The following is a 57,671-nucleotide window of genomic DNA, read 5'->3' as shown; positions in this document are numbered from 1 at the left end:
CTATGCGCCTTTCAACTACAAGACTGCCGACGGTGAGTTGGCTGGATACGATGTGGATGTCGCCAACGGAGTTGCCGAGATCATCGGTGCAGATTTGGAATTTGTCTGTCAGGAATGGGACGGCATGATCCCTGCCTTGTTGGCCAACAAATTTGATCTAATCATCGCATCCATGTCGATCACCGAAAAGCGCATGGAGAAGATCGACTTTTCCGGCCCCTACCGCTTCTCAACCGGTCAGATGCTTGGTCCGAAATCAAAGGAAATGAACCTGTTTGACGATGCGGGCAATCCTATTCCCGAGAACTTCGACGGCTTGCGTGTGGGTCTTGAGAGGGCCACCACCTATGCCAGTTGGTTTGAAGACATTCTGCCGGGTGCCGATGTGGTTTTGTATGACGGGTCCGAGCCCTTGTATCTGGACCTGCAAAACGGCCGTGTCGATCTGATCATGACCAACCCGATGAAGGCGCATCTGAAATTCCTGAGCAAGGAAGACGGTGCCGGATTTGAATTCAAAGGCCCGGTCGTTGACGAAGAAAAATACTTTGGCATCGGTGTGGGTATCGGAATGCGTCAGGGTGAAGATGAGCTGAAAGGCCGCCTGAACAATGCGCTCAAACAGCTGATCAACTCGGGTGAGCTGGAAAGCTACGCTTTGAAAATCTTCCCGTTCAAACTGCACAAGGATGAATGGGGGCAATAAGCCACTTCACCAAAACAGGCGGCGGGCGCGTTCACGTGTCCTGCCGCCCAGATTTGGGGCCGACAGAACGGCACCCGTTCATAAGGCAGGGGACAGGGCGTGGACGTATTAAGCGGCTGGTGGGATGATTATTTCTGGGGCGCAGTTGTCGTCGGACAAGTCTTCATCTGTTCGCTGGGCCTAATGATAATCTTTGGGCTGTTTGGGGCGATGGCCAAACTATCCAACAACCGCGTCGCCCAGAAAATCGCTGGTGCCTATACGGTTATCTTTCGCGGAACGCCCGAAATCCTTGTCATTCTGCTGCTATACTTCGGATCGGCCATCACGCTAACCGCAATTGCGCAAATATTTAGTCCCGAGATCAAATTTGTCGATGTACCACCATTCTGGGCGGGCACGATAGCGATCTCGATCATCGTGGGTTCCTATGCCACCGAAACCTTTCGTGGCGCGTTTTTAGGAGTGAATCCTGGCAGTATCGAAGCCGCCCGCGCGCTGGGGATGAGCGATCTGCAGACGTTCATTTACGTGCGTATCCCCGAGATGTGGCGGCTGGCGCTGCCCCCGTTTGGAAACCACATGTTGTCGCTGATCAAGGACACGGCTCTGATATCAATCATCGGGCTGAATGAAACAATGTTCGTGGCCAAGCAGGCGATCACGGTCACCGGCAAACCGTTTACGATGTATATCGTGGTGGGTGCCATCTATCTGGGCTTTTCCACGATCATCACCTTGGCTGTGATGGGAATAGAAAAATTTGGTGAGCGCACCACGGTAGGTGCAAAATGAGTTTCGATCTCAACCTTATTGCCGAAAGCCTGCCAATGATGCTGATGGGCATCGGGATCACGTTCAAGCTGCTCATCATTTCGGGTTTTTTAGGGCTGACACTGGCGATTTTCCTGCTGTTGATGCGAATAAGCGGCAGATGGTATCTGAGCTTTCCGGCGCAGGTTTATATTTACGTCTTCCGGGGCACACCCATTCTGGTTCAGATCTTCATCATCTACTATGGCCTGCCGCAGTTCGAAACGGTACGCGACAGCATCTTCTGGCCAATTCTGCGCGAACCCATGGGTTGTGCCATCCTGGCACTGACATTGAACACCGGGGCCTATGTTTCGGAAATTCTACGGGGCGGTGTGTTGGGCGTCAGTAAGGGCATTCTGGAGGCCGGATCAGCCCTGGGCATGTCCGTACGGCAGAAATTCATCTACCTCACTGCCCCGATCGCCGCGCGACTGGCGCTGCCGGCCTACAGCAATGATGTGATCAGCCTGCTGAAATCGACGGCACTGGCCAGTACAATCACCATTGCGGATATGACAGGCATCGCACGGACCATCGTGGCCGATACCTATGCGCCATACGAAATCTTTATATCGCTTGCGATCGTCTACATGATTTTCACGTTCGGAATTCAAAAGCTGTTTGGTGTGATCGAAAGATATCTCGGCCGATACACGCAGCGGGAGGGATGACATGAGCACATCAGACGCACAGCCTTTGATCCAGATGCAGGGGGTAAACAAATTCTTCGGGAGTTTCCAAGCCCTCAAGAACATCAACCTTGAGGTGCGCAAGGGCGAGCGCATCGTGGTGTGCGGGCCATCCGGGTCGGGTAAATCAACGATGATCCGGTGCATCAATCGACTGGAAGATCACAATGATGGCCATATCATCATTGATGGCAAGGAACTGACGGATCAGGTCAAGGACATCAATGCCGTGCGCCGCGAGGTCGGGATGGTATTCCAAAGCTTCAATCTGTTTCCGCATATGACAATCGTCAAGAACCTGATGCTGGCGCAACAGCTGGTGCGCAAAATTCCCAAGGCCGAGGCGCGCGAAACGGCGATGCACTATCTGAAACGGGTGAAGATCCCTGAACAAGCCGAAAAATACCCGATTGCGCTGTCAGGGGGACAACAGCAGCGGGTCGCCATTGCGCGTGCGCTATGTATGAAGCCCGAGATCATGCTGTTTGACGAACCCACGTCGGCGCTAGATCCGGAAATGATCAACGAGGTCCTTGAGGTGATGGTCGATCTGGCTAAGGAAGGCATGACCATGATCTGCGTGACCCATGAAATGGGGTTTGCCCGGTCGGTCGCGGATCGCATTATCTTCATGGATGAAGGTGAAATTGTAGAAGAAGCCGCACCTGCGCAATTCTTCGATAATCCCAAAAGTGAACGCACCAAGAAATTCCTCAGCCAGATACTTTCACACTAAAGGCCAAATGCAGATGACACAGGTCCTTCCTCCGCACGCAGAGTTTTTATCCTTCGCAGAGACACTGGCCGATGCCAGCCGTGCCATGTTGCTGAAGGCAGCGCAGGCATTGCCCGAAGTCACGATCAAGGCCGATGCGTCCTATGTGACGACAACCGACAAGGCGGTTGAGGAAAAACTGCGGGAGATGATCATTGCCCGTTATCCGGACCACGGAATTTTCGGCGAAGAGTTTGAGAACATCAACACGGACGCCGAATTTGTCTGGGTGCTGGACCCGATTGATGGGACAGCGGCCTTTGTTGCAGGAATACCCGTTTATGGCACGCTGATCGCGCTGGCATGGAGGGGCAAGCCGTTCATCGGTGTGATTGATCATCCATTGACCGATGACCGCTGGACCGGTGTCAATCACACCTGCGCATTTCTCAACGGAACGCCTGTCACAACGCGCCCCTGCGATACCCTCGGATCGGCTTACGTGACTTGCAGCAATTCCGATTTCATGAGGCCGGACCAATTGGCGCGGTTCACCCGTCTGCGCAAACAGGTGACGTATGTTCAATATGGCGGCTCTTGTTTCTCATACGGCGCACTGGCATCGGGGCGCAGCGATTTTGCGGTCGATGCCGGGCTGGATGCCTTCGATGTATATGCCTGCGCTGCGATCATTCAGGGTGCAGGTGGCATCGTTACTACATGGGATGGTTCGGAATTGTCGTTTGACATGGACGGCACTGTGTTGGCGGCTGGCGACAAATCCCGATTGCCCGATATCATCACAGCACTCAGCAAAAACTAACTCATATGACGGCATTGCCAACTTATTTGCACGCATCTGAATGGCATTATTGCAAAGTTTAGAGCAGACTGAACTGTCTTGGAGATTGCAACGAAACTAGGTAGCCATCTCAGCGAACTGTTTGAACGGACAGATTCCGGGCGTAATTTGAGCCTTTCGGATCATGTGGGACACTTTGATACCAGCAGTGTTGGCGCCGCTCTTATCAATGACGACCTTTCGAGGAAGGCCATTGGCTTCCAACACCCGGGCGAAGAACTTTGTGGCAGCCGGCTTGTTTATCCCAAGGATGTGATCCTCTTTGCTGTATTCTTCTACGTCCGATATGGCGTGTCGTACCGTGATCTTGAAGAAATCATGGGAGAGCGTGGCATTGCGGTAGAACACAAGACGCTGAAACATTGGGTGGTAAAATACGCGAGTGAAATCGCCGACGTAGCGCGCATGCATAAGGGACTATTTGACCGCTCCTGGCGGATAAGCCCTGGGTTCGGTATAAACTCTTCGGTCAGTCAGAAACTTCGCAACAGATCCCAGCTGTATTGGACTAGGTGAGACTGGTTCGAATTTGTCTGACAGCGCCGAGCCCAAAGCAGAAAACGTTTCCCGGAAGCATAGTCAGATTTCTTGAACTCTCGATTTGTTCTTGAACCGACTGCCCCCGCCACTACTGAAGTTGCAAAATATCCGGGACGCAAAGTTTTCTTTTTGCCGGCATTTTATCCGCACCATTTGATCGTTTCAGTCGTTTCGGACCGTCTTTGACCTTGATCTTTGGTTTGGTTAGCGGGCCCTTTAACGTCACTGGCCATGGGCTCTTCGAAAGAGGTTCGCCAATCTTGCGGGGCTGTAAGTTTAAGTCCAAAACCTTGCCTGCCACGTTAACCCCGCCAAAGACGACAACTTGGACATGATCTGTTTCCAATGTGGTTTGCTTCGTCGAAATACTTCCATTGGAGATGCTAATCGGCGCGCGCAAACATACGATTGGGGCAACCTTCTGTTTTTCCTTAGTAAACACCCAAGGAAGCACCCCCAGCCCCGCCAGATCTAAAAGCTGGGTCTCGATCGAGCCATCACGCATTGATACTGTGGCGTTGCCACTCATGGTGCTGGCAAAGTGCTTAGGTGAATCGGTTCCTCCGGTCACCGAAAAATCTGCATAGATCGTACCGCTTGCACCCTTTTTGAAGTTCAGAGTGTGAAGAATATCATCCAGTTGCCAGCCGCCCGCCTTGCCGGTCAACATTAGCAGATGCGCGTCATTCGAAAGATCCATCTGCCCGCTGACATCGAAATGAGCACCTCCATATTCGAACTCCAAAGGCCCGGCCTTAAGCTCATTTTTGTTGAGCGTAAGTTCGCTCTGTAAACTGCTGATGCCTTTGGCACCCTCTATTTGGCGAAGGTCGATATCGACATCCATATCCATACCGGACAAGAGAATGGAACGCCCGATAGGTTTAAGCGTCACATCTCTTAACGCACCTTGGTCGCCCTCGTCTTCTTGCTTAGATTCTTGCTCCTCCGGCTCTGAGCCGCCCAGCTTCCGCAACTGTGCGGCAGCCTGCACGATGGTTCGGATCTGATCTATCTTGATCAGGTCACTCTCTATGGAACCCTGCAAGACAGGGTCACTTGTTGCATCATCAAGATCGGCCACAATTTTCAGGACAGAGTCGGCAACCTCGACACTGGCAGTTGCGTTCCAATCGGCGCCTTCGCTCACAAGTCCTATTTCAAAGCGAACCTGCCCGGTTTCAACGGGTTCAAGTGATAGGGCATCTAATAGGTCCGCCCCGGATGGAACTTCGACATCAATTGCCAAATCCAAGTTTTCGAACTTGAGTACATTCTTGACAGTGCCGTGTACGTTGAGGTTCCAGACGTCCGTTTCGCTTGTCTGACCATCCAAATTCGTCAGCGACAGCTGATTGATATCGCCGTTCAAATGAAAGTCGCCGGAAAACCTGCCGAGTTGATCATCCGGCCCCAACAGTTCTGGTGAGATCAAACTGCTTGCTGGAACATCCATTAGACCTTCTGCTGATATTCCTTGTAACTGCAGCGCGTCATCGACCGAACCGTCCAAAATGATAAACGGATCAGCGGGGTTCCCAATTCTCAGATTAATGCTTCCAACCCGTAAGGCGCCTTCTGGTGTTCTGGAAAGCTCGGAGAACTTGATCGGAGGTGGACCCTCGCCAGACGTGTCCAATGTGAATCCGTTGGTCTTAATGACCATTTGCCGCTGCGGAATCTGCTCGGGCACGCTGTCGATAACCATATCGACTGCGATAAGTTTAAGATCATACCGCGATGCGGCTGGGGCTGGTTCAGCATCTTCAGGGTACAATCGAATACGGGTTGTCAGCGATACGTCTTCGGCGTTCCCCAACTCTCCGATTTGTCCGGTCAGCGCGAGGCTCTGCCCGCCATCCAATTCAGCCAATACACTTAGGTCATTAATCCGGGCAACGCCGTCGACCGTTTTGAACGTTGCGCCAATATTGCCTGAGCCTTCCAAAACGCGGTTAAGCTTCAGAATATCAAGCAGCTGGCCAAGTTCAGCTATCTCTATGGTCGTCTTCACTTGCAGCCCGCTCTCCTGCGGGACTTCCTTGGCAGCAATCGAAATCTGTTCAAATTTCACCGCCACTTGAAACGGGTCTTCCACGGGGAATGTCGCGTTCAGATCAAACTTCTGTCCGTTCAGTGAACCGGTCCCTATTGCGGTCGCAACGTCGGCTTCCTTGTCACGCGTCAGATGCAATTCAGGAACTTTCAGATCAAGCTCGAGTCCGTTTACGTCGCTCTGATAAAGAATGGTAATGTCGGTCAGGTCAATTTTGTGGTCAGTTAGAATGCCTGCCACAGACAGTTTTGGGGCTTTTTCAGGCTTCCCGGCTTCAACATCAGTTTGGGAACTGGACTGCCAGTTTCCAACGCCGTCTTTGCCTGTGATCAGGTTCAGGTGAACACCCGAGACAGAAAGGTTGCTCAGCGATAGTTTACTGTTCCAGAGGTCGCGCGCGGAAACTGCGAACTCAAGCTTGTCGATTGCCGCCAGGTTCACATCAGCATGCGGCAGACCGGGCAATACCAGCCCTGTCGCTGATACCTGCAGTTGCCGACCAAGGCCCAGACGTACTTCATCTTCTATTATAACGTCCTGACCAAGTTTCTTGGTGATCAGGTTTTCAACGAAAGCTGTCCTTACAGAAGAAAACAACGCAGAAGACAGTAATAGCCAAACCGCGAAAACCGCGACAGCACAACAAATCAATACACCTTTTGCTAGGTATCGCACGCTTTTCTCCTTAGATTCCGATTCAGCCGTCGAGCAGCCTAGACCATTTATTCATTATGTTAATGGAATATATGGTCCGTTAAATTCCTGAACTCCGAATGATCTTGATCGTACCGCTGATATCTCTCGATGATTTGGTCGAACGCCTAAGCCGTGTTGACAAAAGGGATTCACACCGTCTGCCGGGTATGTTTCATGCTGATATCTGCAATGCAGACTAGTTTGGCACTAGACCTCAGGTCGGACGAAGATTAGGTTCTCATTGAGAGTTTCATTCTATCCGTTCGCGCCCCAAAGCGACGTTAGTATACCGGCCACCGCCATGTTTTAGAAAGTATTTTCTGGATTGCGCGAACAGGAACCCCATGGCGGACCTGCCGGCAGAGTCTGACAAATAGTCAAGTGTCTACCGCCAGTTTCGGCGTTGGACTCTGGTAGCGTTATTGGGGGAGATCATAGAGGCGATGACCGAAGGCGAGACTGTGCCGTATGTGCTCCAGACGATCGGCGACTCTGAGGTTTGTGACCACAAGCGAGCTGCGGGCGCCAAAGGACAACTCCGCAACATCACTTCAGCCGTTCTCGCAGTGGCTTCACGACCAAAATCCACGTCCTCGTCAACGTGCACGGGTAGCTTATGAGGACAGAAATCCCCTCCAGGGCAGACATCGGATTATGTTGGTTTCGATCTGGTCACGGCGGAAAACCTGCTGCCCAGCCTCCGTGTTCCGGACCAGTTCGGATAAGAGTTTTGGGCATCAGGCCACCGGCTCGTCAATGTCATTCTGATGAGCAAGATTCAAGGTCAGCACCCGTCTCAGTTCGTTTGGGTTCTAGACAAAACCCGAGTCGAGATGGGCAAGATTGGAAGTGGCATTTGAAATGCGCTCGGTCAGGGCGCGCGTTGTGTTCAAGTACCCAAAACAAAGTTGCCACCCGGCTCGTTTCTCGAGCCGAATGGCAACCTATCAGAAACTGTGCGAGTTCTGTGCGGGATGGTCAGTCAAACTGCGTCTGGATGCTAACAGCGCATGCTGACCAGTCAGGTCTGTTCGGCTGTGTTTCTCCTATTTCTGTTTCGTTGGCGGTCGAGCTTTAGTCGTTCCAGTCTTTGTGTTCTTCCTTGAAGTCGTCGCGGCGCTCCTGAGCTTCGTCTTGCGCGTCTTCGAAGTTGTCCTTCTGGATCGCACCACCCACGGCGCCAACTGCGGCACCAGCGGCAGCGCCACCTACAATGTTTTCGCCAGCAATACCGGCTATCGTGGCACCGACAACTGCGCCCTTGATCGCTTTGTCGGTGACGTAGTCGGCCTGAGCCGTGGCTGCCATGGCGATTAGAAGTGCGCCGGAGATCGGGGCGATAAAGAGTTTCTTCTTCGAGGTCTTCATAGGGTTATCCTTGTTCTGGGTCAGCAACCACCGCGGCTGCTGTGTGCCAATGAACTAGGTGACCCGATGGCCTGCTTTCTTTTGGAGACGGGACAAGGTTTTGTGGATCTTGGACATCTTCTGCCCCCTGACGCTAAGCCCTTTAGCGGCCAGCTTTACGGAACCTGGCGGGCGTTTCGCATGTCCATCGCTTGAACGCCACCGAAAAGGCGGCCTGATCCGCAAACCCAAGCATGAAGGCAACACGGGCGACACCCTCACCACTACGAAGCATCCGCTTGGACAGGTCACATAACACCCCTTCCAAGAGCAACTTAAAGCTTGTTCCCTCGGCCGACAGGTGCCGGGTCATAGTGCGCCGCGTTAGTCCAAGCTCTCCGGCTATTTCGTCGCCGTTTGGTATCGGTCCGGGAAGACGCTCCCCAAGCATTTCCACAATGCGATCGGACAGACTGCGGACTGCATCAGGCTGCGCCTTCAGTTGTTCTTCCCCGTGCCTACGTAAATGCCTCAATAAGGTGGGGCCTGCCGTTGGTATCCGAAAACTCATGCCGTTTGAGGGCAGAGCCAAGGCGTATCCGGATTTAAAGCCTGAGACTTCACATGCTGCCAAATCGGCCAGAAGCCGGCAGTGCTCGGCATCGTCCGTTTCCAACTCGACAGAGATCGGTGCAAGCCCGCCAGAGGTTATTTGTTGAACTCGCTTATATAGACCGAATATCAGCATTTCACGGTGGCGAGGGTATTGATGCGCCGGGATAACACTGCTCTCCAGAGTGATCTTGGGCTCATCAGGTGCACCCACGACATCTAACCGCAGGTCAGGGTCCTGCATTGCATAGAAGCGCTGCGTGAGTACCAGCGCGTCTTCCACCGTTTCGGCTGCCCGTACGATGTAAGCCAAAAGTGTCCCGGGACCTTGCGCCGATAGCCCCACACGCGCCGCAAAGGTTTTATCTTCCAAAACCCGGCACGCAGTTTCAACCGCACCCGCCTCATGAAGCAACTCGACAGTGGCGTCGGGGCTTCCGCCGATATCAATGGGTACCCCCGCCATGTCTAGAACTTCAGGAAACGGAATGCGCGCGCCAGGTTCTTGCGAATAACGCAGCCCAACGTTTTGCAGTCTGTAAGCGCTGACCCGTGGCACTTTCGCTTCACCCCTGATCGTCACACACCGCCCTATAGTCACTGCAATTGTCCAAAAGCCAACAACAAATGTCCAAAAGCGTCAGGCGCCCTGGTCACGACAATTGGGTGTGCTTTGTGCCGCCAGCGATCTTAGATGTAACTCAGGTGCGTCACTTTGACATTGATGTGAGGCCCACCGGGAAGGTGGTCATTCACAGTCTGACATAGGGCTGCCCCGTGATAGGGGTCCATTGCGGCACGGGCGAAATCTTACTGCAAGAGCTTTCAACTAAGCCCCCGTTAGCGCGTGGCGCGGCGGATTCAACGAATGAGCCCAAAGTCACTTGTGCTGCATCTTGCACAAATGGCTGAGGACCACGCAAAAGATCATTGGTTCACGGCTTTTGATCTATTTGTCAGCGCCCGGCTTGGATGAGATGGATGAAGATCGCTTCCGATTGCTGCGGGCGTCAAGCGCACCTCCACTCGCCGGGCCGAGAAAGGGTTGAATCAACATCCGGTCGAGCCAGAGGTCGCGACGCGTGCGAAACTGCTTAATGCCGATCATCATACCCTTGTGCCCTTTCGCAGGCTGCGCGACGTAAGTCCCCAGAAGCCGATCCCACCACGGTAGATTAAAGCCGAAGTTCGAGTTGGTTTCGCGTGGATCAATGGAATGGTGCACTCGGTGCATGTCCGGGGTGACGATGATCCATCTGAGGAAACGATCTACCGGCCGCGGAAGATCAATGTTGGCGTGATTGAAAAGCGCCGTCGCGTTCAAGATGACCTCGAACAAGAGCACGGCGACAGCGGGGGGACCCAAAGCTGCAACGACCGCCAGCTTGATCCCCATCGAGATGAGGATTTCTACCGGGTGGAACCGCAAGCCTGTGGTCGCGTCGAAATCAAGATCGGCGTGATGCATCCGGTGCAGCCGCCATAGCCCCGGCACGGCGTGGAACATCACGTGCTGAAGGTAGATCGCAAGATCGAGAAGCAGCATTGAGACCGCTATGGCAACCCAAACCGGTACATCTATGTTGTTGAAGAGCCCCCATCCGCGGTCCTCGGCCATCACCGCAAGACCAACTGCGAGGATCGGAAAGGTCAGCCGCAGGATCGCGGTGTCGAGCACAACGAGCGCAAGATTATTTGTCCAACGCACAACGCGCGGAATATCCCGTCTGCGCCGGGGTGCTGCAACTTCCCATTGCGCCATGACCGCCAGAATGCCCAGAAAGGCCACAAGGCGGATGGTCGGCTCAGCTGCGAGGATGGTGTCGGACATGGAGCGTGTCTTTCCGGGTTGTCGGTCGCGGCGGGTCTGCCATCATTTCTCAGTGACGACTGTTCCTTTGTAAAATAGCAGAAATTCACGTGAAATCATCTGAGGCAGCTTTATCCACATCCAACTGCCTACCAACAACTGCTGCCGTTCATTGAGCAGGTTTGACAGATGCTCCCTTGTCTGAGACGCTCCCAACATTCGCAGAGGAGATTCTAACAATGGACCAGCATACTTTATGATCCCGCCGCGCGCTGACCTTGATATGGCAGAATGCGCATTGAAACGCTCCTGCGGAGGACTCTGACAATGGACATACGGCGCTAGCCCATCGTGGGCGTTCGCAGTCGAGCATCTGCGCGACTTCAGCTTCCTTTTGTTATGAGGTGCATCATGCCCTTCAAACCACCGAAATCCACCTTCGGGCGGACCCTTCCTGCTGTGGAGGACACACCGAAATCCGCTAAGTTAGTAAAGGCCAAAGCCAAGCCGCAGCGCGATCTGCGTGTGAAGACACCACCGCGTGCGGCCAAAAGGATGAACATGCCCGGAAAAGCGGGCAGTCGTTAGAGACTGGTGCGGGGCGTGTTGTGTGCCCCGCGCTTCTAATCAGGATGGTCCAAAGCGCCCCACACACTCCACACTTCGCCGAACAGCCGCACGAACTGTTTTTCAGACATAGTCATCCCTCTATGGAGCGACATTCGACTTTCTTGGTGAGGTTGCTCGCTTTGCGACAGCATCGCACTCAAGTATTTCGCAAGACCCGGGGCCTCGAAGATGATCGCCATCCGACATGAGACCAGCGGTAATCGAACCCAATTATTCAAGCGACAGAATTGTAACCGCCAACCATAAGGGCCGAACATCTGTTGTATATTGTTGCCGGCAGAAACCTGAAAACACTGTAACTGCTAGATTTTGCCTTGGAAACCAGTGCTTGGTCTTGGGTTGCTTCGATGTCTTTGGCCAATTCGCGTTTCCGTGCAACTGGTGGCGTTCATCTGACGTTCATTTTCAAATTAGGTCGGCTTCATCTCTGACAGCCATATTGTCCTACTGGAATTGAAGAGTGTTGTTTCACCGAAGCAACCGACGACCAAAGGATCAAATGTGTCCAAGACCAGGAGTATTACGGCGCGACGCAGGTCAAGGGCATCCTCCAGCGCGAAGTGCGTTCTGGTTTTGGCATTCACATTCGTTGTTGGTCTCGGCCAATTCAATAGCGCCACAGCACAAACAGCTAGTTTCCGGTCTGTTGATACGAACGCAGATGGGGTCTTGAGTTTAAATGAGCTTACCGCCGCATTTGGAGAATCCGGCGCGCGAAGGCTTCTTGATGATATTGATGACAACAGAGACGATCGCATCACGATCATCGAATTGCGCCGTGGGGTTGATAACGGAAAAAGTGAAAAAAATGATCGACGCGAACATGGAGATCGGGAAAACGATAATGACAAATCAGACGAGCGGGATAGAGACGACCGTGGTGATGATCGCGACGATGATGGAGATGATGATGACTAAGCGAACACAACCGCTGTGTTACTTTCCATGACCGTGCGTGTGAGCAATCGGGTATTCAATTTGCCTGAGTATGCGCAGCATATAAACATTGCTCCAACTAAGCGCGTTCATTTGACGTTCATTTGACTGCATGCCAACCCTTCATTCCACTTTGCAATTCTTCTCACGTCGCACTGGCAAAACGATTACATTGAACAGCCAGTCACGGAGCTAAGCATGACAAAGTTTCACCTAACCACTCCTGTCGCTTGCGAAATCGCAAAATGGGCATTTACCACCCGCAGAGTAACCCGGTCCGATGTGCGCGGACAAACCACCCAGATGGGCACCGCAAAAGCAGGGGACTTAATCCTTTGTGAGATCGCCGAGATCGGTCATCACAAGAAAATCCAATTGGCCGAGCGTCGTGCTTCGGTCAGCTATCCCGGCGATTACGTCGTGCTTTGTCTGGGCGACCGCTACGCACCGGATCAGTTTCTTGCCAGTGCGGTGATTGATGATGATCTTATCGATCTGGTCGCAGGTGGCGGTGTTGCTGGCCGAGTCGATGCAGCGCATACACGCATGGATGATCCAACACGGTTGAAGCCTATCGGCCTTTTGACCAATGCTTCTGGTCGCGTGATTAATGTGTCCGACTATGCCCTACCTTCCCTGCCGAACAATGAGCAAGTCACGGTCATTGGCGTTTTCGGGGCTTCAATGAATTCTGGGAAAACAACAGCAGCATCAAGCCTTGGTCATGGCCTTATGCGTTCGGGTTACTCCGTCGCAGGTGTCAAGGCGACCGGGACCGGAGCCTTTGGCGATTTCAACAGCTTCGAGGACGGGGGCGCTCCGGCGCTCGACTTTACGGATGTCGGAATGGCCACAACATATCGGATGCCACTTGAAACGATTGAAGCCGGCTTTGATACGTTGGTTGCAACAGCAGCATCGCGTGGTGCCGAAATCGTGGTGGTTGAGATCGCCGATGGTGTGTTTCAGCAGGAAACGCGGGCCATCTTGCGCTCCTCGCGCATACGGGATCGGTTGGACGGTATCCTGTTCGCTGCACCTGATGCACTGAGCGCGCTGGGTGGCGTGACCGTTCTTGAAAAAGAAGGGCTCAACCCGTTTGCAATATCCGGAATGGTCAGTTGTTCCCCATTGGCCGCCACCGAAGCCGCAGAAGTAACCAGCCGCCCGATTTTGTCGCGCGAAGACCTTTGGTCGCCAGCGACTATCGCCAAACATGTTGCGCCGCTGATGCGACGCGTACCGGAAGATGTGGCCGCATGAACCCCCTCCCCAGATTGGCCACACGGGACCGCATCATTGATGCGGTCCTCGTGGTGTCCTGCGGTATCGTGCAGGCTATTGCACTGGCGCTTGCAGCGTTCGCCACGCGGGATGCCTTTTCGGCGCTTCACGCGGGTGAAGCCCTTGCATTGAATACTGTGTTGCAACTGGCGATATCTGGTGGGGTTGCTGCGGCGTGTCTGCTTTTGTCTCGCTATCGCGCAGAGGCGCTTGGCCAAAGCTACGCAATTTCATTGCGTCACATGCTGTACAGGCAAATCGCCCGTCTTCCCAAATCCCGTCATGAAGAACGTCGCGTCGGCGCATTGTCACTAAGGTTTGTTGGCGACTTGTCTGCGGCGCGCCTTTGGTTTGGTCGTGGATTGCCTGATGTGTTGTCAGCCGCGCTTGTGCTTCCCGGAGCCGTAATCATTCTCTATTTTCTTGACCCTGCGCTCGCGATTACAGGTATTGCCTCGCTCAGCGGCGCACTGCTTATCATGGGACTGCTGGCTTGGCACCTTGGGCGGCGGCATCAAAAGTTGCGTCACAATCGCGCCAATATCGCGATATCCATGATCGAACGTATTGCAATCGCGCCCGAACTGGACCTGATGGGACGAACCGATCGCGAACTGCGCAAGCTCGACAAACAGGGCGCATCGCTGCGTAAAGACGCGTTGGCGCGCCGTGGCAGAACCACCAGTCTTCAAGCGGTGCTGCAACTAGGTGTGGCGCTGTCCGGTCTGTTGATGCTCTGGCAGGCAAGCCAATTCGGTATTGCCCCGGCGACGGTTGCGGCCAGCCTATCGGTTTTGGCGTTGATTGCCCTTCCATTGCAGAATCTCGCAGGCGCGTGGGATCAATACTGCGCCTGGAGTGTGGCGCGTGCAAAGGCTGAAAGGCTGCTTTCGGAACCTAAAATAGTTCGAACGGTTTCAAGCCAGGGCAAACCCCTTGGAGTTAATGTTACCGGGGAATTTGAAGGTACGCCCGTCTCGCTCGACGCCCGGTCTTGTTCGACGTCAACGTTAACAGGGAGATATGCTGTCAGTATCGCGCGAAATATTGCTGGGCTCGATACAAATGAAGGCATCGCGGTTCTTTATGGTGGACAAGAGAAAGCACCAAAAGTTGCCTTTGTCGGGGACGATCACATTGGGCTTCAGGGCAGTTTGCGTCGATCGGCAAGTCTGATGTGCCTTAAAAGACCAAGTGATCAGAACATAACTGAGGTTATGACGTCCTTTGGATTAACTGAGCTGCTTTTGGCAGATCGTGGCCTTGATCAGCGGCTAGCAGAAAATGGGAACGGGCTATTGCCCTGCCAAACACTGCGAATTGATCTCGTGCGCGCAGTCCTTGGCAACGCTGAAATTGTGGTAATCGCATCTATCAGGTGGGCGTCATGTCAGCATGACCATGCCAAATTGCTTGATACGCTCCGGAAGTTATCATCGGCCACCATCATACTGGTCGAAGAAGTCGCCTTGCCCGATATGAAACAAAGCTTAAAGGACGTCTGATATGCGTTCATCTACTCTGTTCGGGATTTACGCCGCTGTTTTGGTCGGGTTTCTCGGCGGACTTGCGGGTCTTACCCTTTACAGCCTTGAAAAATCTCGGTGGTGGGATGCCCGGATCTCTCTGGCTCAAGAGTCCTATGGCTTGCATCTGAGGCTGGAGGCGGACCTATACCGTCTGTTCAAGCAACACGGCGACGCACTTTTGATCGGGGATCGGGACGATGGTATTAGCGAAGCAGAGCTGCAGGCAAAAATTGACACGACATTAGATTCAATCCGAACTACGATCGCACGTGAAATCCTGATGGTGGGCGACGAGGAAATCGAGGAACTCGAACTACTTGATGAGATCGAGGATGATATTGAATCCGTCAATGCCGCCATCGCGAACCTTTCAGCCAATGGTAGCCGTATCGAGACATTTGTCCGGATTGAACGCTTGGCTGCCTTGCTGGACGGTGACATTGATGATGAACTCGATCAAAAAATCCAGGCTGCCCTTGATGAAGAGGCCGAGGAAGTCGACGAGGTATTGAGCGAAGCATCAGCATTCAGAAAGTGGAATGAACGATTAGTTTACTTGATCGTTCTGGCCGCAATTGGCGTTTTGCTTGTGGCGCTCGTGTCTTTCAACCGCCAGATCAGAAAACCACTTACACGACTTGCAGACGGCATTGGACACCTGCGTGGCGCCGATTATTCCAAGCCAGTAAGCTTGGGTGGCAGCCAAGAGTTCAGAGAGCTGGGAACCGTTCTGAATAGCATGGCCGAAGGTTTGGCTGCTCGCGAAGCCAGCCGCGCCGAGCAAAAGAGGCAACTGGAAGATACCGTTGCCGCCAGAACCTTTGAGCTTCAGCAACTTATCGACAAGCTTGAGACCGGCGAAGAGAACCGCAAGCGTTTGATGGCCGATATCAGCCATGAGTTGCGAACGCCTTTGGCAATCATCCTTGGCGAGGCTGATGTCACTCTACGGACATCAGAAACGCTGTCAGAGGACGCTTCAGATTCACTTGCCCGTATTCGAGATTCTGCAAAGCACACAAACCAAATCGTTGATGACATGCTAACCGTCGCTCGATTTGAGGCGGGCCAACTCAGACTGGATCGTAAGGAAACGGATCTACGAAAAATACTGCGCGATGCAGTGGCGATGTTCCCCGATCCGGTTCAGGTCGAAACTCCGGAAAGTAAGGTAGTAGCGTCGGTCGACGAAGTTCGGCTTCGCCAGTCGGTGCTTGCATTGCTGCAGAATGCGCGGCGATATGGTGGACCAACGATAGGCGCGATGTTGGAAGAAGGGCTCGCGTCTTGCAAGATCACTATCGAAGATGACGGTCCCGGCCTTAGCGCGGCGGAAAAGTCCCAAGCATTCGACCGGTTTTTTCGGGGGTCGAACGCTTCGGGACAGGGGATCGAAGGCAGCGGTCTCGGGCTTCCGGTTGTGAAGTCGATTGTAGAGGCTCATGGTGGGACAGTTGACCTTCAAGATCGCCAGGAAGGCGGGCTAATGATCACCATAACCCTGCCCAAATCACCTCGGATGAAAGTTGTTCAAACCGATGTGCTGCGAGAAACGGGTTAATGATTGCCAATCTGCTTCATAAGCTAGTTGCGCAGCCGGTAAGATCGCACGCAGCCTCGGGGTTTTGAACAGAGAGATAATTGAGGCGTACTATGAATATTTTACTTGTCGAGGATGAATCGCGTGTAGCTGATTTTATCCGCCGCGGATTGTCTGCTGAAGGCTGGTCTGTTGATCATGCGCCAAGTGGCGAAGATGCGTTGGAGCACGTGGCCGCCAGCAACTATGACATCATTTTACTGGACCTGATGTTACCGGGGATTCAGGGGCAAGATGTTTGTCGCAAGTTACGCGCGAGGAAATCAAAGATCCCGATCCTGATGCTGACCGCATTGGACAGCCCCGAGGAAAGAGTCGAAGGGCTGAGGATTGGCGCAGATGACTATCTTCCCAAGCCGTTCGACTTTGATGAACTGATTGCGCGGGTTGAAGCGCTGCATCGCCGCGCCAACAGCTATGCCAACGATCTCAACGACACAGTGATTACTTGCGGAACGCTTACATTTGACAGGCGTTCACTTCAGGTCTCCGTCGAAGGTCAGGAAATCCAGTTGTCCAAGAAAGAGCGTGACCTGCTTCTTCTGTTTCTGACCAATGTTGGGCGCGTGCTATCCAGAGAGCGGATTCTGAATTCGGTTTGGGGCATGAATGAAGATCCATTGACCAATGTTGTCGATGTCTATGTCGGGCGCCTCAGGCGCAAAATCGGTGCAGAAGGTCAGCGGATCGTGACACTCAGGAACGTCGGCTATCGTATGACTTGAACAATGGCCAAGTGGTTTGGCTCGGGGATCGACCACTAAGGAAGTGGCCTGCGAATTGTACCAGCTGAATGTCGCTGCGCCGGTTATGGACTAATCTCGGGCTTCAATTGAATTCAAAGAAAGACTATTATTGCCAATTCTGCGCAAGAGAATGCCGCAAGCCTATCTATGCCAACAGGGCACTTTACATTTGTGTTGGGCAAGGTCTCAATTACGGTCCCAGATGTCGATTGAAAGGTCTGTTCATGAGGCGAGTGTTGCCTGCTCTGGTAATTCTGATGCTGTCGGGATGTATATCAACCACTACCCCGCCGTCGGCACCAATCCCTCAGCCAACTCGCGCAAGCGCTCCTATAAACCCTCAGCAGGCACAAGCGCGATTCCGACAGGTCGCAGCCCGGATCGAACCCGTCGCAGAGCGTGAATGTCGCCGTCGCACTCAAGGGGTGAACTGCGATTTTCTGATCCGGATAGATCCAGATAAAAACGCACCCTCAAATGCATATCAGAGTTTGGACAAGACGGGACGCCCCGTTCTTACGATGACGCAAGCGCTGATACGGGATGTGAACAATACAGATGAGCTTGCATTTGTTTTGGCGCACGAGGCCGCTCATCACGTTCAGGGGCATTTGGCGCGACAGGCCCAAAATGCGGCGGCCGGTGCTGTGCTATTGGGAAGCCTCGCGACGCTCGCGGGGACTGGTCCGAACGATATTGCCACAGCGCAAGATATCGGAGCTTTTGTCGGGGGGCGTAGCTACTCTAAAAACTTCGAACTCGAGGCTGATAAGCTGGGTACGATCATTGCTCATAACGCCGGTTATGATCCACTGAAGGGCGCATTGTATTTTACTCGGGTCCCTGATCCAGGTGATCGCTTTTTGGGGACTCATCCACCCAATGCCCAGCGATATTATGTGGTCCAAGCGACCATGGCTGAAATTGGCGGTTGATCCGTTTGGCATGTTGGCATTCATCAAACAGTCTCTCATCTACCGATGGGTGTGCTTGCTTTTATTACGGTCTTTCCAAAAAGCGCCCGTGTCATGAAACTTTCATAAAACTGTAACACGCAGTCAATTTGCCAATCAGGAGGGGTTCAGGCGCCCCAGGCAAAACTTGATCCATCAAGTGCCCCGTGAGGGTTCACAACAGGGATCAAAGTATATGCTTGAATCAACTCTCGTCCCCGAAACCCCTATTCGCTTTGCTATCAACATCGTTGCGATGATGGTCCTAGTGTTTGGTTTGTATTACCGCCGGTACCGAGACAAGGAGCTGGTGACCGCCGCTTCGCTATTCAATGTCTTTGCCTTCGGTGTGCTGACCGTTTTGTCATCGGTTGAATTTAGCCTGGCGGCTGGATTTGGCTTGTTCGCCATTCTGGCACTGTTCACGCTGCGGTCGGAACAAATCTCAAAGGTCGAAATCACCTATTTCTTCGGCTCTATCGCTATCGCCGTCATCTGCTCAATTCACGGTACCGAGCTGGCTTTTGTCGGTGTGATTGTCACGCTGGTGCTACTGGGTGCCTGGGCGCTTGACCATCCACGCATTCTGCAGTCGGCCGATGGCGTCAAGATCACGCTGGACAAGATCGACGCGCATGCACTGTCAGATCCCGAGGAAATGCGTGCGGACCTGTCCGAGCGATTGGGAGTGGACGTGATGTCCTATCAAATCACAGCGCTCGATTACATCAACGACATGGCCCGCATAAACGTGTTTTTCCGCAAAAGCTGAACCTGCAATCAAGGGAAACCGCCATGGATACCAACATCGCAAAAACGCTCACGAGTTTCGCAGCAATTGGACTTGCAGAACTTAACAGCAAAGCGGCCATGCTCGAACGATTGGACAACAAATACATTCTGCCTGCCGAAGCTTTTAGGCCGGCTCTGGAACGTTTTTCCGAGCACTTTGATGTCTTGGAAATAGACGGCAAGCGTGCCTTCACATATGCAACTAGGTATTATGACGACAATGAGTTGCGCGGTTATTATGACCACCATCAGGGGCGTCGTAAACGCTGCAAAGTTCGGGTGCGAGAGTACGTGGACGCCGGGTTCAGCTATCTTGAGGTTAAGCTGAAAGACAGGCGCAAAGTCACCGTAAAACGACGATTGAAGGTCAATGATCCTGCCAACCCGCTCAACCATCAAGCTGTCGAATTTATCGAAGAAAACTATCGCGATATCTACTCGGAAGGTTTCAGAAAATTGCTGCAACCGGTAATCGCAATGCAATATGAGCGTATCACTTTAGTTGCCAAAGAGGGTGGAGAGCGGATGACCATCGACACCAGTCTTCATTTTGACGCTGGTGAAGTTTCTCGCGCGGTCCAACCCGACCTGTTCATCATCGAGACCAAATCAGCCCGCGGTAACGGTATCGCTGATAAAATACTGCGCGGGTTGCATCTACACCCGACCAAGCGCTGTTCGAAATACTGTATCGGCATGGCTGCAACGGGTGCAGTGGATCGACAGAACAAGTTTCTGCCGGCGCTGCGGAAGCTTCGTCTGTCAGGGCAATAGGGTCTGAAATTGTTTTACCTCGCCAATGGTGGCAACGATGGCCGAAGCCGTGATCGGGCCGATCCCCGGCACTCTCATCAGACGTCGCGCATCGGCATCTAACCAGGCGTGCTGTTCGATCAGTTTGGTAAGCCCATCAACCTGCGCATTGAGCCCGTTCAGTTGATGACACGTCACGCCAAGAATGCCGTCCGCGATCTTGGGCATTTCCAACTACTCCTCGGTGCCGTGTTCCCCGAATAACTTGGATACAGCCTCAATGCCGGTCGGCAGGATGCGACCATACTCACGTAAAATGCTACGGATCATGTTCACGACCTGAGTGCGCTGGCGGACAACCAGATCTCACGCCCGATGAATTGCCAGCACCGCCTGCTGATCTTCGGATTTGATCTCGACAAAGCCCATCGTCGGGCGGTGCACGGCTTCGCAGATCGCTTCGGCATTGGCAGCATCGGTCTTGCCGCGCTTTACGTGGTGTTGACATAGGCGGCGGGCATCAGGCGCACATCATAGCCGAGCTTGCGCAATTCACGGCCCAAGTGATGGGCGAACCACAGGTCTCCGTGCCAAACACACAGCGCGGTAGCGTCTCAAAGAAGTCGAGCAGCTTCGCGCGTCTGTTCTTCTTGTTGATAATCTTGCGACCAGTGGCTGAACCGCCGTGAACTTGAAGAACGTCCTTGGCCAAATCCAGGCCCACGGTCTTTACTGTCATTGGATGGCTCCTTTCCTAGCATTCTATGGCAACTGCATTTTGGCACGTTCGATGCCGGTGGAGCAGGAGCCATCCACCTCATCTGCTAAGTGGGCCGAACCAGTTCGAATTAAGCCGCTAAGCTTGTGCTTGCTCCGTTAGATGTAGGAGTGCAAAGCCACCAAAACCTGACGCTGAAACAATACTTGATCCGTTGCTACGCGACGTCGAAGCGAACAGAAACCGTCAATCCGGGTAAACTGTTTGTTGCCGTTAAGGGCGCCGAATGATGATCTGCGATAGCCTTCACCAACGCCAGTCCCAAACCATTCCCGACACTATTTCGTTCGCTTTCAAGTTTATAGAAAGGAACAAAAAGTTTACTCAGTGTGTCTTCAGGAACGCCATGGCCATCATCAACCACTGAAAGTGTAACGGTGTCGTCTTGTTGTTCAATAAGAAGGCGAACTCTGGAGCCCAGCGGACAGTGATCGATTGAGTTCTGCAATAGGTTTGCACAAAGTTGTTTTAGCATACCTTGATCGCCTTCGATCAATACACGCCCTGAACGGTTCTCCACAAAACTGAGACTTTGGCTCTTAACCTCCGCAAGAGGAATCATGGTCTCAACAGTTTCCCGGCCCAGTCTGTTCAAATCCAGATAGCTGAATGCTTTGGGACTATCAGCTTCTTCGATACGGTTGATCCGCAGAACTGTTTCGAAGGTCCATTTGAGACGATCAAGTTCAGATTGAATTTTGTCGATAGGCTCCAGGGGTTGGCCTTTGGATTGTAATGAATCTCTCGCTTCTTGAAGTGCGATGTAAGCATGAGTGAGTGGATTCTTTAGATCATGTGCAATGGATGCTGCTGTTGATCGAGTTGTGGTCATCAAAGCTGTTAGGTTGTCGAGATGGCCGTTCATTAGCCGTGCAACCCTGTCTATCTGATCGTTGTTCTTACCGACCGAAAGTCGCGCTTTGGTCTCACCTCTTGATACTTTGTTGAGCGTTTTCGCCATCTGATCGAGCTTGCGATATGTTCTTATACTGGAGACATAGCCAACCAAAAGCGTGCACACGGTTGCTCCTAACCCGATTGCTACCAAGGACCACGCCAGCGACTGAAGCGTGCTCTTTACGAATGCAAGATCGCGACCAACCACAATTACAAATCCACGGTAGGTTTGCACATTTACCCGGTGGATGCGCTTTTCACCGCCGAGATCTATGCCATCATCTTTGATTTCTCCCCAGCCCCGAAAGGACGGGTATTCGTCGATGTTACCTGCCAGACGCGTCCCTTGACTATCGAACAGGCCAATCAAACTGGTGTCGAATGGCAACCAGAGGGTCGCGTCATCGATCGCTTGTACAACATCGGAATCATCGTCGTTATCGTCCAGAATTTCCTGAATGAAACGCATTTCGTCGATCAACAACGAGTCCATCTCACGTTGCAAGTCGCCACGAACTCTTTCGAATGTTAAAAAAGCCAACGCCGCAACTGAAAAAAGTATTACTACAGCTGCATACAACGCTGTCGTAAACGCTGCTCCAGAGACAATGTTTGAGCGCTTCATTTGTCTTTCATCCGATTATAATGGCAACCACATTTGGTTTGGCTAACGACAAACCTATTCCGATCTGTCAACCGTGTGATCCTAGGGTTTCTAGCGGGAAAATGGGCGGGAAAATGGGGAATTTGGGGAAACATTCTGCACCATTGATGATACAGACCCGGCGAAGCACATAAATGTCAGTGCTTTCAACTCCTCCCAATCTCCGTGGGGTTGAGTATGCCCGACCTCTGTCAAAATAGTTTATGTGCGGTGTTGCTCGCCTGATACGGCGGTTAATGAAACCTAGATTTCCGTGAACTTGCAGCGCTCCCTTCCGAGGGGGTGGAGGGGAGCGCTGCTTTGACTGAGGGAAGCAAGCTTGTGAGTGAGTGGTCCGTGTCTTCACGGTACCGGTGACACCCTTCAGGAGGGTAACGAGTGCTTCCTCAGTCGAGTATTCGGTTTCAGTTCCAACATTGAAGGCATCTTCTGCAACGCGTCCTTGCCATCTGGCTTTCAACAACCTTACGTTTTTGAAAGGTAATGCGATCTACCCCCTGGATCATTGAGTTATCTGTGTTGTTCAACCACGCTTTGTGCAATGTCCGTGATCTTCGATCGATGTGGCACCATGCGTGGACAACTCATAGGTCATGGTTGGAAAATGTAGCGCCAAAGTCCAAACTTCATCGGTCTTGATGTGGATGAATGTCACTCCGTCCAGCCCGTGTGCGACGGAGGCTGCGCCTTCTGTATTTTGCACAACCAGGCGAGCTTCTGAGCGGTCAGCATCCTGAAAGATCTGAATGATTTCACCATTGATTTCTGACGTGCATAGGTATTCTGTTTCGTCTGCGATCGCCGCAGACGCAGGCAAAAGTGCCATTAGGAGCATTGCTTTCATCGTCATTGTTTTTCCGTTCAAAAGGTTGGGCTTTCTGGTTTGAGAGGTCCGAGTGGTGGTTCGAATTATGAGTGGACCATTCATCCGCACCTATTCAGACCGCGACGCGAGGCTTTCCAAAGCTCACGCACACCCGCAGGCCCGGTTCATTGTTTTCCACTGTGACTATTGCGCCGTGGCGTGTGGCAACGGCCTTTACAAGCGACAGGCCAAGCCCATTGCCATCTTCATTTTTTGTGCCTCCTGCTCGGAAAAACGCATTAAAAATCTTGCTAATTTGGGGTTCCGGAACCCCTGGACCGTTGTCTGTCACAACCAGCTCAATCACATCAGGCCTGGCTGTCACGGAAATCCTGATCCATGAACCGGAAGGGCAATACCGGAGCGAGTTGTTCACGAGGTTGACGAGCAGCTGCTGCAGCATGTTTTCGTCGCCTCGAATCAATATCGTGTCGGCGTTGTAGTCCGCCGAGATGTGCTTACCTGCATCGACGGCAACTGGATACAGCGCCTCAGTAACACCCTCAACGAGCGCGCTCAGGTTCACTGTTTTAAAGCTGTTTTGATGCGTCCCTTCCTCAATTTGCGAGACCTTGAGGATCGTGTCGAAGACAATTCTAATGCGCTTTAGGTTGCTCTCTAGTTCATTGAGGCTGGATCGCGGGTCGCCACCATACTCAACTTCGCTGTAAACCTGTTGCAAAGCGATAAAACCATTGGTTAATGGTGCTTTCAAATCGCGGGCAACTGTGACTGCGGTAGCATGAGTGCTATTCAGTGAACTCGAAATCCAGTCGAGGCGTCGGTTAACCAACTGGAAAATCCTATCGAATTGATCGCCTGTTACCGACACCGGAAGACGAATAGAGCTATTCGCTTTAACAGGCTGTTCGAGAGTTCGCTCAACCCACTTTAGTTTCCGGTAGTTTTGAGAGCTGAAGTAGTAGCCAAGACCCAAAACAGTCATGGTTGTGGCAAGCGTCAGTAGCAATAATCCTTCCCAAAGTGTCGTCAAAGCTTGACTAAGCGATGTCATGCTAAGCGCGACTACTGTGCGATACCCAATATACTCAGACGCATGAAGCATATAGATAGGGGCGGTCCCGCCGAATTGAACAAAATCTGGATCTACCTCATGCCATCCGTTAGTATCAGGCACTTTCGCGATTGACCCGGCAAGAGCTGAACCGCTTTGGTCGAACAGCGCGATTACGTGAAGTTGGGTTCGATTGGAGTTATTCAAATGCTCAATTGCTCGCTGAACTGCGTCTGCGCCGCCTTCTCGCAATATCTCATGAAGCAAAAGCTCTTCATCGAGGATTTGTAGTTCGAGGTCAGAGCGGAGCTTGTCTTCCAGCGCCAGATAGGCTGCATATCCAAAAACAGCGGTGATGATCCAGACAATCAATGCCGCGAAACAAGCGGTCTGGAAGGGAGCACCTGAGACAATGCTAGCGCGGCCCATGAAGGCTATATCCTACGTTTCGAGACGTGTGCAGAAGCGACGTCTCGAAGGGCTTGTCTATCTTCGTCCTCAGACGACTGATGTATGTTTCAATCACGGTCGAATTAGGGTCAAAATTATAGTCCCAAACTTGCTCCAGAAGCATGGTCCGTGTCACCACTCGCCCAGTATTACGCATCAAAACTTCCAACAGCGCAAATTCACGTGGCAACAAGTCTATTGTCACATCTTGCCGTTTCACGACCCTGCTGAGTAGATCCATTGAGAGATCGTGGACTTGAAGTTCGGTTGTCGAGGCATCGGACGAATGTCGCCTGACAATGCTGTTTAAACGCGCCAGCAGTTCTGAAAAATGAAAAGGTTTTACCAGGTAGTCATCTGCACCTTCGGTCAGACCTTCTACTCTGTCCTGAACGTCTCCTATTGATGTAAGAAACAGAACCGGCGTCTGTTTTTTCGCGGCCCTAAGTGCCTTGAGAACGGAAAGACCATCCATTCCTGGTAGCATGCGGTCTAGGACTATGGCGTCACATTCATTGTACAAGCAATATGACAGGGCATCCCGACCATCTTCGTACCACTCCACACTAAAGCCGTTTGATCTAAGTCCAGAATTGACAAAGTTGGCGGTTTTTTTGTCGTCTTCTGCGACGAGTATTTTCACTTCAATTCCTCCGACTTTGCTGTTGGACCCGCTTGCTGCAGCTTGGAAAGCGCCGTAGTTGAACCCAGCCATAGCGAGATGGCTAAGTCCATTTGGCAAATCGTTGCAGACTAGAGGCTCAACGTTTCTTCAACGGCTTTCACCTGAAGCCGGGCAAGACCAAGATTGGCGGTCTTCTTCTCTAATGCGACATACACAAAGATGTTTGGGTTTTTGTCCAGCGGGCGGACCAGATGATACTGTTTACCAAGCGTGATCAGAATGTCTTCGATGGTATCGTTAAGCTTCAGTGCTTCGATTGCCTGAAGTTTGGCACGGACGACTTCAACATTTGCAGCGCCTGCAGTTTCAAGATCAAACTTTGAGCCACCTTCGGTGCCCAGCACAAGGCCGGTATCATGATCGACGAGACACGCCCCCAAAAGTCCTTTGATTTCACTCAACTTAGAAATGTCCAACGACATATTTTGCTCCTTTTTCGCCTTGGAATAACTGATCTGACCCGCACCAGACGTTTGATTGATTGGACGAGTTCTGTTGTTTGCAGGTGGGATTGTAATGACGTACTTTTGGACCAGGCCGAACCTTTCGCTAAATCTGGCCAGCACAGACGATGCATCACCCTTGGAATTCGACATTTATTGTCCACTTCTGGCTGTGATCTTGGCGGTTGAGTGCCGAACTGGACTTCTGCCACTTCGGGCGCCTTGGGTAAGAAGGAAGAGCCGATCGACCAACATATCGTCCAAACCTGGGAGCGCGCGTGCCGTCCGCTGGATGCAATACATGGAACCTGGCCTCGCGTTCAAAACCGGTGCTATTTGTTCTCGAGAGCTATCGTGATCTCTGTACAGAAACCTAAGCGCGGCAACGCAGACAGGGGTTAAGTATTGGGCATTGTTGGTTAAAATGGCCAATACACGTTCAGGATCCAAAGGAATTGAGGACCACAGATATCCGAGTTCGAAAAGGATGCCAGCCAAAACGGTCAAAACAGAATTTAGCATAAGACCCTCGCCTCGTTACCAATTAACTAAGCGGCTCGTAGAATACAGGGATTTTTAACTGGCTTTTCAGGATGCTTAAATTTCTGTAAGAAATAGATTTCTTAATAGTGTTAGATGGGAATTTCGGCGCATAGCCTCCGCCCGTCATCTATCCTTGTGTGGTGCCATAACTCCTTTCAAGCTCAGTGCTGCTGATATCCGATTACCACTTTGTTGCGTCAGACTCCTAAAGCCGCCATTGGTGCTGCTATAGCGAAAGAGCGCTTTGTCCGTGTCTCGTTCCTTGCCTGAAGAAGTCCCGCTGCGCCTGGCACAAATGGCAGCTCTTCTCGCTGCATTGTCGTACTAAAGATGATGCGTGCGCGGCAAAATCTGTGCTGCGAGAAAATCAAATTCACATGATGGGCTCAGAACAGCCCAATGCACGCGCAGCGTTACCCAAAAAACAAGTAATCGGACAACGGCCAATTAACCAACAGCAAAATTCAGGTATCAGCGCGGCGCTGATGTCTGGGTCTGGCGGGAGGATTGGAGGGCGCACTATGTCAAAAGTTCAACTTCCCGCTGTCACCCCGAAACGAAGAGCCTGGAACAAGGGCCGGATCGTCGGCCAGAAAAGGCCGCTGTTGCCGAAACAAGTGTGGGCAATCCGCGCGCGGCTCGAATTGCCCAGGAAGCTGCGCGATCTCAAGCTGTTCAACGTGGCGATTGATAGCAAACTTCGCGGTTGCGACTTGATGAAACTGTCCGTCAGCGATTTGGTCAGAGATGACCGCGTTCGCGAGAGGGTGTCTGTAATCCAGAGCAAAACCCAGCGACCCGTTCAGTTCGAGCTTTCTGAAAACACGCGGGATTCCATTGCCGCATGGATCAAGTCGCCGGAAATGAACGGCTGCCGTTTCATGTTTCCCAGCCGGTTTCATGACCGCCCACATAACTCAACCCGCCAATATGGCCGACTTGTGCGGGATTGGGTGGCTGCGATTGGGTTGGAACCCAGCGGCTACGGCACCCATTCGCTGCGCCGGACCAAGGCGGCGGAGATCTACCGCAAGACCGGAAATCTCAGGGCTGTTCAACTGCTGCTCGGACACACAAAGGTTGACAGCACTGTCAGATATCTTGGTGTCGAACTTGAAGATGCGCTGAGCATCGCCCAGCAAATCGACATTAGAACCATGTTGGCGGGCGGCACTTGCCGTTCGCCAATCCAGACCAGACCTACAGTCGCACCGCCGCAGTGGTTCGGTTCGAGCCCGACCCGGTCATTGTGACTTGTACTACGCGCGCTCGCCGCAGAAGAGTTGCTGCGGCTGCATTTGTTGGTGCGCTACCATGCGGAGGAAAAACCCGCCATTCGTCCACCACGCGGCAAGATCACTTCGCCAAATTTACAGATGGCGGGAAAAATCGCACTTTCGCTGGGTCTCTTCGACATCGCGCAGGCTCATCGCAAACCGGTAGTAGGCCCAGGTCGCGTAGGAAGTAACAGAGCGAGGGAGGCGGTAGCCCTTCAGATGGGACGTGGAAGCAAGGCTGATCATAGAACCGCGCTAAGCAGTTGTTGGTGCGAGGTCAATTATTGGACGATGCCGTCGTCCCACCTGCAGCATCATATCAAGCGAGTTGGTCAGACACGGCTCTGGCAGCTGCCGTCAGTTCTTCGAGTTTCCGCCGTTCCTGCGCGGGCAACGCCTTGTAGCGCGGGGAGACCATACGGGGGACGTTTGCACCATATTCAAGCCATCCCTTGTTGTCCGGCAACTCCAGAAAACGGGCCAAGCGGATCAATTCTGCTTTGGGATCGGCGACCACCGACTCGTAGCGCAGAACCAACCTGCGATAGGTCGGCAGTTCTGAAAACTGTGCCAGCCCGCTTCTAGTCAGCGCAGACCAGCAGCGGGCGGCATCTTCGATAGAGGGTCTGGTGTTTAGAATCCAGTCAACCGGCAGTACCCGCCCCGACAGCTTTTCGGTCAATGCAATCCACCGGGCACTGCCGATTTGCGCACCCGGCTTGAACACATCAACGCCGAACCGCGAGGCCAGTTTCCAGAACCAGATCACAAAGCGCGCCGGTTTGTAGTGTCGCATTGACAACGTAACATCGCGCCCATCGCGAAGGAGGATCGCGAATTTTGCGTTCGGAAACGCTTTGGCGAGCGCGGACGTGGCCATCAGGGTGCCGCCGGATCGTTCTACCCAGAACTGCTGGCCTGTTTTTGTACCAAGAAGGTCGATCATGGCACGCATGTGATCCGCGCGTGTCTGACGCGAGAACCGGCGCATCTGATGGGCCAACTCGTCAAACTCAGTGTCGGGCGTCGGGAAGAGATGTGGTAGAGTCACGGCAAGGATCAGCGGGCAGTTGAAAGGATCAAACCGCCGCTTCTGGACCGTGTGATACAGGAACTCATCCGGGGCGCTTGCCGGATTTGCCAGATGGCGCATCAAGGCTGTCGGCTTGGCAAGTTGCCACCAGAACGCCTGCCCGCTGATCTGACCGGGAAGCAAGGCCCGTGTGCCTTGAGTTGCCATCAGCTCGGACAGGCTGAGCACATCCGGGTGCTGACGCAGGATGGTCGACATCATCGTCGAACCGCTGCGCGAGGCGTTGACCAGAAACGCCCCTTTCATCGGGGATCTGCCCGCCACTGGTTTTCCACCCGTCGCAGCTTTCGATGATTGTCGGGGTACAGCCGGGCGGTGCGGGCTGAAACTGTAATGCCCTTACACCGTGCTTGGATCAGACGTTCCAGGGCAGCTTTGGATGTTTGCAGCTGCTCAGGTTTGTATCGCTCAGGCAAAACCAGCTCGATTCGGCGCTCGGCCACGCGCAGAATGCGGAAGTCATCAATGCTCCGATCCGCATCCAACACCGCGTTGCGCAGGACATCCGGTGTGAAATAGATAGGTTTCGTATCCGCGTCGAAAACAAACACGTCATCCATTCGGCCAACAATCTCGCTGACCGCCTGAAGCGGCGACCCGCAGCGGCAAGGCTCGGGCATGAGGCGCAACAGATCATTCATCCGATGGCGCGCCATGATCTGATATTGACGCTGAAAACACGACACGATGGGGTTCACAAGGCCATCTCCGGCAGGTTCAAATTCAAACTTCGTGGTATCTTCAGCCAGATGGATGTTGTCATGCGGACAGCTGACCCCGAAGAGGCCCTCGGCGGCCATGTAAATCTGTCCGAGCTTCAAGGCAAACCCCGCCTCGATCACCTGACGATCCACAGGATCAAGCGTCTCGGCGCTGGAATAGACGATCCGGGGGGTTAGCCCGATATCCTCTTCCGCCAAAGCCCGCAGAATGCGCGGAGGGCCAACCAGACATGTCGGATCAAACGCCGCAAGCCGATTGGACCATCGCTCCATCCCCTCTTTCAGATCGAAGAAAGCCAGTTCCAGCCGATTGGCCCGCGCTGCGGTGTCATAAAGCGATGAGGATTGCGGCAGAATCACGGCCACACGCTCGGCCTGGAACGGAAACCGGGGAAGTGCCTTGGCCAAAATGGTCCCCAGCCAGCGCAACCGTTCCTGTGGGGTGATCACATAAAGCGCGCGGTTGCCGCTGGTGCCGGTGCTGGCGCCAACGCTGATATCTCCGATCGTGCCGGAGGTTTCAAAATGCTGCCATCCGACAGGGGCGGAAATGCCACCCAGATTGAACGCTCCAAAATCAGCCATCATCTGGGCCTTGTCGGCAATCGGCAGGGTATCGAGCCTTGACGTGGCAGAGGAGTAATAACGTGTTTTTGGAATATCCCGCTGCAACCAGCGCTGGAGCGCGCGGTCCTGCCAGATCAGGAAGTCGGCGCGAGAGAGGCTTTGGCGCGAGCGATAACGCGTCGATGCAAAAGCGCGTGCGATATGCCACAGATCAGACATCAGCGGGCTGCTCAAGATCGAACGAGGTCAGGGCCGGATCGTGGCACAGCACGACCCGACCGCCCGCATTCCGAAATTCAGCCACCTTCCGGCTGGAGCGCTCGGCAGCACCCGTATCATGCGCAGCAATCCGTCCCAACAAAGGGAGCGGTTTGTCCAATACGGTCCGCATCCACTGCACATCACAGGCGTAAAGCAGAACGGGGTCCAGCCATGGGAAGCAAAGCCCGAAATGCCCTACTGCATGGCCGGGAAGATCAACTGCAATCACCGTTCCGTCGCCAAGCAGATCGCGGCCTGCACCCAGAGTCAGCGGCGCATCTGAGACACGACACTCCGCGATGTCCGTGACCCGGCGCAGCACATCATCGGGCAGAAGTTCCGGGAAAATTCCGTGACGCAGGTTGGCGAACCCGCTCTGGCCCAGAATGGTCGTGAGTGTTTTGCGATGTGTGATGATCTGAGCCTTTGGGAGGCTGCTCAGAGCCGATACGTGATCGGCATGAAAATGCGTGACGACGATCTTGCGCACATCTTCAACCGAATAGTCAAGCCGCTGTAGAACCGCCGCGATCTCGCCCTCCTGCTCAAGCACGGGGTCGAACACGGCAGCATAAGCGCGCAGGCCAAAGCTGCGAGCACCGGTGAAGAGATGGCTGCTGTACCCGGTGTCGATCAGGACCGGGCCAAACCCCGGATGTTCAAGGATGCCATAGCGCACGCGCAGCTGGCGGGTCTGAAACCAGCTGCCGTCGGGCTCGACCAAGCGTTCCGGCGCTTTGATAAAGGCGCTGTTGGCAAAGTGCAGCTTCACGATACACTCCCTGCCCAGAATACGCTCTCGATCCCTTCATTAAACCGGATATTTGGATGCCAGTTCAAAACCCTGGAGGCCTTATCTATATTGAGGCTTTGTTCAAAGGCCAGCAGGGCAAGCGCATAGGCCGTGACTTTGGGCTCACCCGCGCCCGGCCAGAGAGTATACACCTGCTCCACCATCCTGGCCGCAGCGAGGGTGGGTCGAAGCGGCATAGGCCGCCACCTCGGCTGAACATCCGCGCGCTGACATGCCATTTCAATGATCTTTTTCGTCGGCAACGCCTCGCCCCCAGAGATGTTAAAAATCTCTCCTTCTGCCTCTACGCCTGCAGTCAGCGCAGCAAGCACGGCGCGGCACACGTCGGAGATATGCGTCAGATCGATGCTGGCACGCCCGTTGCGAAACAAGGGCAGAGGATGGGATTGCGCCGTTTTCAGCAGCCGTGGCAGCAGTGCGGTATCACCGGGGCCATAAATCCCGCGCGGGCGCAGGCTGATCGGGCCAATCGAAGGGGTGGCCAGCACGATCTGTTCAGCCTCGGCCTTGGTACGCGCATAATTGTTGAACGGCGCAGGCAGCGGGCAGGTTTCCCTGATATCCAACTGGTCACGCAGCGCAAAGTAGACCGATGGCGAAGAAATGTTCACAAAGCGCCGAACCTGCGCCTGTTGGGCCAGCGCCACGACATTGCGCGTGGCATCGACATTTGCAGACTGGAACGCCGGGAGCGCACCGGAAGGAGCGGACAGCGCGGCCGTATGGGCGATGGCATCCAAACCGCCAAACTGCACAGGGTCCAGCGAGCAGGTCAGATCAGCGCGATGCACCTCAAACCCCTGATCTCGCAGATCGGCACAGCGCGGTGCCGAACGTCCGGTTGCAACGACATCCAGCCCCTGGTCGCGCAAGAAACCGCAAAGCCTGCCGCCGAGAAAACCGGTGGCCCCTGTAACAAGCACCCGCAAAGAGATCACATTTGCATCGCGAGGCCCGAGAATGAAACGCCCGCCGATGTCCCCAACATCAGCAGCCGCGTTCCCGGCCCCGCCTGCCCCTGCCTGCGCGCATGATCCAGCGCCGTCGGCACCGAGGCAGCTATCTGGTTACCGATCTGCGCCACCAGATTGACGATCTTGTCGCCGCCGAAACCCGCCTGCCGCACTACATGCGTCAGCGCGTGCGGGCTGGCCTGATGCGGCACAACCAGATCAACATCTTCCTTTTGCCAACCCGCCTGTTCCAACAGTTCATCCACAAACCCGGGAAAGTGCTTCAGCGTGAGCTTGAACAGATCTGCACCATTCATCCGGAACAGAGTGTGGCGGGCAAACTCATCAGGGTTTTCATGATAGTCAAACCGGGTTCCTCCGGCGGCGATCTGGCACGCCTCGTATTTCGACGGGTAGCTGCGCATCAGACTGGCCCGAATACCGCATCCTGACCTGTCATCGGGGCCAATGATCGCAGCGGCAGCCCCGTCACCGAACAGCGCAGCGACCTCGGGCTGTTCAGACCATGGCAACCCGCGCGAGGCGATTTCAGACGAGACGATTAACGCATTACGGCAGGTACCCGATGCGACCTGCCGGCTGGCAATCTCAAGCGCGCTGATGAAACTGGTACAGGTGCTGTTAACGTCAAAGGCCGCGGCGTTGCCGTCGCCAATACCAAGTTCCCGCATCACCAGCAGAGCGGTCGACGGCAAGGTCTGGAACGGGACGCCGTTGGCAGAAATGACAAGATCGATGTCGTCAGCGCCCAACTCGGCCTGATCCAGCGCACGCTGGGATGCCGTCACGGCCATATCAATCTGGCTGATATCTTCGGCAAAGTGACGGGATTTGACGCCGGACTCTTGCTCAAGGTGCCCGCATTTCAAGCCTACTCTTGCATCAAGAGCTTCGGACGCGACAGGATGGCCGGGAAAAAAGTGGCCCGTGCCGCGAATGGCAACCTGGATGGATTCGTTCAAGTGCTTACTCCGACCCATAAGATGCATTTCGAGATAAGTAGGCGAAAACCTGCCCGCAAGTTGGGGGTTCCTTACCGTTTTGTCGCCGGAGCACTTATTAATTGAATTCGTTATGTTTTACGAGCTATCCAGCAGGCTCAATACTAGACGTCAGATCGGATTTTCAACCTAGGCATGAAGCTAAGCGACCGCTTCGCGGCCATCCGGGAACATGTTTTCTCTGCCGGAGCCACCAGTTTCTGCTAAAGGTCGTCACGATATCGGGCCCTGGCAAGAGCCACGCACATCAGTCCCATGACTATCGTAAAGGCATCATCCCGATAATCATCGCGTTGCACAAGGCGTCCATCGGGTTATTCTCTCCCGCAGCCAGGACAAGAGTCCCGCTAACGGCCGTCAGGATCAGACCCTCGACGATCTTGTGCTTGTTGCCGATATTTTGGTCATCGCCCGACATGATGGTGTTCATCACCAAAATACCCGAGTCCGCAGCGTTACCAGAAAGGTCATGATCAGCATATCGCACATGACGGTGATGCCTGAAAACAGCGTATCTCAAACGCTTTCTTGGGCCGGGGCTGCTCCGATTACGTGGACTGTGCGGTGCAAATGACGAATTCTTTCTCGCCACCACCACCCAATACCTCCGCAAACTGGCCAAGAGCGTTCCCGTATGGCCGCACCCGCGAAACGATGTTGCGTCAACGATAGCGGCGCGATCAAAAGGCAGCTCTGTTGCGCTCCTCAATAATCGATCCTAGTTGCAGCGAATAGACGGTGTGAGAATTGGGCATCGTCGTGGCTCTGAATGACCGGTCTGGTGGCGTCGGCTGCCATCCAGCGATAAGCGTGCCGCACCGGCGAGCGGATGCTGCGTCAGCAAACACCCGGAAGGGCAACGGCGGCAAAGGTCCCGCGAAGCAGACTTTCGCTCCTATCAACCATCGCACGCTTTGGGCGCTTTTATACTCTTGCGAACGGCATCAAGGGCGAGAAGCTGTACTGTAGAAGCTCGCGCATGGCCAATGGTTATACGCTCAATTCGCAGAAAACTGATATCAACTGTTCCGTTTGCGCAACCATGAGAAAGCGGCATCTCGCAAGATTCCAATCGCTATTGCACCACTGTGTCGAACACAGAGTGCTAAGTGATGGGCAAGCAATTTAAGGTTTCCCTGTGTATACCAAATACACCTCGATCCAAGTTGATCTGATCGGTCGTCGCCAAGTGCACCGTTGGACAAAGCGAAAATGTTGCAATGTGATGCCTCATAGGACTGGAGAGTCCTTTCTTGATAAATTCTCGAAGGGGTGTATCGTTTTGATATCGAACAATATGCGTGGGAACGAAATCCCAGCTCAAAGACTACGCACCGCTGCGGTGCCAGGGAGGAACAATGCAAAAATCATTTCTCGGCGCTCTCGCCGTTACCACAATGCTGTCGCCAATTGCGGCAATGGCACAGACAGAAGTGCAATTCTGGCACGCATTTACTGGCCGCTTGGGCGAGTTGGTCGCGGCACAGGTTGAAGAGTTCAATGCCAGCCAAAACGACTATGTCGTCGTGCAAAGCCACAAGGGAAATTACTCCGAAACGCTCAACTCTGGGATTGCGGCGTTCCGTGCTGGCGAGCAACCGCATATCCTGATGGTGTTCGAAGTTGGAACGGCAACGATGATGTCCGCTAAAGGGGCAACCAAGCCTGTTTTCGAAGTAATGGCTGAAAGCGGCGCTACGTTTGATCCAAACGCCTATATTGGCTCTGTCAAAGGGTACTATACGACCACCGACGGCGAAATGCTGTCGCTGCCGTTCAACTCGTCCACGCCTGTATTGTGGGTGAACCGGGACGCCTTTGAAGCTGCCGGTGTCGACCCGGATACCGATCTGTCGACATGGCAGAAAGTCGGCGAAACACTCGATGCCCTCAAGGCTGGTGGGTCTCAATGCCCCTTAGTGACCGCATGGCAAAGCTGGATTCATCTTGAAAACTTCTCGGCCTATCATGACGTGCCATTCGCCAGTCAGGACAACGGCTTTGCCGGACTTGATACAGAGCTGATGCTGAACGGCGAAGCTCAGGTCGCACACCTGACTGCCATGGGTGAATGGGCAAAGGACGGCAAGTTCATCTATACCGGCCGCCGCAATGAAGGTGGTGCTAACTTCCGGTCAGGCGAATGTGCGTTGTTCACCGAAAGCTCGGCTGGTTATGCCGGGATCAAGGCGGAAGCTGAATTTGATTTCGACGTGCGACCACTGCCCTATTGGGAAGGCGTCGGAAACGGCCCGCAGAACACCATCATCGGTGGGGCATCCCTGTGGGTCATGGAAGGCCATGAAGACGCCGAATACGCAGGTGTTGGCGAGTTCCTGAGCTTCCTGTCGTCCAGTGACGTGCAAGCGCAATGGCACCAGGACACCGGCTATCTGCCCATCACCACAGAAGCGGGCGAAGCAACCCGCGCCGCCGGGTTTTACGACTCAAACCCAGGCACTGATGTGGCTGTCATCCAGATGACCGCGAATGACCCAACGGCGAACTCCAAAGGCCTACGGCTGGGATCCTTCGACCAAATCCGGGGGATCATCGACGAAGAACTGGAGGCAGTTTGGGCGGGTGATAAGACCGCTCAAGAAGCGATGGACAGCGCGAAAGAACGCGGCGACGCGCTCTTGCGTCGGTTCGAATCCGCAAACAACTAAGACGAAAAAAAGGGTGGGCCAGGCGGCCCACCTTTCTTAGCCAGAGGTCTGATGGAAAAACGGGTTAAGTTCCGCGGTTGGCTGTTGCCGCTGTTGCTGATTGCGCCGCAGGTCGTAATCTCTACGGTGTTCTTTTTCTATCCGGCGGGCCAGGCGATCTGGCAATCGCTGTTCATTCCCGACCCTTTTGGCCTGTCCATGCAATATGTGGGCCTTGGTAACTTTGAATACCTGCTGTCGGACAAGTTCTACCGAGCATCTTTTGTGACCACTGCGATCTTTTCGATCCTTGTCACACTGTGCTCAATGATCCCAGCGCTGTTTCTTGCCGTCATTGCGGATCGTTTGATCAAAGGGTCTGGAGTTTACCGCACTTTACTGATCTGGCCCTATGCTGTGGCTCCCGCAGTTGCTGGCGTGCTCTGGCTGTTCATGTTCAACACCCGCGTCGGCGTGGTCTCCTGGTATCTGGGACAATTGGGATATGACTGGAACCATGTGCTGAACGGGACAGAGGCAATGGGCCTTGTTGTCGTTGCATCTGCCTGGGGGCGGATCAGCTATAACTTCTTGTTTTTCTTCGCAGCCCTGCAATCCGTGCCAAAATCGGTTATCGAGGCCGCTGCCATTGATGGTGCGCATTTCTGGCGGCGGTTCTGGACAATTGTGCTGCCGCTTTTGTCGCCTACGACCTTCTTCTTGCTTGTGGTCAATATCGTCTACTCTTTTTTCGAAACCTTCGGTGTGATCCACACGATCACCGGGGGTGGGCCGCAGCAGGCAACTACGATCCTTGTCTACAAGGTCTATTCGGACGGGTTCGTCAGCCAGGACCTTGGGTCATCTTCCGCACAATCGGTTATTTTGCTGATCGTGGTGGGGCTGCTGACCATCTTACAGTTCAAATTTATCGAGAAACGGGTGCATTACTGATGGCACGCGAAATTCACGGCATGGTCGAAAAGCGAGGCACGGGACTGTGGCTCACCCATGTGCTTATGATCCTCGGCGTGCTGGTGATCTTTTTTCCAATCTGGCTGGCTTTTGTGGCCTCAACCGTGACGCAGTCGGACATCATCCGCCCACCCATGCCGGTCTGGCCAGGTGATCAGCTTTGGATCAACTATAAGAACGCACTTTTCTCAGGTATCAACGTGCCAGTCGGGACAATGCTGTTCAACAGTCTGGTCATGGCCATCGGGATCGCAGTGGGCAAAATTGTCATTTCCCTTCTTTCGGCATTTGCCATTGTCTATTTCAAGTTTCCTGGTCGGAGCATCTTTTTCTGGCTGATCTTCCTGACACTGATGCTGCCTGTTGAGGTGCGTATCGTACCCACTTACGAGGTGGTGGCCGGCTTTGGCATGCTGAACTCATATTCCGGCCTGATATTTCCTTTGATCGCCTCGGCCACAGCGACGTTTTTGTTTCGGCAGTTCTTTCTGACCATCCCGGATGAACTGGCAGAGGCTGCACGCGTGGACGGCGCCCGCCCTATGCGGTTCTTTTGGGATATCGTTGTCCCGATGAGCCGCACAAACATCGCTGCTCTTTTTGTGATCCTCTTTATCTATGGATGGAACCAATACCTCTGGCCGCTGCTGATCACGACGGACCCGGAGATGAACACAATCGTGATGGGTATCAAACAGATGTTCCCAAGCGGAGATGACTTTGCGCACTGGCCAACGATCATGGCCACCTCAATCCTTGCGATGATCCCGCCGGTGATTGTAGTCGTGGGCATGCAACGGCTGTTTATTCGCGGCCTTGTCGATAGTGAGAAATAGCAGATGGCAACAGTTTCCCTGCAAGATATCAAGAAAAGCTTTGGCGACACCGAGGTGATCCACGATGTCTCTGTGGACATTGCTGATGGCGAATTCATAGTCATCGTCGGACCGTCGGGCTGTGGAAAATCCACCTTGTTGCGCATGGTTGCAGGATTGGAAACGGTTTCAGCTGGAGACGTATTAATCGGGGAAGAGCGCGCCAACGAAAAAGAGCCAATGGACCGCGACATCGCAATGGTGTTTCAGAATTACGCTCTCTACCCGCATATGTCTGTACGTCAAAACATGGGCTACGGTCTCAAGATCGCCAAGCTTCCGAAGGGAGAGGTTGACACCAAGGTTCTGGAAGCCGCCAGATTGCTGCAACTTGAACCGCTGTTGGATCGCAAACCCCGAGAACTCTCTGGCGGGCAGCGTCAGCGCGTCGCGATGGGGCGCGCCATCGTACGTGAACCGGCGGTGTTTCTCTTTGATGAACCACTGTCGAACCTCGACGCCAAACTGCGCGTTCAAATGCGCCTTGAGATCAAAGAGCTTCAGTCGAAGCTGGGTATAACGGCACTATACGTAACTCATGATCAGGTCGAGGCGATGACCATGGCGGACCGGATGATCGTGATGAATGGTGGCGTTGCCGAACAGATCGGCACCCCACTCGAAGTTTATGAAACTCCGCGCACCCTTTTTGCAGCGCAATTCATTGGCAGCCCGGCAATGAACATCCTGGATGCGGAAATTAAGGACGGATGGGTCACTTTGGGCGATCAACATATTGCTGAGGCCAGTGGACCCAACGGACCAGTCAAATTAGGTGTCCGCCCGGAGCATCTGATCACAGAAGACGCCGGAACTATCCGCGTGCGTCCCAAATTGGCTGAACCGCTTGGCGCAAATACTCTCCTGCATTGTGAACTTGTTGACACAAACGAAAGCTTTACAGCCAGTCTGCCGGGTGTTCATGTCCTGAGCAGTGAGAACTCTATCATGCAGTTTTCGATCCAACCTTCTAAGTCGCATCTCTTCGAGATTGACACAGGCCTACGTCGTACGGGCTAAAAATCTTGTGTTTCTCTGCGGTTTTCCAAGCCGCCAAATACGCCAAACCGGAACATTGCGACTGACTAGAAGCCTCGGTGATTTCAGATTGGCTATCGCGAATGACGGTTTTGATCTGTCTTATCCCACTCCAGTGACAGCTTTAGCCTAGTTTGTGGTTGTTGTCACAGCGCGCAACAATTGTTGGTTTTGGCTCATTGCAGACCTCGGAGCAAACGCAGCACAAGCCCCTGCTCCTTTTCCACGACCAATCCAACGGCTCAATCCAGACCAAGAGCATCGTCTCTGAATGTTGTGGTCGCAGCCAGCATACCCGACATTCGTTGTAACTGCGAAAGCCAACCAAACGATTTTAGAAACATCACAACCTTGTTTCGAGTTTGCCAATAACCATGTCTAGAACCGATAAGTCGCGCCTAGCACCGGTCCCGATTGATCGAATGTAAAATCGTTGCCGTCGATCTCATGGTCGAATGAGATATAGCGATAACCACCGCGGATTAGCCATCTGTCGTTGATTGCATAATCGGCCGTCAGCAGAACCTGCCAGGTTTCACTGCCACTGCGGAAGCCTCCATAGTCGACAAAACCGGAGCCCGACCATTTGTTCGAGAATTGAACGTGTGCTCTGGCGCCGATGACCGGGTCGATCCAGCTATCGTCGGCAGTTGTCGTCCGTCCCGGTGCCGCGCCGGGTAGAAGTGTGAACTCCGTTTCGGTGCTGAACCACCGCAAGCCTCCAACGACGTCCACTGAGATAGTTGGCGATTCATACACTTTGTAGCCGAGATAACCACTCAAGTATTGTGTGGTAAATGATGTCTCTAGGCCCTCACTTGCAGGGCCGGGTGTGCTGTTGCTGAATGACAAATCTGTGTAGTTGTAATCTGCAAGTATCAGCCAACGCCCGTTGGTTGCCGAGAACGCTCCCATAAAGGCGAAATCGAGGTTCTCCAGAGCATCAGAAAAGCTGAGTGTGCCATCCAAAGTGCCCATTGGTGTGCCCAATGATGTCTCCGTTTCAGGCATGAACAGATAGATCGTGGCCTCATAGGACCAATCGGATTGTTGTGCCGAAGCCGCTGTGGCCACAGCAGCAGATAATGCTGCTCCGCATGCGCAGCATTTCACCCATGTTGACGAACTCATCCTGTTCCTCCCGAAAAACACAAAAGATTGAATAAATGATGGTTTGTTTGTGGTTGTTTGGCCATGAGTTTCATTCTGCAGCTTCTTCGGTTGCCACTGAGCCGCTGCCAACGCGATTGATATCTGTGTTTGGGAAAAACTCGGACCAGACGTGCCAGAACACGCCCGCGCGCAGGGTTTCGACACGTTTTAGTTGACCATGATCTGAATGGCCCCAGAAATCACAACGGGTCACGGGTTCATTGAAGTCGTTATACCAAACGCCCAGGCTTTCATACTTCGGATCTAGGCTGACCACGACATCCTGTCCACCGACTTTGGCATTCACGATCCAATCATTCCCAACGATGAAATCATCGGTCCAGCAAGCCGCATCTTTGCCAATCGTAACTCCCCAGACGTAGGTCTTGTTCGGCAGCCGGTCGTCTGAACGATCCATGTTGTCCATTACGGGCGCGTCTTCCTGATGTTGGCGCCCGATGCCCCAGCCAAAAGTGACTTCGGTCATCGTATCCAGCAGCCGCAACAAGGGGTTCGGAGAGGGTTTGTTCAGAAATACCTCACCTTCGGGATAGGCCTTCTGAAACCCCGAAACGTCATTCGAAAGGTGGGCCAAGGCTTCATTTGCGCTTCGGGCCGGATTGGGCAAGCAGGACCGTCGGAGTCGGGGTTGCGGTCTATTTCGCGGAAACCATAGACGTGCTGGATCGGCTCGCCTGTGTCGTTGTCGCGCAAGATTAGGTTGTTGCCATGCTGGGCCAAAACCTCGAGGTTCAACCGTCGTCCTTCTATTCGTGGAGAGTACCCCTGACCGAGATTGGCCATTGCGCAATTGGTCATGACCACGTCTTCGCCACTCAGACCACCTACATCCCCGGCCAGATGAGGGCGCATGATCTGCGCGTCTGGGTGCGCGCGAGCATGACCGTTGTGTTCGATGACGATGACCGACGCAATTGGTCCGACATATCTCCGAGCTTCTTCAATAGGAAAATACTGAGCGTCATTAAGCTCAGGACCCATAAACGGCATTGAGCTTGACTGATCTGTGTGATTCACGAGCCCAAACGATTGGGGGCATGATGAGTAATCTGTTTTGGCTGAGCGACGATCAGATGCTGCGGCTTACGCCGTATTTTCCAAAGAGCCGGGGCAAACCTCGCGTTGATAACAAGCGTGTTTTGAGTGGTATTATATTTATGAACCACAATGGGTTACGCTGGTGTGATGCACCTTCGGAGTATGGCTCTCCGAAGACACTCTACAACCGCTGAAAACGGTGGAGCGACATGGGCATATTTGCTGGGATCATGGTCGGACTGGCGGCTGAAGCGCCCGACAACAAAACAATCTCCATTGACGCGACCGATCTCAAGGCGCACCGCACAGCCTCCAGTCTGGGGCTGAAATAAGGGGGCGTGGACGTCTGATTGGACGGACAAAGGGCGGTATGAACACAAAGTTGCATGCCGTGACCGATACGACTGGGCGACCAATCCGGTTCTTTCTTACCGCAGGTCAGGTCAGCGACTACACTGGAGCTAGAGCATTGGTGAATAGTTCCCCAGCAGCCGATTGGTTATTGGGAAGCCGAGGGTATGATGCGGATTGGTTCCGCGAAGCCCTTATAGATATGGGAATAACGCCCTGCCTCCCTGGGCGAAAGTCCCGCGACAAAGCAGTCAAATATGATAAGCGTCGATACAAAAGGCGCAACCGCACAGAGATCATGTTTGGTCGACTGAAAGACTGGCGGCGTGTCGCAACCCGCTATGACCGCTGCCCCAAGGTCTTCTTATCTGCAATAGCTCTCGCCGCAACAGTCATATTCTGGTTATGAGTCCTGAGCCTAGTGATTACGATGAGCCAGAAACTCTCCCTTATCAAATGCAGCTATTTGGACCCATAGGCGCTGACGTCAGACACCCAGCTATGAATCTGATGATTTAACCGTTCCAACCCAGAGTGAGTTGTGTTTGGGTCACAATCGCCGCAGTACCGCCATCGGGTCGGGTAATCGTGGTCTGCCAAATCATTGTTTTTCGACCGCGATGCAGGGGAATACAGGTCAAAGTGATCTCGTCGCCAATCCGCACAGATCGGATGAAGTTTGTCTTGCTCTCCAGAGTTGTTGTACTGGCATCTTTGTCAAGGTTCACTGCCGCGGCTACTCCTCCTATGGAGTCTGCTGCCCCCATGATCGCACCACCATGCATCACCTCGTTTCGGTTGCCCATGTCTTCTCGGACGAGCAGTTTCGCCACCACCTCCTCCATTGAAACGGACACCAGTTCGAGGCCCAGAGATTGGGAGTATGGTGGTAACCAGTGCTGGATGCTTTTGTTATGCATGTACGATTTTACTCATGGCCGAAAATATCTGTGTTCCTTGGTGTCCGAACTAGGGTACCCACCATCATTTTACCTGCGGGCGGAATACACTTATTCTTGTGGTGTATTCAAAATCGAATTGTAGGAGAAATTATCGTGTCCGTCCCGCAGATTGTAACTGTCGTTGGCTATATGACGATCCTAGGATCGCATGCAGCGGCATTTAGAGAAAATTGTTCCAAAATGATTGAACTGCGTAGGCAAGAACCCGGCCATTTGGCGTCAGCCTACAGTTTCGGTGCCAGTGGAAAGGTTGTATCCCGCGAAGACTATGACAACGCCGATGCAGTGATCCGTCATATGGAATTGGGCAACCACATCTTTGAGCTCACGCAACAGCTTGTCGAGATCACCGGGGTCGAATTACATGGCCCTCAGGCTGAGCTTGAAAAGCTGGGCGATCTGTTCAAAGGAATGTCTCCCGCAATCTTTGAAACCGAGTTTGGATTTCGTCGGTAGTTAGGCGTGTATGACGGTTTGACCGGAAACTGATAACGTGGGTCCAGCCCGGTGATCAGGGCATCTGTTTGCAATAGGTGGAGACAGGTCAAATGATGGGAAGACGACGCTTTTTGACTCGTGTGATTCCGACCACGTTCTGGGTAAACATCGTAATTCGCAGCCTTTCCCGAAACGCGGAGGCAAAGACCATCGAAAACGAAAGCTACAAGGTACTCACAACAACCGAAGCTGAGACTCTGGCTGCATGGTGTACGTCCATCGTTTCTGGCGCAGACCAGGCCGGAGTCGCCAGGTTTGTCGACGAAAACCTCGCAGGAGATCAGGCCGCGTCCCTGTTACTTCTCAGATACCTCGATGCCAGCGACATGGCAGGATTTTACCGCAATGGGATCATGGGCATTGAAAAAGAATGCCTGCACCGGTTTGGCTTGTCCTTTGCACGGGCGACGGTTGTTCAGCGGATGAAATTGGTTGAGGCGGCAATTGCGTCGGAAACGCAGGTCTGGACCGATCCAGATCCGAACTTCTTCTATTTCATTTCGCGCAGCGACGCGGTGGATGTTGTCTACGGCACGCAGTTGGGATTTGTGGATCTGAATGTTCCTTATCTTGCGCATATTCCGCCACCCCGGTCTTGGTAGCAATTCTGCTAACCGAGGAGAAACCCAAAACAAAGAGAACCAATGACCAAAATCTCACACGATAAGGTCGAAGTCGTCGTCATCGGCTCTGGCATCGCCGGCAGTACGATGGCGGCGGAGCTGGGTGAAGCGGGGTTCACCGTGCTGGTCCTGGAAGCCGGGCCGGAACGGCAGCTTTCGGATATGATCAGTTCTCAGATCTGGTCCCGGCGGCTCAGATGGGCCGGGCCGGAGGTCCGGGAGTCAGGCGATCTGGTGGGGGCCGCAAACTTTGCCATGGGTTGGGGGACCGGCGGGGCCGGTTTGCATTGGTACGCAAATTGGTATCGGCTGCATCCGGACGACTTTCACGTTAAATCCTTGTACGGGCGAAGTCTGGACTGGCCCATTGGATATGATGACCTGCGGCCATGGTATGACCGTGCGCAGTCTTATTTTGGCGTTTCTGGCGATGAAGACACAAATGCGCCGCCCGGCGAGCCGTATCCCATGCCTGCCATACCCCTGTCCAAACAGTCTCAGGCCATCAAACCCGGTTTTGATGCTGAGGGGCTGAAACTCACGACAAACACATTGGCGGTAAACTCCGTTCCCTATGACGGTCGGACGAGTTGCCTGCTTGACGGCTGGTGTGATGCCGGATGTCCGATTGGGGCTTTGGCAAATCCCTTGGTTCTGCAATGGCCACGGGCCCGAAAAGCTGGGGTTGAACTACGCCACAACGCCTATGCAGAACGGGTTGAAACAGACCCTTCAGGGTCTAAGGCAACCGGGGTTGTGTATCTTGATGAACAGGGTCGGGAAAACCTGCAACCTGCCGACATCGTTATCTCGGCGTGCCACACAATCTGGAATGCACGGTTGCTGATGCTGTCCGCCAACGACAAGCATCCTAATGGGCTTGGCAATGGCAACGAAACCCTGGGACGCCATTTTACGTCTCACGCACTTACGACCATCCACGGGCTTTTTACTCAGGAAACGGAACCCCATTTGGGTGTGTCGGGTGCTAACACGCTTTGTCTTGAGGGCTATGAGGACAAGCAACCGGCAAAAGGTGCCTTTGGCAGCCGCGCGTGGCTTGTCGGACAGGCTGCAAAACCCAACGATCTGTTGGGAACTGCTCTGGCCAAACCCGAATTGTATGGCGAGACTTTGGACGCATATTTGCGTCAAGCCAGTTTGCACTATGGTAATATGACAGTGTTGTGCGAGGAAGATAGTATTCCGGAAAACCGCGTCACGCTCGACCCATCAAAAAAAGATCGATATGGGTTACCGCAAGCCCATGTGCAAAACTCTCTTCCACAGGCAAATGCCTCGAGATTAGATTTGGCCAGGACCGAGGGTCTTCGTATCTTCAATGCGGCGGGGGCTACTGATGCCTGGGCGGGCCAGCGAAATCCTATGCACATGATGGGCGGAACAATCATGGGCGACGATGCATCGGCATCGGTCACGAATTCATATGGGCAGGTGCATGAGATCGACAATCTGTTTGTCGCCGGCGCAAGCCTGTTTCCAACGCCCGGCGCCATCAACCCGACGGCTACGCTGGCTGCGTTGGTGTTTCGCACGGCAGATTATATTCGCACCCACCGATCAGAGTTACTGCCTTAAAACGCGCTGCGCGGCGGTTGTGCCCGCCCCATTCCATCGAATGCATCGAGCAGTTCTTCGAACCAGCGGTGCAGAGCGTTCTCTGGCGGCCAGAATGCCGTCAGACTGACAACCCGGGCCCACTGGAATGAACCGAACAGTATATAGTCCGAATAATCTGGCACTACGCCGCCCAGGAACGGGCTTTCGGCGAGCGTTGCCTCAATCGGGCACAGCGCTTGTTTGATCGCGTGACGTGCGGATTCTGGGTCAGCTCCGATTTCTTCGATGGTCTGGCCGAATTTGCGCTGGGTTCGTTCCCGATAGTAATCCTTGTCGCACTTCGCCGTCAGGGGAAATTGCTCCGCTATAACAGCGCAAAAGATCAGAGGGTGCAGAGTGTTGTCTGCCCAGTGATTGACGAACAGAGACTTTGCTTTGTCGGATGGGCTGGCAAACAGTGGATGGCCCGGATAGGCGTCCTCCAGATAAGACGCAATGCACCAGCTGTCCCGGACCCACTGATTGCCATCCACCAGAACCGGCGCCGTCACACCGCCGGATCGTGCGATCCGTTGCTTTTCGGTTATGTGCCACGGCTCTGAGTTAAAACTTAGTTGTTTATGCGCCAGCGCCATGCGGCTGCGCCAGCAGTACGGGCTCAAATGGGCTTTTGGATTTTCACCAACAACTTCAAAGAGCCTGCGCTTGTTCTCATGCGAAGTCATGTTGGGCCCCATTCTGTTTCACGGCAGTCTAGCACATTGCCAGGAACGACTGAGACCGCTTTGCGTTAAGTTCGCGCAAGGGAGTTCTGGTAAATGGCTGTCCGCCAACCGCAGGTGAGCAGCCGCCAGCGCCATCATTAACGGCCCTTTGCCGACATCCAACCTAATGCCTTGGTGCTGCAGTCGCAGCCCACAAAGCCGTCGTTCGCTGCACCTACTCGATTTTGGTCATAGCCGAGGTCTTGAGCGCGGACAAAAGGGTGAATTCGCTGCAACTGCTCCGATATCCTGTTTCGTTCGTGGATGCAGAGATCGCCCATTTTCGGTCGGCGTAACAACAATGTTCAGTTGGCTGCAATAGTCCTGATCTGAGCGTCGACTTGCTTTCGAAATCTCATGCCATCATAGCTTCCGATTAGTTGGATGTGTAGTGGCGACGTTATTTTGCCATCCGATCAAGGCCTTTTTCGAGCCATCACCGCTTACCGCGCACCGGCCAATGACAGCAATCGATATTGTGGAGTGGGTCTTGTTCTCTTTTATCAGCCCCTCGGCTTGTGGGTCTCTGAATTCAGAGGGAAACGCCACCGCTGAAATTCTCAAACCCGTGTGTTGTTTCGGTCACATCCGCCTCGAAGTGGGCGATTAAGGGCATTACCAAGGGCTCGATATGCTTATTCCATACGGATCCTGTGTAGAAATCATCTTTGATCCTGTCTCGCTCCTCGAGCGACGAGAAGGCCCGCATCCAGTGGACTTTGTCAGGATTGTCTAGATCCCGCAAAGGGCCAAAGACCAACATCCCAGCGTCGCGCAATGCAACGCGGTTCTCTTGTTCAAAGAATTCGATAAACTCCTCGCGACGTCCAGGTTTTAGTGTATAGCGACGAACTTCGATAATCATGTGTCTAGCCTGTTTGCTTAGAAAGTTCTCTTGGGCGAAGTTTGTTGAGATTGATCCTTGCCGTGCCACATTGCGTACCTATTCGTGATATTAGAAGCTCAAAATTCCCGGTTTGCCGCACCCGCGTCGAATTTGGTAATCCATGAACCTCCATTCGCATTGTGGATGTGGTTGATACTAAAACTCTGTAGAAGTCCCCCGGGTTCGGACAAAGGCTGTCCGGAACCGCCACTCATCAATTGACTGAATCAACGGACCTTGCCGCATATGAATTTCATGCGGCGAATTTCGAGGCGATGCCGCATACAATTCTTGATGGATCCTGTTGAACGTCAAACTGCCTCCAACCGAGGAGGTCGATCCAAAGATGCCCCCTTTCCAGCGGTGTTTCGCAATGAGATCAGTACATTATCCCAGAATATTACAACTCCAAATATGTCAATCTTGCGAGTTAACTACAATTCAGCTTGTATTAGGGTTGAATAGTGTTCAGCGCCTTGAACTAAGTTTATTGTGGCATTTTCACCAAACACACCCTTTAGAGAGTGAGACATTTCAACAGGCGACCAAGTGTCATTAGTCCCGTGCCAAAGGACGACGTCGCACTGCACCGCTGACAGGGTTTCGCTCCAATCCGCGACATAGGCGCTTATGAATGCAAGATAGGCTGCTGGACTCTGTACGAAGCTCTCCGATAGCGCCTTTTTCACAATGCTGTTGAAGGTCTCTTCTTCTAAAAGAACTCTTTCCGCAGCGCCGCACTTTGCGAACAATACTTTGACCATAGTTTCTGGAAAAAACCGGGTCAGCAAACTTTGAAGACACGTCAGAAACCGGAGTATCCTTGGACGCTTCATGGCCAATTCAAAAACAGACTTTCCCGCCATCTTGGGTAGAAAATCACCTATGAAAAGTGGGGCAGCGGGCGATATTAATGTTAGTTGGCAAACCAGGTTTGGCCTAGACGCCGCAACTTTTATTGCCGCCATGGCGCCGATGGAAAAGCCGACCACGTGAACACACTCGTCGTCGGTTTTACTAACCAATGCATCTATGGCGTCACAAAGTTCTGCGTCGATGGCCTTCGGTTCAAAGCTTAGCAAATTTAGAGCAATGACTTCTATGCCAGGATTGGCCTTACTTAGTAGCTCCGCATCTGCTGTGCTGCCGGGCATACCGTGGCAAAACACTACTTTCTTCATGATCCTATTTCCGAGTGATGTAAATGTGGTGCCACTGCTCAACTCCCAATTGTCAGATCATCTAAAGTTCCACTGTCGCGCAGGAAGTCGCTCCAAACCCAGGCCATGCGGTCAACAAACCACATCTTGCCACCCGAGATCACAACTATGCCGAGGCAAGTGAACCCCAGATCGAACGCCCATAGTCCGTATGCAAACGGCAACAGACCCATACCACTGGCGAAAGCAACCGCATTTGCGGTGCGTTTATGATGAGCAGCAACCTTATCGCGGTGTCGCAGCCAGACACGCTCGCCGAGAACACCTTGCGCGGACCAACTGTCGAAAGTTTCCGGCCGCGAAAAAGCGCGTGGGTTGATCCATATCCAGACAAGAACGACGCCCACCGCAAGCCACGCCCAATAACCAATCCATGCTCTGCTCCAGAGCGCCAGCGCCAGAAGCGGCAGCGGCGTCAACACGCGGGTCCAAACGGACCAAGGGTTTGCATGTCGCAGCCAAACCTCGTCCTTCATGCCCATGAGGCGTTCTGAAAATCGAGCTATATCCATCTGTGCAACTCCTGGATCCACCGCTCCGAAAATGAGAGGGGTTGGATTGGTTGAGGTGTGTGACGAGACACCGCCCCGCTCGTCAGTTGGTAGGTGTCTGGTTTCTTATTTGAACCAGGGCTTCAGCCCAGGCAATGGGTTGGTCGTACATCACCATATGGGCGGCGCCGTCGATACGGGTAAAACTCTTCGCTGGAGCTTTCAAGTATGCGCGGGGAAACAGGACCGCCCATGAACGCTGGGCGTTTCGAGTCCATAAAAGAAAGATAGCCGAGCCAAGTTTCCATAATTGGTAGTCGTAGAAGTAGCCGCTCGACCTTTAGTGATGGCACTTTAGTCACCTGACGCCTCCCAGGATTGAAAGTGAGGATAAAGGGAAGCATGATTGAGGGCCCCAGCCATTTTGGAATTCTCGAATGGCTTCAGCTAGAACTTGTAGGACACACGAAGCGCGACGGAGTCAGCCGTGATGTCATCACCTGACGTGTCGTATGCGTCTCGCAGGTACTCCAGACCGACCAAGATCTTGTCCGTCGCGCGATAGGTCGCACCAACACCGGCGGAGTAACCATCTTCGCTCTTGAAACCGCCATCAATGTTTGCATAGCCAACCACGCCATAGAGGTACGTCCGGCCAAATACATGCCCACCTTTGAACTTCAGGCGTACAGTATCGACTTTTTCGGTTTTCCCTCCGGACTCAACCTCAGCACCCGCGTCATACGTAAGTTCTCCACCGATTACGTAGCCGTCAAAATCGTGAAGATAACCGGCATGGAGACCCAGAGCTGCATTTCCATTGTCGTTATTGCCGTCGGAGACATCGATTGTGGATAGCTGCAAGCCCGCATTGAAGCCGGTCCAGCTTTCATCTGCCAAGGACAAGGTAGGCATCAGGGCTGCCAGTGTGATCGTCGTGATGGTTTTCATTCAATAGTTCCGTTTTCTTGCTTTTTTGGACAGGCCGCCTGGGCGCTGGCCATGTGTGATGCACCAGCGAGAGTGACTGTCCGTTAGCGGAGGTTTTGAAGTTACCGCTTTCTCATTTCGACCCAGCGGTGATCCAACACTCGGATTAGAGGAGGGGTTTGGGTTTGCTGGTCATTTGAAGCAGTTTCCCTGATTGGTCATATCGGGCAGTGACCAGCACCCTGCGCGCATGTGCCACCTCCAGCGGGCCACCAACTACTTCCCAAAGCCCAAATGTAAAAAGATCAAGTGTTCCGTGGCCTGCCGCACGAACAAGGTTTGGTTTTGTCCTGGGCTCAACATCATAGATGGCCACCCAATCGCCATTGGCTTGTTGTTGCAGTTCATCGGGTGAGCCCAACTGGCGTTCAACATTGAACCGGGTGGCCTCCTGGCTAACGACGCTCAGATCAGGGCCATCTCTGCCTGTCGCTGCCATGTTGGCGGCACATCCACTCAGAGCGGCACCACAGATGAGCGCGACAAACACTGAACGTACAAACTGACCGGAGTTGGCAATGCGTCGCATTGAAAACCTTCGATTTCGACTTGCCTCAATAGATGCCGGGTTCTCCGGCCCCAGTGATTTAAAGCGCCTTTTCATAGCCTTTCCATATCCTGATTGAATTTTGAGTTGCTTTGGGGGCTTCTGCTTCAAGCTTGTCCGGGTTTCAGCTCGCAGAGCCCCACACTGCTTCAGATAATTTGCGATCAGAATCCGGAGCAATTCGCGAATACCCGCCAGGCGCGACATTCGCCGCAACTTGGGTGGTGAAATATTCCCACAGACAAGAGCATTCATGGCATTCAATCCTGCATAGTGAGCGCAACTCAACCGGGTCCGCAAAGCACTATTGCTTCCGGAATTGGGCTGCGTAAACGCATCGTTAAACTTGGGTTGGCAGGTGAATTACATTGCTCTGCCAGATGAGTCGGGCTACAAACCGACCATGGGTCTGTATTTGCAGACCGCCGGTCGGTTTGCAAGAGGAATATGGATGAAAACTACGAAGCGGAAGAACATGCCGCCCAAGGAACGTCGCGATCAGTTATTGGGATGCGCTCAGATATTGTTCTTTTCCAAAGGGTTCGAAGATACGACCGTACAGGATGTGCTAGATCTGGCCGGTGTTTCAAAAGGTGGTTTTTATCATCACTTCAAATCCAAGGACGAACTGCTGTTTGGTGTCTTGGACGGAATGGCAGAGGGTGTCTTTTCGCAGATGGACCTTGTTGCCTCTGACGAGACGTCCTCTGCGCTTAAACTGCTGCGCAGTTTCACTCACCTGCGGGCAAACTACCTTCGCGAACATGACTATCCTGGTCAGGTCGAATTCTTCAGGGTCATGAACCAGGACAAAAATCTGGTCCTGCTGGAACAGTTCAAGCGCAGGGTCAGAACAGGTGCCATGCCCGTCCTAACCAGGATCATTCAGAAAGGTCGAGATGATGGCACGTTTAATGTCGCGGATGTTGATACCGCTGCAGAGCTCATTTTGTTCCTGAGCACCTTTATGGACCTCGCTCTGTTGCGCGCGATTGAGGCGCGAGGGACTGATACGGCGGACCATGCTGCTCGGAATTTGCAGGCCGCAATCGACATGCAGTTCCAAACCATCGACCGCATTCTGGGACTGCCGGATGGGACAACGGATTTCGGTTGGCCGGAAGCCGTTGACGTTACGATGGCAACCGAGCCTCCACCGCCTCCTTCGATCAACTAATTCAGTTCAGAAATCGACCAGTCAGGCACGAGACCCATGGCAACAGTAATACTTCTGAATGGTGTCGGGAGCGTTGGAAAAAGCTCCATTGCAAAGGCGCTTCAGAACATAACCGTGCAACCATTTTTTGCACATTGAAATGGATGCATTCCTTGCAATGCTGCCAAAGCGCCTTGAGGACCACCCGGGTGGGTTGAGCTTTGAAGAGCGCATCGAGACCGGGAACGCGCCCACCTTGGTGAGAACCGGATCCGAGAGGTAAAAAGCAGTTCACCAGGGGTCTGGACCAATCCAGAGGACAATGTGCATTTGGGCAGTTCATCATTTGAGAAACGAGCGACTACATGTCTGATCCCCTATGACTGGTCGTAGTCGAAAGCAGATTTTTCCGACTAAGTGACATAGTTTTCGAGATGCGAACTTTGCTGCCTTTCGTTGCAGAAGATCCAAGGTCTCCTATCCCTATACAACCTCACCGGGCAGTTGCTAGTCTGCAAATATGAAGACAGAAGACAAAAACAGGGCAAAGATCACAAAGGCGGCTCTTTACATCGAGGAGAACCTTTCGGCAACCTTACGAGCTTCCGACATTGCTAAGTATGCTCATTTATCGCACTTTCATTTTCAGCGCCTATTTTGCGCATACATGGGTGAACCGGTTAGCCAGTATGTTACCGCGCGTCGGCTGGAAGCCGCCGCAATAGGATTGAAAAATTGCTCAAGCGTCAACTTGTTGCAACTCTCACTAGACTGCGGTTTTCAAACGCACAGCGCGTTTTCCAAAGCATTCAAGAAGCAGTTCGGTGTTAGCCCCACCGCCTTTCGCAATAATCCAGAAGTCGCGCGAAAAGGCGTTGATTTAGATCGGCGATTTCTTATCAGCGCCCCCCCTAACAAGAGCATTGAAGCCGTTGGCGTCGTCAATCTGCTCCCATTTCACTTTCAGTTTCGCCAATCGTACGGAACTTATGAGGGGCAGTTTTTTCGGCAAAAGGGCCAGAATATCGGTCAACAATTCTCGACGCTTCTCGCTGAAACAACACCTCCCAATCTATTCTTGATGAGTTGCTTTCCAAACACGCCACAAAACCTAAACGACAACCGTGTTCCAATTTGGTTCGGCGGCGCGTTTTCTGACCAAACCAACAGCAGTTGGAGCAAGGAATGGCACTGCTTTGGAGTTGGGGCATGGGCCGTCTTTGAACATTTGGGAGACTACAGATTTCTCTATCAGACATGGAACCGTATTTATCGCAACTGGCTGCCCCAAACGGACTATGTTTTGCGGGATGATATCCCATTTGAAGCCTACCTAAGCCCCACGGATGCATCGGATCGTTCCCGGCAGCTCACCCGAATTCATATTCCAATAAAAAAAGCATGATCGGAACAGCAATGTCTGTGTTTGCCTGATAGCTCGACGTCAAATTGGGAAATCAAGGACAAGCGAAATGCTACTTCATCAAAACACAGCAACCCAAATTGTAGCAAAGTTAAATGCCGGTCACCTGAGCGCAAGCCAAGTCGCACAAAACCAACTGGATCGCATTCGACGGCTCGATCCAGTGATCAACGCAATTGTAGCGACCGATGACAAGCAACAGAATGACGTCATGGGTGCCTTGGCTGGCTTGCCAATCACGCTCAAAGACCAAATCCACCATCCCGCAATGGTATGCACATTTGGATCAACGCAGCACAAAGATTTTCGCCCTGCCCAGACGGCACCCGTGGTTGAACGGCTGCTCAGCGCAGGCGCACATGTCATTGGCAAAACCAATCTACCACCGTTAGCGATGGATTTTCAGTGCAGCAATCCGCTGTTTGGCACTACCAACAATCCATGGGATTTGAGCTATACGACTGGCGGCAGCAGCGGTGGTGGTGCAGCCGCCGTCGCGGCAGGGTTGAGCTTTCTTGATTTAGGCACAGACCTAAGTGGTTCGTTGCGGATTCCGGCATCCTTTTGTGGCGTTTTCAGCTTGTTGCCAACAGAGAACGCTCTGCCCAATGAGGGTATGATGGCAAACGGAGCGCCGCCGCTAAGGCATTTTGCCCGCATGGGGCCGATTGCCCGAACGCCCGAAGACCTGGATTTGGCATGGACGCATATGAGCGAACCGTCTGATGAGATACAAATGGAGTTTGCTATGCCGCGCGTATTTTGGAGCGTTGATGGTGACGGAGTAGATGTAAGCGATGACATTACCGGTTGCATTGCCAAGGCTTCAACAGCATGGGCAAAATTCGGAGTTCAAGTTTCTCGGAGCCAGCCTAAAAATTTCGACTTCAAGCGCGCCCGTCGCGCATTTGGCGAAATTATGGGCTTTGAAACTGGCGAACTATTGTCTGCCTCTGTCAGACTTCTTACTCGCTTCTTTGGTCGCGCAAGCGCACGCCGGTCGCCAGAATTCATCACCAATATCATGCTTGGCTATCGACATAACCAAAAGCGCTATGATGCCGCACTCACCGAAAAGCGTATTCTGTCTGCTGCTTTAGATGCCTCTCTGGGGGATAACGGTGTGTGGGTGTTGCCAGTCACCGCAACCTCTGCATTCAAACACATCGCGCCCACCAGTGACCACAACGGAGTGCGCGACTACGCCAATCCGCTAGTCATCAATGGAAAACCGGCAAACTACTTTGATGCTCTGACGTCATTTGTAACACCGATATCACTGACCGGTCACCCGGTAGTGATCATACCGCTGGGTTTGGACAAAAACGGAATGCCAGTTGGGGCTCAATTAGTTGGCAAAAAGGGCTGGGAGAAGCATCTGATCCAAACCGCAAAGGTGCTCTGCGAGTTATTGGAAACAACCGATTGCCCAATGCTCATACGCAAGTAACGGACAAAAACTCGGCTCGATTGCATTCTCCCCCCTCTAGAATGCACTCGTAAGAGCGGCCGTTAGTTGAAGAGCAGAACTACGGTAATTTGGGCTCTAGGGCGAAGTCACTGCCGGGGCAATGGAGCTTTTGTCTGATGGTTCGCATCTCTCCTGACGCCGGGCATTTTGTGAACTGATCAACCTGACAGACGATTCCCAAGTCAGTCGTATGCGGTGATAACCATCAAAGCAGGCCGATCTCGAACGCCATCAATATCGGTGTTGTCAAAATTTTGTCAACTCAGTTGACGATCGCCCTGGGCCGATCCGGTTAGACAAGTGACACTTTGAGAGGTGGTTTTTAAAAGTCGGCTTTCTGCGCTTCGCAGCTACTGGTGCAAGGTGCAGCATCCGGAACTATGGGCTCTCTGCAGCCATTAGATCGTTCGCAGAAATACCCTGCGACGCGTTTACCGTTCAAACCAGTGCGGTAGTACGGCTTCACCAGACCGGACTTTCACTACCACGTAGTATCTGGTCTCCTGTGAATTCACAAACTGCTAGGAAACTTGCAATTCAACTGCCGTTGGTGCCTGGGGGTTCGTACGGCCGCAACATTGGAACCCATCGTGGCACCGCCGCCTTATACCGTAGGTACTCCTCGCCAAAGCGTCGTTCCAACCCCGGCTCTTCTATGAATATGAAGTATACCGTATTGAGGAGAAAAAACACTAACGCCCAGCTGAGCAGGAGCGGGCTGCTCAACGCGATGGCTTCAGCCAAAATCATTAGGATGACCGATGAAAGCATGGGATTACGTACAAAGCGATAAGGTCCACTGACCACAAATCTTTGAGGTGGATCCCACGGTGCCGGAGTTCCATGCCCATCATGAACAAACAACTTCATCGTTTTGGCAGCCAAAACAAGCGCTGGGATAGCCAATATCGCCGCCACAGCCCAATGGAGACGCGTCCCAACATTTGCACCAAATGGCCAACATTCGCTGAACCATTGGATCAAAATCGGGATGTAAATCAGCGCTGTTCCCGGAAGGATAAGCACAGTTTTAGTCATTCGCCAAAACATGGAGTAGACTTACCACATCTTGTCTATCGTCGGGAGCGCGCCGCGCTTTATTTTCAATTTGCGGAAATCATTTGACGCGACGGACATCGCCTTGAAGCATTGGCAATTCTCATATTTCTGTCTTGGAGTTGTTCATCTTGGTGACCTGAAATGCTACGATTGTAGTTGAGGCAATAAGCAGGACATCGCGATGCGCAATGCAATCTTCTTACCCCTAGCGGCATTGTTCCTAGGGGCCACCATGTACGTTCAACCGGCAGCCGCTGCCTCAATCGGACGATATGAGGTGTTTGGCGTCGAAGACGGTGACATGCTGAAAATGCGGGCTGGGCCTGGAACAGGCTACATTGTGATTGTTGGTCTGCCAAATGGAACCGCCTTACGAGTTCACAGTTGCGAGCAAACCGGTGGCACCCGATGGTGCCGCGTTTCCTTGGAGCGCGCTCGTGGGCTCAAGGGGTATGTCTCTTGGGCATATTTGCGAAAAATTTGAAACAGCGGTGATCAGCGTTACCAACTTAACAGCATCCATGAAATGTCGACAGAAGAGGCCCTCTCCGCCTAGTTGGCACTGCTAAACATGAGCTTTGAACTGACTTGCAAGCTACAAAGGAGGCGGCCCTTCAATTGAATCGGTGAAGTCACTCGCGGCCCAGAGCCGACCTTGAACCTGGGGCCACGTTTCTGCGTTTGCAGCCCGCATTGCCGACTTTCGCTGCGCGCGCAAGATCATGCTGTGGCTGAACTTACAATCTGCAGACAAATTTAGCTTTCGCTGCGGTTGCACCAATGGCCGTTGTTGCGAAAGTCCATGGCCACAACTGCGAATGACGAGATTGGCTTAGCCGTGCAGAGCTATCCTCTGAACAGAGCTTCTCTTGCGCAGTTCAAATAATTGCCACAAAATACGCGATTCCCGGTGTATAAGGTGGTTTCGGCGAGCCTGTTTCGAATGCAGCAGCGCAGACCGGGGCGGTGAGCAGTTGGCTTATGCCTAATTCTTGAGGACCGGGAGGGCCGTAGGCCCCGAAATTGAAATGGCGATTGGTGAATCAGGCAGTTTTGTAACAGATGGATCGGCGGACAACCCTCCGACCTTTACGATTACCCTGACGGAGCCCTTGACCGACCCTGTTTTTGCCTTCACTGCGACGGGGAACGGAGGCGACAGTTTCAATCTGCGACTTACCGACCAAACGCTGGATGCTGACGGTAACACGACGTCCTTCACCGTTACCCTTGAAGAATGGGAATATCTGGACGGCGCGCATCCGGCTATCGAAACCATTAACTGGCTTGCAATCGAAGAGGGCGTGCACACGCTTCCCGACGGGCGCATCATCGAAGCTGGGACGAGTACAATCGGAAGTACCGGTCAGAATACCGGTGGCGCCGAGACGTTCAGTGCGGGTTTTACTGATCCGCCGGTGGTTCTGACATCTGTGATGTCGAACAATGACGGCACCACCGTCGACAGTGACCCGTCGAACATAACATCCACTGGATTTGATCTGACCCTTCAGGAAGAAGAAGACGAGGACGGTGTCCATGCCGCGGAAACCATCGGCTGGATCGCGATTCAGGCGGGCGGTGATACGACAAGTGGTACCGCCAGCGTTTCTGGCGACACGGTGACCCACAATACAAGCACCCTTGGGCTGGGTGACACGTTCACCAATGGCGTTGTGCTGGCCGAAACCCAAACAGTTGATGGCGGCGATACAGCGGTTGTTTCGATTGCCAACCAGACTGGCACCACAGTCGATGTCTACATCGATGAAGAACAATCCGACAACTCAGAGACAAATCATACCACCGAAGTGGTTGGGATTGTCGCCTTTGAAGAGGGTCTTATCCCCTGCTTCACCCGCGGCGTACAAATCACTGTGCCCGATGGCACGCGGCTGATTGAACAGCTTTCTGTGGGCGAAGTTGTCTTGACCCTTGGAAATGGCCCTCAGACGATCCGTTGGATTGGGTCGCGGGCGTATGATTTTGACACTTTGAACCGAAACCCGAAGCTCCGCCCGATACGGATTGTGGCCGGCGCTTTGGGCAATGGCTTGCCGGAACGGGATCTTCTAGTCTCGCGCCAACACCGGATGGTGGTCAGTTCCAAAATTTCCGAACGTATGTTCGCCAACCACGAAGTCTTGATTCCTGCAATCAAACTTACTGCTCTGCCTGATATCTTTGTCGATGAAGGCGTCGAAGCCGTGGAGTACTTCCACCTGCTGTTTGACCGGCACGAAATCATCTCTGCCGAAGGCGCGCCCTCTGAGAGCCTGTTCACTGGACCTGAAGCGTTGAAAGCGCTCACCACCGAAGCTCGCGCGGAAATTGAGGCCATTTTTCCGGAAATTTGCGACCCGGACTTTCTTCCATCCCCAGCTCGCTTCGTCCCTAAGAATGGAAAACAAATCAAAAATCTCGTGGCGCGACACCGCAGAAACAACAAACCATTGCTTATCGAAGACTGACGCAACGCCGATTGTAACCTCTTGCCAAGGCCCGTTCATTCACAACGTAACGAAAACCATGCAGCAAAACTCCGGTTGGTTTTGACAGACTTTTGAACGTAGTACCGCAAAAGCTGTCATTCTTGCACGACGTAGTATTCAGTAGAATGGGCTCTTCGCGGCTGTTCTTCGCTTTGCAGCATCATCGTCGCATGGCGCGGTACCATTGTCGCACTCGGCCCTTTCCTGCCTTTCGCACCACTCTACAGTCGCTGCACTGCGGCCCGTCGAACCCGATGGGGTGGATAGCTCCTGCTCCAACCGGCGTCGC

Annotated in this window: 52 protein-coding genes and 6 pseudogenes (1 of these 58 running past the window's edge); 30 read left to right on the top strand and 28 right to left on the bottom strand. The window is 53.2% G+C overall.

Features of this window, described 5'->3' with window-relative positions:
- From BLU89_RS18570 to BLU89_RS18550, 5 genes are all read left to right on the top strand, one after another.
- Positions 1–706: the 3' portion of a transporter substrate-binding domain-containing protein gene (locus BLU89_RS18570; RefSeq protein ID WP_245709791.1), read on the top strand. It extends 110 nt beyond the left edge of the window; the window shows 706 of its 816 coding nt (coding positions 111–816); its start codon lies off the left edge, out of view; the stop codon is at positions 704–706.
- 99 nt (positions 707–805) lie between these two features.
- Entirely contained in the window at positions 806–1,501 is a 696-nt protein-coding gene (locus tag BLU89_RS18565) for an ABC transporter permease (RefSeq protein WP_074738818.1), read from the top strand.
- Entirely contained in the window at positions 1,498–2,193 is a 696-nt protein-coding gene (locus tag BLU89_RS18560) for an ABC transporter permease (RefSeq protein ID WP_074738816.1), read from the top strand. The genes BLU89_RS18565 and BLU89_RS18560 overlap by 4 nt, the downstream gene beginning before the upstream one ends.
- 1 nt (position 2,194) lies before the next feature.
- Positions 2,195–2,947: an amino acid ABC transporter ATP-binding protein gene (locus BLU89_RS18555; RefSeq protein WP_074738814.1), complete on the top strand. Its 753-nt coding sequence runs from the start codon at positions 2,195–2,197 to the stop codon at positions 2,945–2,947.
- 13 nt (positions 2,948–2,960) lie between these two features.
- A complete protein-coding gene (locus BLU89_RS18550; RefSeq protein WP_074738812.1) occupies positions 2,961–3,749 on the top strand; it encodes an inositol monophosphatase family protein in 789 nt (262 codons plus the stop codon).
- A gap of 96 nt (positions 3,750–3,845) precedes the next feature.
- Here BLU89_RS18550 and BLU89_RS21990 read toward each other — a convergent pair.
- A pseudogene (locus BLU89_RS21990) lies at positions 3,846–4,028 on the bottom strand (hypothetical protein); the annotation flags it as partial.
- Here BLU89_RS21990 and BLU89_RS21770 point away from each other — a divergent pair.
- A pseudogene (locus BLU89_RS21770) lies at positions 3,981–4,229 on the top strand (hypothetical protein); the annotation flags it as partial. The pseudogenes BLU89_RS21990 and BLU89_RS21770 overlap by 48 nt on opposite strands.
- A 187-nt stretch (positions 4,230–4,416) precedes the next feature.
- Here the strand turns inward: BLU89_RS21770 and BLU89_RS18540 are convergent.
- The 4 genes from BLU89_RS18540 to BLU89_RS18520 all read right to left on the bottom strand — a co-directional run bounded on the left by BLU89_RS18540 (position 4,417) and on the right by BLU89_RS18520 (position 10,870).
- Positions 4,417–7,059: an AsmA family protein gene (locus BLU89_RS18540; RefSeq protein WP_074738810.1), complete on the bottom strand. Its 2,643-nt coding sequence runs from the start codon at positions 7,057–7,059 to the stop codon at positions 4,417–4,419.
- A gap of 1,095 nt (positions 7,060–8,154) precedes the next feature.
- Positions 8,155–8,448, bottom strand: coding sequence for a DUF4126 domain-containing protein (locus BLU89_RS18530; protein ID WP_074738808.1), 294 nt, complete (start codon positions 8,446–8,448; stop codon positions 8,155–8,157).
- A 142-nt stretch (positions 8,449–8,590) separates the two neighbouring features.
- The gene (locus BLU89_RS18525; RefSeq protein ID WP_281241189.1) at positions 8,591–9,598 is read right to left on the bottom strand and encodes a helix-turn-helix domain-containing protein; all 1,008 of its coding nucleotides are present in this window, start codon (positions 9,596–9,598) and stop codon (positions 8,591–8,593) included.
- 390 nt (positions 9,599–9,988) lie between these two features.
- A complete protein-coding gene (locus BLU89_RS18520; protein ID WP_074738806.1) occupies positions 9,989–10,870 on the bottom strand; it encodes a sterol desaturase family protein in 882 nt (293 codons plus the stop codon).
- Positions 10,871–11,260: 390 nt separating this feature from the next.
- On the opposite strand from BLU89_RS18520, the gene BLU89_RS21595 reads away from it, so the two are divergent.
- The 9 genes from BLU89_RS21595 to BLU89_RS18480 all read left to right on the top strand — a co-directional run bounded on the left by BLU89_RS21595 (position 11,261) and on the right by BLU89_RS18480 (position 20,093).
- Positions 11,261–11,437, top strand: a complete 177-nt coding sequence (locus tag BLU89_RS21595; RefSeq protein WP_176797724.1) for a hypothetical protein — start codon at positions 11,261–11,263, stop codon at positions 11,435–11,437.
- 711 nt (positions 11,438–12,148) lie between these two features.
- Complete coding sequence (locus BLU89_RS21370) at positions 12,149–12,397, top strand: hypothetical protein (RefSeq protein ID WP_143030615.1); 249 nt, start codon at positions 12,149–12,151, stop codon at positions 12,395–12,397.
- Between the two features lie 216 nt (positions 12,398–12,613).
- A complete protein-coding gene (locus BLU89_RS18510; RefSeq protein ID WP_074738802.1) occupies positions 12,614–13,678 on the top strand; it encodes a hypothetical protein in 1,065 nt (354 codons plus the stop codon).
- Positions 13,675–15,204 (top strand): ABC transporter transmembrane domain-containing protein, encoded by a 1,530-nt coding sequence (locus BLU89_RS18505; protein ID WP_074738800.1) that lies wholly within the window; start codon positions 13,675–13,677, stop codon positions 15,202–15,204. Before BLU89_RS18510 ends, BLU89_RS18505 begins: the two co-directional genes overlap by 4 nt.
- Before the next feature lies 1 nt (position 15,205).
- Entirely contained in the window at positions 15,206–16,789 is a 1,584-nt protein-coding gene (locus BLU89_RS18500; protein WP_074738798.1) for a sensor histidine kinase, read from the top strand.
- A gap of 92 nt (positions 16,790–16,881) precedes the next feature.
- Entirely contained in the window at positions 16,882–17,553 is a 672-nt protein-coding gene (locus BLU89_RS18495; RefSeq protein ID WP_074738796.1) for a response regulator transcription factor, read from the top strand.
- A gap of 68 nt (positions 17,554–17,621) precedes the next feature.
- On the top strand, positions 17,622–18,509 hold the full coding sequence (locus BLU89_RS18490) for a M48 family metalloprotease (RefSeq protein ID WP_342722343.1): 888 nt from the start codon (positions 17,622–17,624) through the stop codon (positions 18,507–18,509).
- 214 nt (positions 18,510–18,723) lie between these two features.
- Complete coding sequence (locus BLU89_RS18485; protein WP_143030614.1) at positions 18,724–19,299, top strand: DUF4956 domain-containing protein; 576 nt, start codon at positions 18,724–18,726, stop codon at positions 19,297–19,299.
- A 23-nt stretch (positions 19,300–19,322) separates the two neighbouring features.
- The gene (locus BLU89_RS18480; RefSeq protein WP_074738792.1) at positions 19,323–20,093 is read left to right on the top strand and encodes a polyphosphate polymerase domain-containing protein; all 771 of its coding nucleotides are present in this window, start codon (positions 19,323–19,325) and stop codon (positions 20,091–20,093) included.
- Here BLU89_RS18480 and BLU89_RS18475 read toward each other — a convergent pair.
- From BLU89_RS18475 to BLU89_RS18445, 7 genes are all read right to left on the bottom strand, one after another.
- Positions 20,082–20,300 carry a transposase gene (locus tag BLU89_RS18475; protein WP_074738790.1) on the bottom strand — a complete coding sequence of 73 codons (219 nt, stop codon included), beginning with the start codon at positions 20,298–20,300 and terminating at the stop codon, positions 20,082–20,084. The genes BLU89_RS18480 and BLU89_RS18475 overlap by 12 nt on opposite strands.
- A gap of 292 nt (positions 20,301–20,592) precedes the next feature.
- On the bottom strand, positions 20,593–20,811 hold the full coding sequence (locus BLU89_RS18470; protein WP_074738788.1) for a hypothetical protein: 219 nt from the start codon (positions 20,809–20,811) through the stop codon (positions 20,593–20,595).
- Positions 20,812–21,007: 196 nt separating this feature from the next.
- Entirely contained in the window at positions 21,008–22,372 is a 1,365-nt protein-coding gene (locus BLU89_RS18465) for a sensor histidine kinase (protein ID WP_083347801.1), read from the bottom strand.
- A 562-nt stretch (positions 22,373–22,934) separates the two neighbouring features.
- On the bottom strand, positions 22,935–23,261 hold the full coding sequence (locus BLU89_RS18460) for a hypothetical protein (RefSeq protein WP_074738784.1): 327 nt from the start codon (positions 23,259–23,261) through the stop codon (positions 22,935–22,937).
- 88 nt (positions 23,262–23,349) lie between these two features.
- Complete coding sequence (locus BLU89_RS18455) at positions 23,350–24,720, bottom strand: sensor histidine kinase (RefSeq protein ID WP_074738782.1); 1,371 nt, start codon at positions 24,718–24,720, stop codon at positions 23,350–23,352.
- Complete coding sequence (locus BLU89_RS18450) at positions 24,707–25,384, bottom strand: response regulator (RefSeq protein ID WP_074738912.1); 678 nt, start codon at positions 25,382–25,384, stop codon at positions 24,707–24,709. The genes BLU89_RS18455 and BLU89_RS18450 overlap by 14 nt, the downstream gene beginning before the upstream one ends.
- 110 nt (positions 25,385–25,494) lie before the next feature.
- Entirely contained in the window at positions 25,495–26,022 is a 528-nt protein-coding gene (locus BLU89_RS18445) for a roadblock/LC7 domain-containing protein (RefSeq protein ID WP_218129432.1), read from the bottom strand.
- A 911-nt stretch (positions 26,023–26,933) separates the two neighbouring features.
- On the opposite strand from BLU89_RS18445, the pseudogene BLU89_RS18440 reads away from it, so the two are divergent.
- Positions 26,934–27,563 (top strand): annotated as a pseudogene (locus BLU89_RS18440) (tyrosine-type recombinase/integrase); the annotation flags it as partial.
- A 445-nt stretch (positions 27,564–28,008) separates the two neighbouring features.
- Here the strand turns inward: BLU89_RS18440 and BLU89_RS18435 are convergent.
- The 6 genes and pseudogenes from BLU89_RS18435 to BLU89_RS18410 all read right to left on the bottom strand — a co-directional run.
- Complete coding sequence (locus BLU89_RS18435; RefSeq protein WP_143030613.1) at positions 28,009–29,046, bottom strand: sulfotransferase; 1,038 nt, start codon at positions 29,044–29,046, stop codon at positions 28,009–28,011.
- Positions 29,025–30,290: a CoF synthetase gene (locus tag BLU89_RS18430; protein ID WP_074738778.1), complete on the bottom strand. Its 1,266-nt coding sequence runs from the start codon at positions 30,288–30,290 to the stop codon at positions 29,025–29,027. The genes BLU89_RS18435 and BLU89_RS18430 overlap by 22 nt, the downstream gene beginning before the upstream one ends.
- Positions 30,283–31,104 (bottom strand): MBL fold metallo-hydrolase, encoded by an 822-nt coding sequence (locus tag BLU89_RS18425; RefSeq protein ID WP_074738777.1) that lies wholly within the window; start codon positions 31,102–31,104, stop codon positions 30,283–30,285. The genes BLU89_RS18430 and BLU89_RS18425 overlap by 8 nt, the downstream gene beginning before the upstream one ends.
- On the bottom strand, positions 31,101–32,069 hold the full coding sequence (locus BLU89_RS18420; protein WP_245709795.1) for an NAD-dependent epimerase/dehydratase family protein: 969 nt from the start codon (positions 32,067–32,069) through the stop codon (positions 31,101–31,103). Before BLU89_RS18420 ends, BLU89_RS18425 begins: the two co-directional genes overlap by 4 nt.
- A gap of 11 nt (positions 32,070–32,080) precedes the next feature.
- Positions 32,081–33,082, bottom strand: coding sequence for a 3-oxoacyl-ACP synthase III family protein (locus BLU89_RS18415; protein ID WP_245709790.1), 1,002 nt, complete (start codon positions 33,080–33,082; stop codon positions 32,081–32,083).
- Positions 33,083–33,324: 242 nt separating this feature from the next.
- Positions 33,325–33,631 (bottom strand): annotated as a pseudogene (locus BLU89_RS18410) (BCCT family transporter); the annotation flags it as partial.
- A gap of 848 nt (positions 33,632–34,479) precedes the next feature.
- On the opposite strand from BLU89_RS18410, the gene ugpB reads away from it, so the two are divergent.
- Genes ugpB through BLU89_RS18385 form a run of 4 tightly spaced genes read left to right on the top strand, consistent with a single transcriptional unit; the run spans position 34,480 to position 38,639 of the window.
- Positions 34,480–35,790 carry a sn-glycerol-3-phosphate ABC transporter substrate-binding protein UgpB gene (gene ugpB / locus BLU89_RS18400; protein WP_074738773.1) on the top strand — a complete coding sequence of 437 codons (1,311 nt, stop codon included), beginning with the start codon at positions 34,480–34,482 and terminating at the stop codon, positions 35,788–35,790.
- Between the two features lie 51 nt (positions 35,791–35,841).
- On the top strand, positions 35,842–36,723 hold the full coding sequence (gene ugpA / locus BLU89_RS18395) for a sn-glycerol-3-phosphate ABC transporter permease UgpA (RefSeq protein WP_074738772.1): 882 nt from the start codon (positions 35,842–35,844) through the stop codon (positions 36,721–36,723).
- A gap of 20 nt (positions 36,724–36,743) precedes the next feature.
- Positions 36,744–37,580, top strand: coding sequence for a sn-glycerol-3-phosphate ABC transporter permease UgpE (gene ugpE / locus BLU89_RS18390; protein ID WP_074738907.1), 837 nt, complete (start codon positions 36,744–36,746; stop codon positions 37,578–37,580).
- Between the two features lie 3 nt (positions 37,581–37,583).
- Positions 37,584–38,639, top strand: coding sequence for an ABC transporter ATP-binding protein (locus BLU89_RS18385; RefSeq protein WP_074738770.1), 1,056 nt, complete (start codon positions 37,584–37,586; stop codon positions 38,637–38,639).
- 396 nt (positions 38,640–39,035) lie between these two features.
- Here BLU89_RS18385 and BLU89_RS18380 read toward each other — a convergent pair whose 3' ends face one another.
- Positions 39,036–39,788 carry an outer membrane protein gene (locus tag BLU89_RS18380; protein ID WP_074738768.1) on the bottom strand — a complete coding sequence of 251 codons (753 nt, stop codon included), beginning with the start codon at positions 39,786–39,788 and terminating at the stop codon, positions 39,036–39,038.
- 70 nt (positions 39,789–39,858) lie between these two features.
- Positions 39,859–40,811: pseudogene (locus BLU89_RS21985) on the bottom strand (DUF3179 domain-containing (seleno)protein).
- A gap of 59 nt (positions 40,812–40,870) precedes the next feature.
- On the opposite strand from BLU89_RS21985, the pseudogene BLU89_RS21130 reads away from it, so the two are divergent.
- Positions 40,871–41,628 (top strand): annotated as a pseudogene (locus tag BLU89_RS21130) (IS5 family transposase).
- A gap of 106 nt (positions 41,629–41,734) precedes the next feature.
- Here BLU89_RS21130 and BLU89_RS18360 read toward each other — a convergent pair.
- Positions 41,735–42,139, bottom strand: a complete 405-nt coding sequence (locus BLU89_RS18360) for a PaaI family thioesterase (RefSeq protein ID WP_074738764.1) — start codon at positions 42,137–42,139, stop codon at positions 41,735–41,737.
- Between BLU89_RS18360 and BLU89_RS21920 the strand changes: the two genes are divergently transcribed.
- From BLU89_RS21920 to BLU89_RS18345, 3 genes are all read left to right on the top strand, one after another.
- On the top strand, positions 42,134–42,637 hold the full coding sequence (locus tag BLU89_RS21920; protein ID WP_342722364.1) for an antibiotic biosynthesis monooxygenase: 504 nt from the start codon (positions 42,134–42,136) through the stop codon (positions 42,635–42,637). The genes BLU89_RS18360 and BLU89_RS21920 overlap by 6 nt on opposite strands.
- Before the next feature lie 92 nt (positions 42,638–42,729).
- On the top strand, positions 42,730–43,281 hold the full coding sequence (locus BLU89_RS18350; protein ID WP_074738760.1) for a gluconate 2-dehydrogenase subunit 3 family protein: 552 nt from the start codon (positions 42,730–42,732) through the stop codon (positions 43,279–43,281).
- A 42-nt stretch (positions 43,282–43,323) separates the two neighbouring features.
- Complete coding sequence (locus tag BLU89_RS18345; RefSeq protein ID WP_074738758.1) at positions 43,324–44,901, top strand: GMC family oxidoreductase; 1,578 nt, start codon at positions 43,324–43,326, stop codon at positions 44,899–44,901.
- On the opposite strand, the gene BLU89_RS18340 is transcribed toward BLU89_RS18345, so the two are convergent.
- The 6 genes from BLU89_RS18340 to BLU89_RS18315 all read right to left on the bottom strand — a co-directional run bounded on the left by BLU89_RS18340 (position 44,898) and on the right by BLU89_RS18315 (position 50,036).
- The gene (locus BLU89_RS18340) at positions 44,898–45,608 is read right to left on the bottom strand and encodes a glutathione S-transferase N-terminal domain-containing protein (protein WP_074738905.1); all 711 of its coding nucleotides are present in this window, start codon (positions 45,606–45,608) and stop codon (positions 44,898–44,900) included. The two genes, BLU89_RS18345 and BLU89_RS18340, sit on opposite strands and share 4 nt — an antisense overlap.
- A gap of 571 nt (positions 45,609–46,179) precedes the next feature.
- Complete coding sequence (locus tag BLU89_RS18335; RefSeq protein ID WP_074738756.1) at positions 46,180–46,512, bottom strand: antibiotic biosynthesis monooxygenase; 333 nt, start codon at positions 46,510–46,512, stop codon at positions 46,180–46,182.
- 455 nt (positions 46,513–46,967) lie between these two features.
- Positions 46,968–47,714: an alpha/beta fold hydrolase gene (locus BLU89_RS18330; protein ID WP_074738754.1), complete on the bottom strand. Its 747-nt coding sequence runs from the start codon at positions 47,712–47,714 to the stop codon at positions 46,968–46,970.
- A gap of 38 nt (positions 47,715–47,752) precedes the next feature.
- Complete coding sequence (locus BLU89_RS18325) at positions 47,753–48,265, bottom strand: DUF6653 family protein (protein ID WP_074738752.1); 513 nt, start codon at positions 48,263–48,265, stop codon at positions 47,753–47,755.
- Between the two features lie 426 nt (positions 48,266–48,691).
- Positions 48,692–49,195 carry an outer membrane protein gene (locus tag BLU89_RS18320; RefSeq protein WP_074738750.1) on the bottom strand — a complete coding sequence of 168 codons (504 nt, stop codon included), beginning with the start codon at positions 49,193–49,195 and terminating at the stop codon, positions 48,692–48,694.
- Between the two features lie 145 nt (positions 49,196–49,340).
- Positions 49,341–50,036 (bottom strand): hypothetical protein, encoded by a 696-nt coding sequence (locus BLU89_RS18315; protein WP_143030611.1) that lies wholly within the window; start codon positions 50,034–50,036, stop codon positions 49,341–49,343.
- Positions 50,037–50,232: 196 nt separating this feature from the next.
- On the opposite strand from BLU89_RS18315, the gene BLU89_RS18310 reads away from it, so the two are divergent.
- From BLU89_RS18310 to BLU89_RS18295, 4 genes are all read left to right on the top strand, one after another.
- Complete coding sequence (locus BLU89_RS18310) at positions 50,233–50,958, top strand: TetR/AcrR family transcriptional regulator (protein WP_176797723.1); 726 nt, start codon at positions 50,233–50,235, stop codon at positions 50,956–50,958.
- Positions 50,959–50,994: 36 nt separating this feature from the next.
- Positions 50,995–51,096 carry a phosphotransferase-like protein gene (locus tag BLU89_RS21980; protein ID WP_074738744.1) on the top strand — a complete coding sequence of 34 codons (102 nt, stop codon included), beginning with the start codon at positions 50,995–50,997 and terminating at the stop codon, positions 51,094–51,096.
- Between the two features lie 361 nt (positions 51,097–51,457).
- Positions 51,458–52,342: an AraC family transcriptional regulator gene (locus BLU89_RS18300; protein WP_074738742.1), complete on the top strand. Its 885-nt coding sequence runs from the start codon at positions 51,458–51,460 to the stop codon at positions 52,340–52,342.
- Between the two features lie 67 nt (positions 52,343–52,409).
- The gene (locus BLU89_RS18295; protein ID WP_074738740.1) at positions 52,410–53,810 is read left to right on the top strand and encodes an amidase; all 1,401 of its coding nucleotides are present in this window, start codon (positions 52,410–52,412) and stop codon (positions 53,808–53,810) included.
- A 558-nt stretch (positions 53,811–54,368) separates the two neighbouring features.
- Here the strand turns inward: BLU89_RS18295 and BLU89_RS18290 are convergent.
- A complete protein-coding gene (locus tag BLU89_RS18290) occupies positions 54,369–54,869 on the bottom strand; it encodes a methyltransferase family protein (RefSeq protein ID WP_176797722.1) in 501 nt (166 codons plus the stop codon).
- A gap of 253 nt (positions 54,870–55,122) precedes the next feature.
- Here BLU89_RS18290 and BLU89_RS18285 point away from each other — a divergent pair, with 253 nt between their 5' ends.
- Together BLU89_RS18285 and BLU89_RS18280 are read left to right on the top strand one after the other, a co-directional pair.
- Entirely contained in the window at positions 55,123–55,374 is a 252-nt protein-coding gene (locus tag BLU89_RS18285; RefSeq protein ID WP_425441417.1) for an SH3 domain-containing protein, read from the top strand.
- Between the two features lie 544 nt (positions 55,375–55,918).
- Positions 55,919–57,361 (top strand): Hint domain-containing protein, encoded by a 1,443-nt coding sequence (locus BLU89_RS18280; RefSeq protein WP_074738734.1) that lies wholly within the window; start codon positions 55,919–55,921, stop codon positions 57,359–57,361.
- Positions 57,362–57,671 lie beyond the last annotated feature (310 nt).

It is taken from the genome of Ruegeria halocynthiae (genome assembly GCF_900106805.1).
Taxonomy (GTDB): domain Bacteria; phylum Pseudomonadota; class Alphaproteobacteria; order Rhodobacterales; family Rhodobacteraceae; genus Ruegeria; species Ruegeria halocynthiae.
The sequence above is the reverse complement of the archived record's forward strand: the minus strand, read 5'-3'. Positions and strand labels throughout refer to the sequence as shown.

Coding starts and splice junctions, on each gene's coding strand:
- BLU89_RS18560 (WP_074738816.1), top strand. CDS start 1,498: ATGAGTTTCGATCTCAACCTTATTGCCGAAAGCCTGCCAATGATGCTG.
- BLU89_RS18555 (WP_074738814.1), top strand. CDS start 2,195: ATGAGCACATCAGACGCACAGCCTTTGATCCAGATGCAGGGGGTAAAC.
- BLU89_RS18550 (WP_074738812.1), top strand. CDS start 2,961: ATGACACAGGTCCTTCCTCCGCACGCAGAGTTTTTATCCTTCGCAGAG.
- BLU89_RS18530 (WP_074738808.1), bottom strand. CDS start 8,448: ATGAAGACCTCGAAGAAGAAACTCTTTATCGCCCCGATCTCCGGCGCA.
- BLU89_RS18520 (WP_074738806.1), bottom strand. CDS start 10,870: ATGTCCGACACCATCCTCGCAGCTGAGCCGACCATCCGCCTTGTGGCC.
- BLU89_RS21595 (WP_176797724.1), top strand. CDS start 11,261: ATGCCCTTCAAACCACCGAAATCCACCTTCGGGCGGACCCTTCCTGCT.
- BLU89_RS18510 (WP_074738802.1), top strand. CDS start 12,614: ATGACAAAGTTTCACCTAACCACTCCTGTCGCTTGCGAAATCGCAAAA.
- BLU89_RS18505 (WP_074738800.1), top strand. CDS start 13,675: ATGAACCCCCTCCCCAGATTGGCCACACGGGACCGCATCATTGATGCG.
- BLU89_RS18500 (WP_074738798.1), top strand. CDS start 15,206: ATGCGTTCATCTACTCTGTTCGGGATTTACGCCGCTGTTTTGGTCGGG.
- BLU89_RS18495 (WP_074738796.1), top strand. CDS start 16,882: ATGAATATTTTACTTGTCGAGGATGAATCGCGTGTAGCTGATTTTATC.
- BLU89_RS18490 (WP_342722343.1), top strand. CDS start 17,622: ATGTCGCTGCGCCGGTTATGGACTAATCTCGGGCTTCAATTGAATTCA.
- BLU89_RS18485 (WP_143030614.1), top strand. CDS start 18,724: ATGCTTGAATCAACTCTCGTCCCCGAAACCCCTATTCGCTTTGCTATC.
- BLU89_RS18480 (WP_074738792.1), top strand. CDS start 19,323: ATGGATACCAACATCGCAAAAACGCTCACGAGTTTCGCAGCAATTGGA.
- BLU89_RS18475 (WP_074738790.1), bottom strand. CDS start 20,300: ATGCCCAAGATCGCGGACGGCATTCTTGGCGTGACGTGTCATCAACTG.
- BLU89_RS18470 (WP_074738788.1), bottom strand. CDS start 20,811: ATGACAGTAAAGACCGTGGGCCTGGATTTGGCCAAGGACGTTCTTCAA.
- BLU89_RS18465 (WP_083347801.1), bottom strand. CDS start 22,372: ATGAAGCGCTCAAACATTGTCTCTGGAGCAGCGTTTACGACAGCGTTG.
- BLU89_RS18460 (WP_074738784.1), bottom strand. CDS start 23,261: ATGACGATGAAAGCAATGCTCCTAATGGCACTTTTGCCTGCGTCTGCG.
- BLU89_RS18455 (WP_074738782.1), bottom strand. CDS start 24,720: ATGGGCCGCGCTAGCATTGTCTCAGGTGCTCCCTTCCAGACCGCTTGT.
- BLU89_RS18445 (WP_218129432.1), bottom strand. CDS start 26,022: ATGTCGAATTCCAAGGGTGATGCATCGTCTGTGCTGGCCAGATTTAGC.
- BLU89_RS18430 (WP_074738778.1), bottom strand. CDS start 30,290: ATGTCTGATCTGTGGCATATCGCACGCGCTTTTGCATCGACGCGTTAT.
- ugpB (WP_074738773.1), top strand. CDS start 34,480: ATGCAAAAATCATTTCTCGGCGCTCTCGCCGTTACCACAATGCTGTCG.
- ugpA (WP_074738772.1), top strand. CDS start 35,842: ATGGAAAAACGGGTTAAGTTCCGCGGTTGGCTGTTGCCGCTGTTGCTG.
- ugpE (WP_074738907.1), top strand. CDS start 36,744: ATGGTCGAAAAGCGAGGCACGGGACTGTGGCTCACCCATGTGCTTATG.
- BLU89_RS18385 (WP_074738770.1), top strand. CDS start 37,584: ATGGCAACAGTTTCCCTGCAAGATATCAAGAAAAGCTTTGGCGACACC.
- BLU89_RS18380 (WP_074738768.1), bottom strand. CDS start 39,788: ATGAGTTCGTCAACATGGGTGAAATGCTGCGCATGCGGAGCAGCATTA.
- BLU89_RS21920 (WP_342722364.1), top strand. CDS start 42,134: ATGCATGTACGATTTTACTCATGGCCGAAAATATCTGTGTTCCTTGGT.
- BLU89_RS18360 (WP_074738764.1), bottom strand. CDS start 42,139: ATGCATAACAAAAGCATCCAGCACTGGTTACCACCATACTCCCAATCT.
- BLU89_RS18350 (WP_074738760.1), top strand. CDS start 42,730: ATGATGGGAAGACGACGCTTTTTGACTCGTGTGATTCCGACCACGTTC.
- BLU89_RS18345 (WP_074738758.1), top strand. CDS start 43,324: ATGACCAAAATCTCACACGATAAGGTCGAAGTCGTCGTCATCGGCTCT.
- BLU89_RS18340 (WP_074738905.1), bottom strand. CDS start 45,608: ATGACTTCGCATGAGAACAAGCGCAGGCTCTTTGAAGTTGTTGGTGAA.
- BLU89_RS18335 (WP_074738756.1), bottom strand. CDS start 46,512: ATGATTATCGAAGTTCGTCGCTATACACTAAAACCTGGACGTCGCGAG.
- BLU89_RS18330 (WP_074738754.1), bottom strand. CDS start 47,714: ATGAAGAAAGTAGTGTTTTGCCACGGTATGCCCGGCAGCACAGCAGAT.
- BLU89_RS18325 (WP_074738752.1), bottom strand. CDS start 48,265: ATGGATATAGCTCGATTTTCAGAACGCCTCATGGGCATGAAGGACGAG.
- BLU89_RS18320 (WP_074738750.1), bottom strand. CDS start 49,195: ATGAAAACCATCACGACGATCACACTGGCAGCCCTGATGCCTACCTTG.
- BLU89_RS18315 (WP_143030611.1), bottom strand. CDS start 50,036: ATGAATGCTCTTGTCTGTGGGAATATTTCACCACCCAAGTTGCGGCGA.
- BLU89_RS18310 (WP_176797723.1), top strand. CDS start 50,233: ATGAAAACTACGAAGCGGAAGAACATGCCGCCCAAGGAACGTCGCGAT.
- BLU89_RS21980 (WP_074738744.1), top strand. CDS start 50,995: ATGGCAACAGTAATACTTCTGAATGGTGTCGGGAGCGTTGGAAAAAGC.
- BLU89_RS18300 (WP_074738742.1), top strand. CDS start 51,458: ATGAAGACAGAAGACAAAAACAGGGCAAAGATCACAAAGGCGGCTCTT.
- BLU89_RS18295 (WP_074738740.1), top strand. CDS start 52,410: ATGCTACTTCATCAAAACACAGCAACCCAAATTGTAGCAAAGTTAAAT.
- BLU89_RS18290 (WP_176797722.1), bottom strand. CDS start 54,869: ATGACTAAAACTGTGCTTATCCTTCCGGGAACAGCGCTGATTTACATC.
- BLU89_RS18285 (WP_425441417.1), top strand. CDS start 55,123: ATGTACGTTCAACCGGCAGCCGCTGCCTCAATCGGACGATATGAGGTG.
- BLU89_RS18280 (WP_074738734.1), top strand. CDS start 55,919: ATGGCGATTGGTGAATCAGGCAGTTTTGTAACAGATGGATCGGCGGAC.